Below are 57,671 nucleotides of genomic sequence, written 5' to 3' on the forward strand. Positions count from 1 at the left end.
GCAGCACCAGTGATCATGTTTTTAACATAGTCGGCGTGGCCTGGGCAGTCTACGTGCGCGTAGTGACGAGTTGGAGAATCGTATTCTACGTGAGAAGTATTAATTGTAATACCACGTGCTTTTTCTTCTGGTGCAGAGTCGATAGCAGCGTAATCTTTCGCTTCACCACCAAACTTACGTGCACATACTGTAGCAATCGCAGCTGTTAAAGTTGTTTTACCATGGTCAACGTGACCGATTGTGCCCACGTTAACGTGTGGCTTATTACGTTCGAACTTAGCCTTAGCCATGAGATCTTCCTTTTTAAAACAACTCATGGAGGATCACTCCATGAGCATTAGGTTTTTAACTATGAATTAGTTTGCGCTTATAGTAATCGAAAGATTACTCGTCGTCACCTTTTTTACCACCAGACTGGAATTTAGCAATGATGCCATCTGCCACGTTACGTGGAGTTTCAGCATATTTAGCAAATTCCATAGAGTAAGTCGCACGACCTTGAGACATAGAACGCATGTGTGTTGCGTAACCAAACATCTCTGCAAGTGGAACTTCAGCACGAATTGCTTTAGTACCGCCAGGTAAGTCGTCCATACCTTGAACCATACCACGACGACGGTTTAAGTCACCCATGATATCGCCCATGTAGTCTTCTGGAGTTTCTACTTCAACTTTCATGATTGGTTCAAGAAGGATAGGATCTGCTTTCATGAAACCATCACGGAATGCGTAAGAACCTGCCATTTTGAACGATAATTCGTCAGAGTCGACATCGTGGTAAGAACCGTCGAACAATGTAGCTTTAATGCCTACAACTGGGTAACCAGCCAAGACACCATTCTTCATACGTTCTTGAATACCTTTGTCAACCGCACCGAAGAATTCTTTAGGTACTACACCACCTACAACTTCTTCAGCGAATTCGTAATCTTTACCAGCTTCAGGATCAAGCGGCTCTAAACGTACGAATACGTGACCGAATTTACCTTTACCACCAGTTTGACGAACGAACTTACCTTCTTGTTCGATAGACTTTTTGATCGTTTCACGGTAAGCAACCATTGGTTTACCAATGTTCGCTTCAACGTTGAATTCACGCTTCATACGGTCAACGATGATGTCAAGGTGAAGCTCACCCATACCCGCAATAATCGTTTGGCCAGATTCTTCGTCTGTACGTACGCGGAATGAAGGGTCTTCTTTCGCCAAGCGACCTAAAGCTACTGACATTTTTTCTTGGTCAGCTTTAGTCTTAGGTTCAACAGCCAATGCAATTACTGGCTCTGGGAATTCCATACGCTCTAGTGTAATCACTGCGTTTTCGTCACACAATGTATCACCAGTCGTTGTATCTTTAAGACCTACACACGCTGCGATATCACCCGCACGAATTTCTTCGATGTCGTGACGGTCATTTGCGTGCATCTGTACGATACGACCAATACGCTCACGCTTCATTTTCACTGGGTTATAAACCGGGCTACCCGCTTTAAGAACACCTGAGTAAACACGTACGAACGTTAAGTTACCAACGAATTTGTCGTTCATGATTTTGAACGCTAACGCAGCAAACGGAGCTTCATCAGACGCTTCACGAGAATCTTCAGTTTCGTCTTTGTCGTCTAAGATACCTTTAATTGCTTCAACGTCAGTTGGTGCGGGTAAGAATTCAATTACTGCGTCCAACATACGTTGAACACCTTTGTTTTTGAATGCTGAACCACACATTGCAGGTTGAATTTCACCCGCTAATGTACGTTGACGTAAACCAGCAATGATTTCTTCTTTAGAAAGTTCACCATTTTCTAGGTACTTGTCCATGAGTTCTTCTGATGCTTCAGCAGCAGCTTCAACCATGTTAGTACGCCATTCTTCAGCAGTTGCTTGAAGATCAGCTGGAATCTCGCCGTATTCAAACTTCATACCTTGAGAAGCTTCATCCCAGATGATTGACTTCATTTCGATTAAGTCAATAACACCTGTAAATGTGTCTTCTGCGCCCACTGGAACAACGATAGGCACTGGGTTAGCACCCAAACGTGTCTTCATTTGTTCAACTACGCGGAAGAAGTTTGCACCAGTACGGTCCATTTTGTTAACGAACGCTAAACGAGGTACTTTATATTTGTTTGCTTGACGCCATACAGTTTCAGACTGAGGTTGTACACCACCTACAGCACAGTAAACCATACATGCACCGTCAAGAACACGCATAGAACGCTCAACTTCGATTGTGAAGTCAACGTGTCCTGGGGTGTCAATTACGTTAATACGGTGTTGGTCAAATTGGTTAGCCATACCTTTCCAGAAGCATGTTACAGCTGCTGAGGTAATAGTAATACCACGTTCTTGCTCTTGTTCCATCCAGTCAGTTGTTGCTGAACCTTCGTGAGTTTCACCAAGTTTGTGACTTTCACCTGTATAGAACAAAATACGTTCTGAAGTTGTTGTTTTACCCGCATCGATGTGCGCAGAGATACCAATGTTACGGTAACGAGAAATTGGGGTTTGACGTGCCATGATTTCTAGCATTCCTAAATTTTGTTGTTTAAAACAGGACGCTTTAAGCTGCTTAGCAACTTAAAGCGATTTGATGACAACTCAGTGACAACTGATTCATCACCCTCCTGATTAGGGCCTGTTTTATCCGCTTAGAAACGGTAGTGAGAGAAGGCTTTGTTGGCTTCAGCCATACGGTGCACATCTTCACGTTTTTTGATCGCTGCGCCTTTACCTTCAGATGCATCAAGCAACTCGCCAGCAAGACGTAACGCCATAGTTTTTTCAGAACGCTTAGCAGCAGCATCTACCAACCAACGCATCGCTAGAGCAGTACGACGGGATGGGCGTACTTCCATAGGAACTTGATAAGTAGCACCACCAACACGGCGTGCTTTTACTTCGACCATTGGACGAACTTTTTCAAGCGTAGCTTCAAAAAATTCAACTGGGTCTACTTTAGATTTTTCTTGAACGCGGTCTAAAGCACCGTAAACGATACTTTCAGCAATAGACTTTTTACCATCTTGCATTACGTGGTTCATGAATTTAGCGATTGTTTGGCTGCTGAATTTAGGATCCGGAAGGATTTCACGAGCAGCGACTACGCGACGTCTTGGCATTTTAAACTACCTATAAATATGACACTTCAGGGTGATCCAGCCGTAGCACAAAGTGTCGTGTGCATTTCGCTGGCCTTACTACACGTCGCTTGAATTTCACAAAATTAAATGCAGAAATCAGACAAGCGAGACGATAAAGGATTGCAGTTCTAAGAACTAAGACTAATCTTTAAAAGATTATTTCTTAGGACGTTTAGCACCGTATTTAGAACGTGACTGGTTACGATCTTTCACGCCAGCACAGTCTAAAGAACCACGAACGGTATGGTAACGTACACCTGGTAAGTCTTTAACACGACCACCACGGATAAGAACAACACTGTGCTCTTGTAGGTTGTGACCTTCACCACCGATGTAGCTAGAAACTTCAAAACCTGAAGTTAAGCGAACACGGCAAACTTTACGCATTGCTGAGTTAGGTTTTTTAGGTGTAGTTGTGTAAACACGTGTACAAACACCACGACGTTGTGGACAAGCCTTCAACGCAGGAACTTTTGATTTTTCAACCAAAGTCGTACGACCCTTACGGATCAACTGATTTGTTGTTGCCATGTGGCAATTCTCCCGTTAATAAAAAGCCCCAAAAACATACTACTTTTTGAGGGCATGCAATTGTAAGCGAAGATAGAAAAATGGTCAATATTTCATAGACAGTTAAAACAGCAACCATTTTCCTACTTATCACTTGTTTTTATTCAGCTTTTGGTTTTCGTGCAGTGGTACGTGTTCTTGGCTTTTTTGTAACCTTTGTTTCACTCGCTTTTACTGGCTCTGCTTGTTTTTCTGAAACGGTTTCAGCCACTTGAGTTGAATCCTCTACAGCATCCAAGTCATCTTCTAGTGCATATTCATCTGTTTCTTCAACTGGAATAGCTGTTTTTTGTGGTGCAACTTCGGCATGTGGTTCCAGCATTTGATCTGCCAATTCTTCTAATCCCTGCTGAATATTTTCATCTACCTGTGTTTCGGTTGCGTCCACTTTGTCAGATTTTTTCTGTACTTTGACTTTACGGATGCTTTGATGATCCGTTAGTACTTGTGTGGTCGCATCAGAAGGTTCTGCAGCTTGGTTATTTGTATCTAATGACTCATCTAGATCGTCTTGAGCCTTATCTTCACCTTTTAACTGTTCCAATAGTTTAGGCGCAGCCTGTGCAAGTAATTCTAACGACTTTTCATAAGCATGAATGGCAGATAAGTTGCTGTCTTTATGTTGAATCAAATAGCTGCGAGCATTGGAGAATACTTGTTGCGCTTTGTGATGTACATCTTCTACCAATTTCCAGCTATATATAGCACTGACCGATGCTGTTGCAACAGGCGTAAGTTTATTCAGCATAGAGAACTTAGGTACGCTGTTTAGCCACGGCCATTTGGCTTCACCCTGTTCATTTAAAAAGTATTTTTTTAGGGATTCATAGTCATTACTTGAACCCAACAGGTTTTGTAATTGGTGTACATCATGCGTTTGCAACATATTGGATAGGGTTTTAAGTCCCATCAGCACCGCTTGCTTTTCTGCAATCACACCTAAATCAATTTGTTTGAAAATAAACTGTACGATTTCTTGTTCAGTTTCTTTATTCAGTTCAAAACCGTAAGCACGACCCACCTGATAGATTGTACGCAACGACATAATGATTGATGCAGGTACATCAATCGTTGAACCAATTACCCCTGTTGCCCCTGTCAATGCACCTTGCAGGGAGGCAATCCATTTGTTTTGCTCCGCCAGTGCCTGACCAATACGTTTGGAACGATCGACATCTTGTGTCAGTTCTTCTAAATCACGCACACCCGCCTGATCGAGCACAGCATCGACTGAACTAATGTTAGAACTAAAATTGTTGAGCTGATCAAAAAAGTAATCTGAAATTTTGTCGGAAAAATCTGGAGAAACAAAACTGGCAACCTGATTAACACGAGTGTAGTGACGACCGAGTAACTGACGTGACACTTGTGGAATATGCTGTCTGAGCATGTGTTGAGGATTGTCATAATGGTGCGCCTGAAATGGGCTGTAACTACGTGCCTGACCTTCAATAATTTGTCCTGCATTGGAACGTGGCTCCTGCTTGGTTGCTGTACTTGGTGCAACCTGCTGCAAAACATGCATGCCTGTACTGCTGAGCTTTTTAGCCACTCCAATCGCATTCGAGAAGAATCCGCTTGTTTGTTTATTATTAGAATCTGACATTCTTACTCCTCATTTTTAATTTCTATGATTTATAGGTAAATACTAGGTGTAGTCTAAGTTTATCTCAATATGATTGTGTATCTTTTGGTTGGCTTCCTGCATCCATTCTGCTGTGTTTTGGTGGTTTGAACACTGCTGCAAAGTGGCATCATATTTGCCATAAGAATTCAAAATTCTTTCTGTTATTATGAACGCAATTGAAAGACATGAGTCATCCCGTATCAGGCACAGCTGTGCAATTGCGGTGTTCGGCTCAACATTATCACCATATAAGGGATCTGTAGATGAAACGTGTTGTAATCACCGGCATGGGCATTAACTCGTGCATTGGTAATACTTTAGAAGCTGTGACTCATTCTTTACAAAACGGTATTTCTGGAACACGTTCCAACCCAACGTATGCTGAACTGAATTTCAAGAGCCATGTAAGTGCAGCTGCTGAACAAAATTTTGACCACATTGACCGTAAATTAAAACGCTTTATGGGCGTGTGTGCGATGTACGCTTACAACGCTGCAGTCGATGCGATTGAACATGCTGGCTTAAAGCAAGAAGATTTAGCAGGTAACCCACGTTACGGTATCGCGGGTGGTTCTGGCGGTAACTCAACTGCATCTGTTGCAGAAATGATCGAGTTACTTGAAGAAAAAGGCGCACGTAAAATTGGTCCTTTCTTCGTACCACGTAACATGTCGAACACGATTACAGCTAACTTGGGCGTTGCGTTCAAATTACAAGGGATCGCTCACTCAATTACTAGCGCATGCGCAACTTCTGCAGATGCAATTGGTTATGCCTACAACCTAATTCAATTGGGTAAACAAGATTTAATGCTTGCAGGTGGCGGTGAAGAAGATCACTGGTCACAAAGCTTATTGTTTGATGCGATGGGCGCATTATGTTCTAAATACAATGACACACCTGAAACAGCATCTCGTCCGTATTCTGCAGACCGCGACGGTTTCGTGATTGCTGGTGGTGGTGGTTTCGTGGTGCTTGAATCACTTGAACACGCTCAAGCGCGTGGTGCAAATATCTTAGCTGAAGTTGTGGCTTATGCTGCCAACTCTGACGGCGCAGACATGGTTGCACCAAGCGGTGAAGGTGCAACACGTTGTATCCTCATGGCTTTAGACGAAGCAAAACAACACGGTGTAGAAAAAATTGACTATGTGAACACTCATGGTACTTCTACCCCTGCGGGCGATGTAACAGAATTAAAAGCCATGGAACGTGCATTTGGCGAAGGTCAAGTTCCTGCACTTAGCTCAACGAAGTCAATGACAGGTCACAGCTTGGGCGCCGCTGGTGTTCAAGAAGCAATTTACTCTGTCTTGATGATGCAAAACGACTTTATCGCACCAAACATCAACGTTACTGAACTAGATGAAGGCGCAAAACCATTTGATATCGTACTTGAAAAACGTGACACAAAATTGAATACTGTGATGAGTAACAGTTTCGGTTTTGGCGGTGTAAATGCCTGCCTTATTTTCAAGAAGTGGGATGAATAATCTCCATAGGATGATCGATGGATGCACCTTCTGATGCTTTTTTATGGGTAAAAGCATTACATATTATTGCTGTGGTTTGTTGGTTCGCTGCATTGTTCTACCTACCACGTTTATATGTTTACCATGCCATGAGTGAAGATACGCTGAGCCATCAGCGTTTCGAAATCATGGAGCGCAAGTTGTACCGAGGGATTATGTGGCCATCTATGATTGCCACCCTCATTACGGCACACTTTTTGGTAGATTGGGGTGATGCCACCCGCAATTACCACGATGCGTTATGGTTTTACCTGAAAGTTGCATTGGTGGGTTTATTGGTGATTTATCACTTGGTTTGTGGCTACTACCGTCAGAAATTGATTGGTAATGCACATTACAAATCACATAAGTTCTGGCGATTCTTCAATGAAATGCCAACAGTTTTGTTACTGGCAATTGTGATTTTAGTGGTGGTTAAGCCGCAATTCTAAGCGTTAAACCTCAACATCTAGATACGTCCAACTTAACTCAATTGCAATTGAGTTAGAAAAAAACCTCAGCTCTATATGAACTGAGGTTTTTTATTGACTTCAGCCTTATTTATTTTTGATAGATTGGATTGCGTGATAAGACTTAAACCCTAAGGCTTCTGCTTGTTTCTGCTGAGATTGAGGAATAGTCACGATGGCAATTCGTCCATCCGCCCCACCACAGACTTGTGCATACATTCTTCCATCTGAACCCACACGAGCCTGATATACCTGAATCTGTGCCTGCTGCAAACGCTGGCTAATCTCAGCAACAGTTAAACCAGTGTCAGGCTCACACTGACGATGTTGCAATGAGGTGTACATTTCAATCTGTGCTGCGGACTCTGGAAGTGTGGGTATGCTATTCACGCATGCCGTCATCAGTACTGAAACTGCCACAAAAGTAATCGATTGACTGACTCGCTTCATCACAACCTCCTTCTCAATCTGGATATGAAGATTGAAGCATGATCCTGCCTAAAGCTCTGCGGTAAAAATGCAAACAAATATAGCCCAAAAATTAAGGCAACTCTGCAACTACCGACAAAATTTGTGCAAAATGCTGAATTCGATATTTTGGAGCAGCTAAATCTAACTCCTGTGCTGAGCCATAGCCATATTCAACTGCGACACAATCTATGCCATTAGCACGTGCGCCTAAAATATCGTGCTCACGATCTCCAATCATTAAACACTGCTCAGGCTGCAATTGTTCTTGCTGCAAAATATAGTGAATAAGGTCTACTTTATTGGTACGGTCGCCATTCAACTCGCTACCATATGGATATTCAAAATATTGCAATAAATCAAAATGGTCTAAAATTTGGCGTGCATAAACTTCAGGTTTGGCTGTCGCTAAAAATAATCGATAGCCCAGTTGTTTTAAACTGGCTAGAGTCGTTGCAACATCCTCAAAGACATGATTTTCAAACAGCCCTGTGGTGGCAAAGCGCTCACGATAGCCCAATAAAGCTTGCTCAGCTAAGACATCATGCACATCCACCTCAAGTAATTTCGCCAAAGAGGCTTTGAGTGGCGGCCCAATAATCCAGTCAATATTTTCACTTTCTGCAATAGGGTGCCCAACTTTTGCCAAACCATAGCGTGCAGAAGCGGTAATGCCCTCTTTGGGGTCAGTTAAAGTGCCATCTAAATCAATTAAAAGGGTGTTAATCACAATCCATGCCTATCAGTACAAATGACTATCGAGAGTTATTACAAAGTTACCTATACTAACGTAAATATAAGCAATGAAGGATATGGCTGTGCGACCAACGGTACTTTGTTTTTCTGGTTTAGACCCATCGGGTGGTGCTGGTTTACAGGCTGATATTGAAGCGATTGGCAATAGTGGCGCACATGCAGCGATTGCCTGCACAGCATTGACCATCCAAAACTCTCAACAAGTGTTTGGCTTTGAAGCAACATCTAAAACACTGTTACTGGCTCAAGCCAATGCTGTAGTGAATGACCTGCCAATTAAGGTTGTTAAGTCAGGTATGTTAGGCACAACCAACAATATTGCAGCACTGGCAGATTTTTTGCGTGAACACCCTGACTATTTATATGTGCTTGACCCTGTATTAGTGGCCAATAGCGGTGGTTCTTTAGGTGATCAAGCCACGTTGGTTCAGGCGTTTAAAGCACTAATTCCACTTGCTACCTTAATTACTCCCAACACAGTGGAGTTGCGCGCTTTAACGGGTGAAGATGATCTGGAACGTGCAACCGCCAAGTTGTTTGAAATGGGGGCACAGGCTGTTTTAGTCAAAGGTGGACATGAAGATACGCCCAACTATATTCGTAATGCACTGTATAGCAACAATGAACTGGTTTCAGAAACCCGTTGCCCTCGCCTTGAGGGTGAATATCATGGTTCGGGTTGCTCTTTGGCAAGCTTTATTGCAGGACGCTTAGCAATGGGAGATCAACTCAAACAAGCAGTACAACATGCAGAAACGTGGTTGTTTGGTGTACTTAAACATGCCGAAACACCTGTTCCAAATGGTCAGAAAATTCCGAAACGGTTTTAATTTTAAGGCAGAGATATTTAAGCCCTGAGCATATATCAGGGCTTTTTATTTCAATTCTTAACGTTCATGTCGTTGTTTTAAATTTTCAACATGCTCACGATTTGTTTTCCAAGACTTCTCCAAAATTTCTTTTTCTATCCGTAGTTGAATACGTTTAAGCTTCATCGGTGGAATCACCTCATGCTGAAAGCCTTTAACAAACTCAATCCAAGCACTGCCTTTAAAAACATTCTTAGGTAAACTGGTTTTAAATTCACAATCTGGCATAAATACAATCACAGAATGCAGCAATTGAGGCTCGACAATATCGCTCAATACCGATTCCAATACTTTTATATGTTTATAATTTTGATAGACAGGGTTCTGAAACTTATAGCTTTTCTTATAAATCTTTTGTGTCCATACTTTTTGACGCTCTCCACCAAAAATCCAGCCTTTATAGTTTTTCGTTTCAATCACAAAAACGCCAAAAGGACTTAATAAAATATGATCAATTTGCGTTGTCCCTGCCGACTCATCAGGCAAAGTCACGTCATTCAATAAAATATAACGCTCATCTAAATACAGTTTTACATGCGTACTTACCGCAAACTCTCCCACCTTTCCCTTTAAAAAAGGTTTGAAAATTTTAATTAACCCCACACCTGCAACAAGCAGAATAAGCCACCAAAACTGCAGCACTAATGTTTTTAACATTTCCCCTACTCTATTTTTATATCGCTAAGTTCTGCACAAACTACTCAGCTTTTAAAAGTGATGATTCCAACTCTAATAAGATCGCCTTATTATCCAAACCACCAGCGAATCCCACCAACTTACCATTCGCACCCACCACCCGATGACACGGCGCAATAATCGAAATTGGGTTTTTGCCATTTGCTGCACCAACTGCACGTACAGCTTTAACATTACCTACCTGTTCTGCAATTTGCTTATAGCTACGGGTTTCACCAAATGGAATCTCTAGCAAAGCTTGCCAGACGCTTTGCTGAAATGCCGTACCTTCAAAATCAAGAGGGAGATCAAATTGCTGGCGCTGTCCTGCAAAATACTCTTGGAGTTGCTGCTTGGTCTTACACAAAATAGGATGATCATCTTGCTGTAGCAAAGTGGCCAAGCGTACACGTTTAGGATTTTCATTTTCCCACATGACCGCAACCAGTGCCTGATCATGTGCTACCAGTTTCAGCACACCCACAGGAGTATCCATTTCAGTAAAGAACAATTGCACGATCTACTCCTATTTGCATACCGTGGTTAAATCACAAACCAACAAGACCTTGCCTAACCCTAGCTTGAAGATACTTTCATTAGTACCAAACCTGAGATAATCAACACAGCAGCCAACATACGCATGGCACTGGCAGGCTCACCTAAAATAAAAATACCCACCAAAAAAGAACCCACTGCGCCGATACCTGTCCAAATGGTATAAGCCGTACCTAAAGGTAAAGTCCGCATGGCATAAGCCAACAGCACAAAACTTAAAATCATAAAGATCAGAGTGATGATACTAGGTATCAGCTTGCTAAAGCCATCGGATAGCTTCATCGAATATGCCCAGACGACTTCAAAAATACCCGCCAATATCAACATTATCCAGGCCATGACGCCCTCCTTCAAAATAATGAAATCAGGCCGTCCTGAAGATTTTTTCTTATTCAGTTTTTAGTTCTATCTTTGACTAAAACTCAATAAGGGAGGTCGTTCCCCCTGTGATGCTTTAAATCACGACCACTATTCAAGCGCTATTTTAAACTTAAAATTTTGCGTGCACCATTCAACACAAACATCGCCACAATTAAGCCAATGATCAGGTCTGGATAATTCGAGCCTGTCAGTAGCACCAAACCACCTGCAATAATCACCCCTAAATTGACAATCACATCATTGGCCGAAAAAATATAACTGGCCTGCATGTGCGTACCACCATCTTTATGCCCTGAAATCAGCCATAAACAGGTGACATTTGCCACCAATGCAGCAGCGCCAATGAGCATCATCAACATAGATTCTGGTTCGCTACCCAAGAAGAAACGACGCAGTACATCCACAATCACCACTGCAGCCAAAGCCAATTGCACCCAACCTGAAAGATGTGCAGCTTTAAGTTGCTTTTTAGCCGATTGCCCCACCACAAATAGTGCCAAGCCATAGACTGCAGCATCGGCAAACATATCTAAAGAATCGGCAATTAACCCTGTGGAAGACGCAATCAAACCTGCGATCAATTCCACCAAGAACATTACTGCATTGATACCAAGCAAGGCATATAAGACTTTTCTTTGTGCCCGACTGTCGGTTATAGGCAACTCCGTTTGTGTATTTGCCTCAGTCTGTTCAAGCACCGCACCTAAGCCCAATGTTTCCAACTTTTCGGTAATTTCTGCTACAGATCGAGTGTGGTGATACACCTTCAAATGACGTGCCGCCAAATCAAATGACAAAGCTGCAATATCATTGTGATCTGCCAAAGCAATGCGCACCATTTGTTCTTCTGCACCACAATCCATTTTAGGAATGTTGTAGGCACTGACCCATGGACTTAAAGGAATTTGATCTGCCGCAACCACATTTGCATTGGACTGAGCATTGCTGGTGTTGGCGCAACTCTTGTTACTGCAACACGAATCAGCAGTATTTTCAGCAGATGTAGCGCAATCACTCCCACAAGACTGATTTGACCCTGCAGATTGACTGGAGCAAGCAGATTTAACGGGTTGGTTATCCTGACCATCACAGCCAGACGTATTACTACATTGGTTTTTCAGGTTTTGATCTTGAGTCGACTGAGCGTCCTGAGTTGAAGATGACATACACCACACCCAAACATACAATAGGCTCAGTATAAACCAAGCCTATGCTTTTTGGAGTCACCTATTCATTCAAGAAAACAATACTCAACCCAATATCGTTGGTAAGTTTGTGAGTTGGTGAATAATTAAAACCTGAAACGCAAACCTGCAGCATATAACCAACCCTGTTCAGATGGCGTGGAAGTTTGCCAAGCCGTATGCTGATTGCCTTTATGATAGGCATACCCCACATCTACATAGGGCATAATGTTTTTATTCACCTCATAACGTAGCTCAAGTCCTGCTGCCACATGACTTAAACCCGTTTTTTGTGCATATCGAGTATCATCACTGATCTGCAGTTTCACATCTAAATATGGCTGTGCAATCCACTTTTGGGTAAGCAGCAAATCGCGAGTTGTTTCCAACTCCACTGCCGCATAGTGATCATGGCCAACATAGACATGAGCATCGGTTTCAAAGAAATAAGGCGCTAGACCATGCAAGCCCAGCACGACATCTAAGCTTTCTTCAGTATCAGTTTGCTGTACCAATTCAGCAGTCTGATTGCGATAACGCACACCTGCCTGCACATCCCAAAAGTCTGAAAGCATGCGGCTATATAACAGCTTGGCATCATATTCAGTCGGTTGTGATTCATGCTTAGTACGATGAATTTTCAAAAATAATTTATTTTCATCGGTTCCGATACGGGTTTGTAATTCAGACTGCAATGCACCCTCACCGGATTCATTGAGCTGCCATTGTGTATCAACCGTAGTTACGGCATAGATTTGCGCACCATGCTCTTGACGATGATCATGTGGTTGCGACTCTGGCAAGGAGATGACTGACTGATGCGACTGATGCGACTGATGCGACTGATGCGACTGATGCGACTGATGCGACTGATGCGACTGATGCGACTGATGCGATGCTGAATCAGATACAACTACAGTTGCAAGCATAGATGCACCTGAATGGGCAGCATGTGATGCGGTTTCAGCCATCACCCCACCACTCAAACTACACACTGAAACACCAAGTACAGATTTGGCAAAAAGATTAATGATGCGCATGTTGCTCTCCTTTTTGCTCAGTACTGTCCTTTCCTTCATTAGACGCAATTGGCGTGCTTGAACGCTGATCATCGCTGACGTGAGCCACAATTAACTTATTCATCATTCCTGCACTCATGTGATAAAGCAGATGACAATGTATAGCCCATTCCCCAAGTTCATCTGCGGTTAAAAGTGCCGTGACAGTTTTGCCAGGCGGCACAATTATCGTGTGCTTATTGGGTAAATCTTTCGCAGTTTGACCATTTTCCAGTTGCATAAACATGCCATGTAAATGCATTGGATGCGCCATCATGCTGTCATTAATAAACTTAATCCGAATCCGTTCGCCATATTGCACCTGTAACGGCTCCGCCTCACTAAACTTCTTACCATTGATGGTCCAAATATAACGCTCCATCGTACCGCCTAAACGAATCACCAATTCACTCGTCGGCTCGCGAGTATCTTTCTGCGGTTGCAGCGCTTGTAAATCTGCATATTGCAAGGCTTTATGGCCTACAGGTGTAGAGGCATTGGCCCAACCATATACCACAGTCGAATCATTTTTCTTTGAAGCTGTGTTGTGCTGAGAATGATCTATGTCTGATGTCACGGCATGGTTCTTTTTAGAGTGATCCATTTCTGACATCGCTGCATGATTCATTTTGGAGTGATCCATTTCTGACATCGCAGTGTGGTTCATTTTAGAGTGATCCATTTCCGACATTGCAGCATGGTTCATTTTGGAATGATCAACGTCTAAATGTTCTGAGCCATGCCCCATATCTTCCATCGTGAGTAAAGCACGTGGGCGTGATTGCGCTACATGCGGCATCTGCATAGTGGGTAGTAGTTCATTTTGTAAGCGACCCAAAGCAAAACCCGAACGATCAATCGATTCGGCTTCAATTGCATAATGTGCGGCTTTAGGCTCAACAACGACATCATAGGTTTCGGCGGTTCCAATACGAAACTCATCGACACTGACAGGTTTCACAGGCTGACCATCGGCACTGACTACCGTCATTTTTAGGTTTGGAATCCGAACATCATAAAAAGACATCGCCGACGCATTAATAAAACGCAGGCGGACTTTTTCATTTGGCTTAAACTTGCCCGTCCAGTTTTGTTCAGGCGTTTTACCATTCATCAAAAAGGTATAGCCCGTGACATCGGAAAGATCGGTTTTCAGCATCCGCATCTGGTTCCACATTTTACGGTCTGACCAAGTGGCTTTTAACCCATCACGCTGAGTTTGACGCAAAACATCAGCCAAAGTTTCACGCCGATTTTGATAGAACTCTGCAGAAATTTTTAAATCTTTCTGAATTTGATTACTAGATTTTTCATGGAAATCTGACAACATCACCACATAATCACGATCTGTTTGTTCATGTGCTGGTAAAGGCTGTTTGGCTTGAGGATGAATGAGCAATGCACCATATAAACCGTCTTGCTCCTGACCTTTGGAATGTGCGTGATACCAATAAGTACCACTTTGACGTACTTTAAATTGATAAACAAAATGCCCCTGCGGCTTAATTCCCCTAAAACCATTAAAAGCGGGTACGCCATCCATTAAGCCTGGCAGCAATAAACCATGCCAATGAATCGATGAGTCCTGATTTTTTAATTGATTATGAACATGAATTACTGCGTCATCGCCCTCTTCAAATTCAAGTAGAGGCGCAGGAAACTGACCATTGACGGTAATGCGCTTTACAGATTTACCTGTGATATTCACGGTTTGTTCTGCAATGGTAAGGTGGTATTCCTTAACTGCTGCAAAAACAGCATTGGAGCATAATGCGCAGGCACTTAAAAACAGTGCACGCTGATAAAATTTAGACATGACTTAATCCTTAAAAATAAAACGACAAACGTGTTTTGGGTTCAGGATTAAGCTTTGGGTGGGCGTAAAATTTGTTGCCAATGCCCCAGTAAATGCTGCGCCTGATAAGCAGGCAACAAGATATTGGCAGTTGTAAGTTCTGCAGGTTGCATCAGTTCAGGCAGTTGCACATTCAGCACAGTGCTTAGGCTTTGGCAATGCAATTGTGCACAATCCTGACAATTCATACTGGCAGCAGAAAAATCAGTAGCGCTGAGGCAATCTGGGTTGTTGGTATTCTTAGATGATAGATGTGCAGCAGATGTATCTAGCTGCGCCACAGCATGTGAACGACTATGCCGATCCTGTAAAAATGCATGTTGCATATCAACAGAATTTTTAGATGCAACAGAATGACAATCCGATAAAGAAGATAAAGGTGGATTGGCAGATGCGGCTGATACAGCAGATTGTGTTTCAGTAATTTGTGTATGGCTAGACATCATCCAGACATGGGTAGGTTTGACAGCAGCACTGACAATACTGCTCCACCCCATGACCCATGCCATGAGGACTACAAACCAAACTTGTTTGTACGCTGGAGCAAGCACTAAATTTATCCTTTTAAGTCGCAATACACAGTCTTGTATTCGCCTTGTTTAGGCATCACAGATGAACATTTTTGCCAAGTGCAACTTCTCTGCGAGTTGTTAAACACTATAATCTAAGCCCCAGTTATGCACAATCTTTTCCAATGGAGAAAATTGATTAAAACAGTCCGATTTAAAAACCTACTAAAACAATCAAGTTATATATTAAGCAACTTATTTTTATGATTCACTGAGTAAATACTCAATAAATTCAGTGTATTTAAAACAAACAAAAAGGATTTAATTGAATCCTTTTTATACTTATTTTGTATAAGTCATAAACAGTTGATGTACAAATGTTTATAAATTAATAGGCTTATCCATAGTGTTATCAACATAGATATCCATACGGTTATCTACAAAGTTATCCACAACTTAAAGCCTTGTGATTGTAGAAACTTATACTTCAACTGCGCCCACTTTTGCCAATTCAGCGCGCATTTCGTCAATCACAGTTTTATAGTCTGGCTTACCAAAAATTGCTGAGCCTGCAACAAACATATCTGCACCCGCTTCCGCAATCTCACGAATGTTGGCAGGGCCTACGCCACCATCAACTTCTAAGCGAATATCACGACCTGAAGCATCAATAATTTGACGTGCCTGACGCAGTTTTTCCAAAGTCATTGGAATGAATTTTTGCCCACCAAAACCTGGGTTCACACTCATTAATAATATTTGATCGACTTTATCTAACACATAGTCCAAATAATGTAATGGTGTCGCAGGGTTAAAGACTAAACCTGCTTTTGCTCCGCCCGATTTAATCAATTGCAATGAACGGTCAATATGCTCTGAAGCTTCAGGGTGGAACGTGATAATGTCCGCACCTGCTTCCAAGAAATCACCAATCATACGGTCTACAGGTTTCACCATTAAATGCACATCAATTGGTGCTGTAATGCCATAATTTTTCAGTGCCTTACACACACCTGCACCAAAAGTTAAGTTAGGTACATAGTGATTGTCCATGACATCAAAATGCACCACATCTGCACCCGCCTGCAGCACATTTTCAACCTCTTCACCCAAACGGGCGAAGTCTGCAGACAAAATAGAAGGAGCAATTAAATAAGGCTTAGACATGGGAGAACCTAGCTGAATATTGGGATTGTGGCGCATTATAGCAAAGACTGACTGGCTTGGTTAAACCCGTTGCGATTCAATGATTCTATATCCGCAACGCTCTGTTGCACCCTCCCGCTCGATTTTTTGAATGACTTTGTTATGGTAAATATCCTTCCACTTATTTTAGCAAGATGGCGGTTGCTACAGATCATGCATAGTTCAGCTCATATTCAAACAACACAGGCAAGTCGTATTGCCAAACGTCTACTTAACCACTGGAAACATAAATTTGAAGTTGCAGAAAGCAGCGATCAATTGCAAATTATGATGCCTACAGCAACCATTTCTCTGATTCCACAAGTGCAAGCATTGCTGGTACACATTCAACTACAAGATACCGAAGCCGATTTAACACGACTTGAACAGGTGGTGCTAGATCACTTAATTCGTATGGGACAAGAACCACTTACTGCTATTTGGCAACGTCATTAATTCATATATTTATGGCGTTGCATGCTGCATTTGTTCAAATTCTTTGACTGCCTGAATCCGTTTTTGCGTTGCAGGATGGCTTTGTAAAAAATCCAGTGGTGATTTCTTGGCTTGGCTGTCTTCGCCAGCATCTTGAGCCAAACGCTCCAAAAAATTTGCTAGATGAACAGTAGGAATACCCTGCTGCTGCATGGTTTTGAGTGCGTAGTGATCTGCATCAGACTCAAAGTTACGTGAATAATTCGCTCCCACCAATGCCACAGGTAAGGCCGAAATTAAATCTGTACCATCACCTGTAATGGCCAGCAAAATAATACTAAACCCTAAACTGGACAAGGCCTGCTGCAAGCTGTGTCGCTCGACCAAATGCCCTTGTTCATGTGCCAAAACTGCAACCACTTCCTGATCATTTTGTGCCAAAGCCACCAACTCATCGGTCAAAATAATAGTGTTGTTGGGAATGGCCAAGGCATTGGCACCCAAGCTTTCGCCTTGACGGAACAGTACTTTGGCAGGTGCATCGCCTGCAATGAGTTTTTGATAACTCCCAATAATTTGTTGCTGACGTGCTTGTGACAACTGACTCGGTTGTGTCATCTCTAAAATATAATGCTCGGCTTCATTGCCAATTTTCTGCAAGCTACTTGCAGGCAATTGATAGGCAACATATTTTGCAGCGCTAGGAATACCCCATTGAATCGTTGCAAAAACCATGAGCAATACAAATACCAGACTAAAGACAATCAGGCTTGGGGTACGTTCAAGTTTCCAAATGGAATGATGCACATCTTTATGCCGCAATTGAAACCATTCTGGCAAGGCTTGAGAAAACTCGATGCGGGCATCATCATTTAACTCAATCACAGGCTGGATTTTGCCTAATGCACCAACCAAGGTCATTGCAGCATAGTCATAGCGTCGTTGTTTTTGCAGTGCATCGCCATAACGTATAAGCACTGACTGGTCATCTATCGGAGAAATTTGCGCTGCCCATGGCTTAGATATCACACCATCATAAAACACGACATCCAACACCTGCGCAGCCATATTCTTCCCCATACTTAGAGCGATACATCAATATCAAAAATATCGCTGATTTCTTCTGCAAGCGCACTATGTTCAGCCTGCAGTTTGTTGATCATCGCATCTGGATCATTTTTTAAATGCAAACTTAAAGATTCCACCTGATAGCGATATAAACGAATCGCAGCCCAAGGCGTCATTAAGCCCAAACTCAGCACTTTAACAATCCAATTCGTGACCATAATCCATGCATAATGCCACTGCCCGCAATCGGTTTTAAATACGCTGCGGCTAATACTGGTATTGTTCCACGTGGTAATAAAAATTCGTGCCGACATCAGCGGCCAGACAAAAAATAAACCAAGTAAATAAATCGCTAAAAACAACCAAATCAATTGTGCAGGGTTGCTGCTCAATTGTCCTGCAAAGGCCAAAACTAGGCCAGCCCCCACTAAAATTCCAATAAACAGAAAAACGGGAATGTACATAGCGCGCATATAGGCAGGCCAGTCTGCATTCAATTTAAATTTGAGCTGACCTGCGTATAAGTGGTCTAGGCAATAGCGTTTATACATCCACACCACAACAGGAAAAAACAGTCCCAGAGTCAACAGGTTGATGACAATACATTTAAGAAATACCCAATAGGCTTCTTTATTGCTGCCCGAAAAATAAAAACGGGCATTGCCAAATTTACTATTTCGGGCATTAAAACGAATAGTGGCACGAATCAACCACGGCACTGCCAGATATAAAATGACCACCCCAATCAAGGTCGCTTTAACTGAATAATTGGAAATTACCGATATGGCCACATAAATACCAATTGCAATTAAGCGCCCCAATAAAATTTTATGTGGAATACCAGTGAAGTCAAAACGACGCTGCACAAACTCAGTATTGCCATAAAAATAGCGCAAACGACGGACTTTAGCCCAAGGTGCATAAAGTCCAAAGGTCACAATCATTAGCAAAATATTGACAATCCAGATGCCAAAATATTCTGAGGCTGTACCGTGAAATTGAAAATGATGGGTACGTCCCAACCATGGGTTTTCTTCAGGTGAGACACGCGGTTCAGGTGTAAAAAATGTAGAGGTTGTAGGCGGATGCTGCGCTGCATCCCAGTCTGAATTATGCATGTTTTGCCTTATTGTGTTTTATTTTGATGCCAGTGGCTTTACCCGTAAACCAATTCTATAAAATACAGTGATCTTTCCAAATGGTAAAAAAGCAAGTGCTGAACATTTTAATCAAAAGTCAGCAACTTGCCTAGAAAAGTTTAAAAAAATCAGCGTCTAAAATTAATTGCTATGCAGCGTCATCATCTTGCAATTGTACTGCATGGAATTGTAAATGCTCATCCATAAAACTTTGAATAAAATAATAACCATGATCATAGCCTGCATGTTCACGTAAACTTAGCGACTGCCCCACAGCAGCACAGGCTTGCTGAAATAATGCAGGATTGAGCTGACTATAAAATTGATCCTGAAGCCCTTGATCAATCAGAATATCTTTGAATAACGCACCTTTGGTTTGTACCAATGCAGTGGCATCATGCTGTAACCACACTTGCTGATCTGTACCTAAATAATTGGAAAATGCCTTTTCACCCCACGGACATTGACTTGGTGCGCAAATTGGCGCAAAGGCAGATACGGACTTAAATTTTTCAGGATATTTAAATGCAAGGGTCAGAGCACCATGACCGCCCATACTGTGGCCCATAATACCCACTTGCTGCGGATTCACTGGAAACTGCGCAAGCACTTGTTGATACAGCTCATCGGCCACAAAACTTTCCATTTGATAATGTGTTGCCCAAGGTGCCTGTGTTGCATTGATATAAAAACCTGCCCCCTGCCCAATATCCCAATGATCGCCTTGTGCGACAGCATCCCCACGTGGGGAAGTATCTGGACTAATCAGAATTAAACCCAGTTGTGCCGCCATGCGCTGTGCATGCGCTTTAATTGCAAAAGTTTCTTCCGTGCAGGTCAAGCCCGCCAAATAAAATACCGTAGGACAGGCCTGACCAGCCAAGGCTTGTGCAGGCAGAAAAATGCCAAAGCGAGTTTCACCCTGCAAGGCAGTAGAATGAAAACGATAAATCCGTTGTTCGCCCTCAAAACAGCGATTGTTCTGAATTACTTCCATCACTCTCTCCTACTGTACAGATACTTTTTATTTAATTTATTCGGCAGTGCGCACATTCATTTGCGTATCACTGTTTGCAGCCATACTGCTTTGTGGAAATAAACGCTGCTCTAATTGTGGCAACATTAATTCCATATTTTTACCCATAGACCACTGCGGTTCTGATGGGGCAAAACCTTGGGCCTGTTCCCATTTTGCCACAGTTACTTTGGCCTCACTAAAGGCATTGGCAAAGGAATTCTGCTCACGCATTGCTTGATCAAAAAACGCACGACCAAAATAAGTGTAGTCTGCTTCATTTGAGCAACCAAACGATTCACGATCTGCTGCCGAAGCGGTGATGACCAAGGTATTATCATCTTGCAAGGCCGACACAAAGCTACCCGAATAACAGGCAGAAATCACAATCACTCGCCAGCGAATACCTGATTTATCTAAAGTGTCTCGTAGCCATTTCGGATCGACCTGATTTAAATCGAGCGGTGCATTTTCAATTTCAAAGTGATCTTTTAAACCGTGTGAAGTCATATATAAAAACAGTACGTCACTTTCACGGTTCATACGCTGTCCAATACGGCGTAACGCCATTTCAATACTGGTTTGTGAGGCAATTGGGATTACATTACGGGTCATAGGGTTATTGATTAACACCATAGAACGCCCAAAAGTTCCAAAACGGGTATCAAACTGTTCACGAATACGTTCAATTTCAGACATAAAGACATCTTGATAACTCGCCCCTGCCACACCTAAAAAATACCAGTGCGATTGAGCAAATTCACCATATTGAATACTTTCTAAAGCCTTATTCAATACACGGCCTTGCGCATAAAAAGCTTCTTCGCTCAAACTAGGTGGAACTTCTTCTACTTTCCAAATGGGCTGACTTTTCACTGACATTTGCCAGACCACTAAAGTAAACAACGTTGCCAAAACAATCAGCGCACGCTCCCACCACGGCCAGTGCAATTCACGTGAAAACACCCATACGACGGCCAAGCTTTGCCATACAAACAGCACCATGAAAATAGTGGGCAAATAGTCATACAATACATACGGCAAGACATCCATCATACCCATGTATTGAATCAGACTTTGTAATAAAGCAACGTGGGTGTCTAGCACTAACCACAGCAACGCAGGGACCAAAAGTAGACGAGGATTATTGACCCGTTGGGACAAAATAATTCCAACAATTAAGGCGATAAACGGCCACAGGGCATAGCTGACCAAACCCTGCGGGTTAAATTCACCAACTTCACCTGCCACTAACCAGCTAAATAAGGTATTGGCAAGACCACCTAGAATCCCCCAAAAAATCAGTTGGGGAATAGATGGACGAATAATTTGTAAGGAGCGTCGCGAACCCAAAAATAACCAAACGCCCGCAGCTTGGTTGCTTTTAAAATCGTGCCAAAAGTTAATGGAGGGTTTGAAGTCAATCATAGGATTCTGTTAATCGCAGCTCGCGTTTTCACACTCCAAGTTTATGCTTGTCGTCGTAATTATCAATTGTCATTTTTAACTATATAACAAATCTTTGCACATTATAGAAGCATTGAGCCGCTTGCCCCTGCTTTAGTGGTAGAAATCTACCCATTGTTCAAATTTGGCTGAAAATAAGCATCGAAGCGACAGGCATCCCCTTGCCATTGATGGGTCGTTGATCGGCCCGCTAAAAACACCGCCAAACGTGGGCGTTTTACCACCACTCGTTTTGCAACTTGCTGTGCCAAACCCAGTAAATGATCGCCTAAATCCATTTCACCATGTTCAGGTAACAACAAATGCAATAACTGCATTTGTTTTTTCACCTGCGCCTGCTTTTTCTGGGCTTGCTGATGCTGATCACGCTGTGGAAACATTGGGTCTAAATACACCACATCAACTATTTTGCCTTGTGCAGCACAGTCCCGCAAATAATCGGCTGAGTCTGCAAAAACCAGATCAATTCGCGCCACCACGGGAGCCAAAAATGGATCCCCCTGTGCTTGGCGTTTAGCATCTTCTAATAAAGTAAATAAAATAGGATGGCGTTCCAGCAAAGTGACCTGCGCACCCAAATGTGCCATGAGCAAACTGTCGTGTCCAAGTCCTGCCGTTGCATCAATCAGACTCGGTTTTTCTGACAAATTACAGGCACGTGCAATCATTTCAGATTTTAAAGATGCACGCTTTAAACGCCCTGATTCTGCTTTCCAGTCGGGCTGCATTTTCATGCCATTGGCGCACAACCATAAGCCGTCTGCGTCTACACATAAAGCAAGCTCAGGATGCAAACGTAAAAAACGGGCATTCAGTTTGTCTACCACTTCTAGACAAACCTGTACCCCTCTAGACAAAAGCACAGCAGAATAATGCTGTGCTTGAGCTTGCCATTCGGCTTCGGTATATAAGCGAAGCCCGCTTACCATAGTTTCCAGCCTGTAAATGCGAACAATAAAATTACCAGACCTGAAGCAATACGGTACCAAGCAAAAATCATAAAATCTCGCTTAGCCACATACGCCACCAAGGCACGGATTAGCAATAGTGCCGATACAAAAGATACGATGATCCCGAAACTGAGCACCGTCCAATCTTCTGTGGTTTGGAATACATCATAGCTTTGGTACAAGTCGAGTAAGCCTGCGCCAATAATGACAGGAATACCCAAAAAGAAAGAAAATTCAGTGGCGGCTTTACGCGAAACACCCAAGAACATTGCACCAATAATGGTTGCTCCTGAACGTGATGTACCTGGAATAAGCGATAACACCTGAATCAGACCAATCCAGATAGCATCTCTATAAGTTAGGTCTTCAACTTCATGCGCACGTACTTGTGGTGGATGTTTCTCAATCCACATAATGATAAAACCACCAATAATCAGACCAATGGCTACGGCAACATCATTAAACAATAATTCTTTTACAGTTTGCCCAAAAGTCAGTCCAATCAGAATAATTGGAATAGACGCCATAATCAGACCAAAGCCCAGACGACGACCTTTTTCTTCGCCTGTAAACATTCCTGTCGCTGCGCCCCAAAGACGTGTCCAGTACTCATAAATGACTGCAGCAATTGCCCCCATTTGAATGGCAATCACAAACACATCACTTTTTTCCTTGGTCCAGAAGTCCATCAGTTCAGCCGCAAGAATCAAATGCCCCGTGCTGGAAATGGGTAAAAATTCGGTAATCCCCTCTACAATACCCATAATTGCCGCTTTGAGCAGCAGTAAAAGATCCATAAATAACCCTAATTATGCTTTGCCTTGTTCTGGAATTTTTTTCCAAGCATTGTCACGTAAATATACAGGCAGTGCTTGTTCTGCGCTCACCCATTGCTGTTGCTGCGCATAGACGCGTGCAATAGTAGCAATATCTTGCGCGGTTGCACTTAAGCCTTTGTATTGTATTTGTTCTTGATCAATTAAACCCGCACCCGAACCCACTAAAGTAAAGCGTACCGCTTTAGCAGCATCGCTATAATTCAGCAATTGTTCCTGATCAACCGCCTGCATAATGCCCTGTTCATTCAACTGAAAACTAGCAATATAGACTTCATTCATTCGTGCATCGAGCACCGCAGTTACTGCATTTAAACCTTCAAGACGATAAGCCGCCTGTGCCAGTGCCTGCAAGGTCGATACAGGAATCACAGGTACATCATGCGACCATGCCAATGCCTGAGTCACTGCCGCATTAATACGCACACCGCTAAATGAACCCGGACCTCGGCTAAATGCAATTGCGGTCAGGTCTGCCGTACTGATTTGTGTTTGGGCAAAACCCTGCTCAATCATGGGTAAAATCGTTTGCGTTTGTGCTTTTGCTCGCGCATCCAACTGAAAAAAAAGTTCCTGCGTTTCATCTACTATAGAAACGGAACACTGCTCATTGGCAGTTTCCAATGCCAGCAATTTCATGCACAACCTTCTAAGGAATAAATTTCAAAAAGTGGCGTTATGATACTCCACTCCAGAAATTCGCGCGAGGATTTAACGCAATCTGCGCATTGAATCCTCTCTAAAAATACATCTAACCCAATATGTAAAGTGCTCAAAGCACAACGCCCAAGCAGAAGCTTGGGCGTTGTTGTGAATCTAGCAGATGGCTTATTTTTTGGTTGGGTCGTTATTGCCAAATAACGGCCCCATACCGCCACCACTGAATTGTTTTTGCAAACCACCCAATGAGCGCATCATTTTTGCCATGCCTGATGGATTGGCAAACTTTTTCATCATTTTTGCCATTTGTGCATGTTGCTTGATGAGTTTATTCACTTCTGCCACCTCCATACCACAACCCGCAGCAATACGTTTTTTACGGCTTGGGTTCATGAGGTCTGGGTTACGGCGTTCTTTAATGGTCATCGACTGGATAATCGCTTCCATTTTCTTAACTTGCTTTTCAGGATTCGCCTGAGCAATGGCATCTTGAATACCTGAGTTACTCATGCCAGGCAACTTGTCCAAGAAGCCCATCATGCCACCCATTTTATTCATTTGCTCAAACTGCATTAACATGTCTTCAAAGTTGAAGCTGCCGCCTTTTTGCAGTTTTTTCGCCATTTTTTCGGCTTTTTCTTTGTCGATTTTACGTTCAACTTCTTCGACTAAAGACAGCACGTCACCCATGCCCAAAATACGTTGTGCAACACGTTCTGGGTGGAATGGCTCTAGGGCATCAAGTTTTTCACCCATCCCCAAGAATTTAATTGGCTTACCTGTAATAGCACGTACTGAAAGTGCCGCACCACCACGCGCATCACCATCCGTTTTGGTCAAGATCACGCCCGTTAATGGCAAGGCATCATTAAAGGCTTTGGCTGTATTTGCCGCATCCTGACCTGTCATGGCATCGACCACGAACAAGGTTTCAGTCGGTTTAATAGCTGAGTGTAATGCTTTAATTTCGTCCATCATGTCATCATCGACATGCAAACGACCTGCGGTATCGACAATTAAAACATCAGCAAACTGAATTTTTGCCTGTTCGATAGCACGGTTGGCAATATCTACAGGGTTTTCATTGGCATTCGAGTCAAAGAAAATTGCACCAACTTCACCAGCAACTGTTTGTAGCTGTTTAATCGCTGCAGGACGGTAAACGTCGGCAGACACCATGGCGACTTTTTTCTTTTGACGTTCTTGTAAAAAACGTGCCAATTTTGCAGCTGTGGTGGTTTTACCCGCACCCTGCAAACCTGCCAACAACACTACAACTGGTGGCTTGGCAGCTAGGTCAAGGCTTTCATTGGCCTCGCCCATCATTTTTGTGAGTTCGTCATAGACAATTTTGACGAACGCCTGACCAGGGGATAACTGAGTCATCACTTCCTGACCCAATGCCTCTTCCTTAACTTTCGCGATGAATTCACGAGTTACAGGTAACGCCACATCGGCTTCAAGAAGTGCCATACGTACTTCACGTAACGTATCTTTAATATTGTCTTCGGTTAGCTGCCCTGAGCCAGTAACATTTCTTAAACTCTGCGTGAGTCGTTCTGTTAAGGTATCAAACATTGCAAATTCCGCTTAAAATAGCCATTAGCAAAAAAATGTTTCTTTAAAATAGAAAATTTATGCACAAGATGCTATAGGATACTGTAGTTCTCATCGAATTTATATAAATGAATATTCATCATCCTGAAAAAGGTTTGACATGATCAGTCTCCCCTTGGTTTATACGATTTTAGCATTAATCGCTTATACCAGCTCTTTTTGGTATTTATTTTCTCATTTAATGTCTAAACGTGCGCCAAATCACTGGTTTATTCGTTCTCTGCTCAGTTTGGGCTTAGTGCTGCATGCTGCGGTGTTATATAACGATATGCTGACGCCAATGGGTGTCAATTACAACGTGTTTAATCTGATGTCATTTACTTCAGGTCTGATGTTATTGCTGAGCTTATTGTTCAGTAGTTACCGTCCTGTGATTGCACTGAATTTGATTGGTATTCCTGTGGCTGCTGCGGGTTTAATTGCAGGCTTTTCATTCAGTCAGCATAATTTATTTATTAGCAAAAATTCGATTGGCTTAGACATTCATATTATTTTGTCGCTAGCGGCCTATGCTGTATTGCTCATGGCGACCATTCATGCGGTGTTAATGTGGTTTCAGAACCGCGAACTGAAAAATAAACAAAAGCGTCGAGTTTGGGTCAATTTACTGCCCTCTTTGCAAGATATGGAATCTTTGCTGTTTGATATGCTAATCGCAGGTTTTGCCCTACTGACTGTCGCATTAGGCTTTGGCTTCTTTACAGTAGAACATTTCTTTGCACAGCATTTAGCGCATAAAACGGCGTTTAGTATTATTTCGTGGTTTGTCTATGGTGCATTACTACTTGGACGCTACAAGTTTGGTTGGCGTGGTCAAAAAGCGATTCGCTTTACCATTATTGGTTTCTTTTTATTGGCGCTCGGTTTTATTGGTTCTAAGTTTGTGTTGGAAATGATTTTGGGGAAGTGAGTTGATTACACTTTTACAATGATCAGAGCGAACGAGTTAATCTATTTATGCCGAGAGCAGATAGAGAACAGAAATATTAAAGTCCTTGTGAAGACCACATCAATTCCAAGCCATTGCCTAGACATCCTCCATAAAAAAACGTATAACTCCACTTTTGTTTGAGCTGGTAGCATCCTGTGAAACTAATTCTTGCACCCATGGAAGGCTTAACCGACCCCATCATGCGTGATGTACTCACGTCTGTAGGCAGTTTTGACTGGTGTGTGACAGAGTTTATTCGGGTCACAGATAGTATTTTACCAGACCATATCTATCATACTTATTGCCCAGAACTACTCACCAACGGTAAAACTGCCGCAGGCACGCCTGTACATGTGCAATTTTTGGGAAATAACCCTGATATGTTGGCGGCCAATGCAGCTAAAGTTGCGGCGATGGGTGCACCTGCGATTGATATGAACTTTGGCTGTCCTGCTAAAACGGTCAATCGTCATCGGGGTGGTTCAGTCTTACTCGATGAACCCGAAGTGGTTTATGAGCTGGTCAAAGCCGTGCGTGATGCTGTGCCTGCCCACATACCTGTTTCCGCCAAAATGCGTTTAGGTTATATGGATCGGAACTTCATGCTGGAAAATGCACATGCCATTGAAGATGCAGGCGCAGCATGGGTCACGGTGCATGCGCGTACCAAAGCCGATGGCTATACACCGCCTGCCTTTTGGGATCAACTGCGCCCTATTCGTGAAGCATTGAAGATAAATGTCATTGCCAATGGCGAAATTTGGAATAATGCCGATGCCAAACAATGCCAGTTAGAATCGGGCTGTGAAGATTTAATGATTGGTCGTGGTGCGGTCACCACCCCAGATTTGACCCAATGTATTCGTCAAAACTCAGACCTACCTTTGCTGAGTTGGCAAGATTTGCTACAACTACAAATTCGCTTTATTCATGGCCCTGCCAAAACTGAAATTGGAATGCTAGGCCGTTATAAACAATGGCTTGGCATGATGTCAAAACATTATCCAGAAGCTAAAGCATTATGGGATGACATTAAGCGACTGAAAAAGTTAGATGAAATTATGGAAAAGTTAGTCGCTCGAGCGCAAGTGAATTAAGCACTTGCACCGATTGAATGAGTCATTAATATTTTTACTTTAGTTTTTAATCGGCAGATGCATATTCAATTTGGCTAACAAAATTGGGCATGTCCCACGCACTGCCCGCAAAGCCTTTACATTGCCCTGCATCGAACTGATAGCTTTTCACAAACTGCTGACCATTCCACGCCCATTCAATTTGACTAAAACAATCTCCAATACCACGACCTTTTTGATATGCAAAAACCTGCCCATTGCTAAATTCTGAAGCTGAATCCGTCACAAACTGATGGATATGTTGCAGCTTTTTGTCCATAACCCAATAAGCCACACCCATATTATATGCACCACGCCAACAATCTGCTTCCACCAAAGTACGCTGCTGATTAAGCGAGTAGAGTCGAATATGCTGATCTTCCTCAGGTTCAAACAACATATAACAATTATCACGGTCTGCTGACTGACGTAATATCGGATACAGTTTGTCTGCACTTGCCGCAGTAAGCACTTGTGCTTTGGCTGTTCTATATTTTGGCTGCATCCGAATACTAATTTTCGGAATAGGCTGCGCAACTAACACTTTTGAAGATGACTGCTTACCCTTTGCAAGTACGGCAGATGTTGTCCCCACCCGCTTTTGGAAGCTATCCATTTTTAACAATATCGCACTTAAGCCTGCATCAGACAATTGCCAGCGTTGCTTAGCTTGCCTTAATTCAATAACGGTATACTGACGTGCCTGCACCAACAGCTTTTGCACACTGGCAGCAGACAAGTTAGCAATATTTTCATTAAAGCGTAACTGTTGCAAAGCCCGTCCATTTAAAAATAGTGTCGCTTGAGGAACATCATTTTGAATTTGTATTTGACCTTGTATGACCTGATTTTGACCTGCTTTACGCGTTAGCAATACGCTAATCGGTTGCTCAAAATTGTCATCAGTTTGGTAACCCGCAGCACGGCAGGTGCCTGTATTATCACAAGCCAACTCCCAGTCTTGATGCTGAAAATATAAGCCTTCAATCGGTGCAGTTTTAGATGTCGCTGTTGTACTTGCTACTGGTGCTGCAATCAACAAAGGGCTAAACAATGCTCCACTGAGTAACAACCCCGCACTCAAACCACCTGATAATTTTTTCATCTTATTCTTCCTGCTTGCTCTTGTTTCACCAAATGACCTTCAACACATCGAGAGGAAAGTTCAAAAAGTCCATACCTCGTACTCACCTACTCGCGTACATCTAAACGAATCGCAACAACTTTCCAGCGCCAGTTGCGTGGTTGCAGCTCAAATTCGGTAAGTCCTGCATATTGGGTGGGTACTTTAACCACGAATCGGTTCCAACGATGAAAACCACTGCGAATATCTAGACTCGGTTTAAAAGCCTCGGCAAGTTCAACTTGTTGTGCATGCGCACGTGGAAAAATACTAAATCCTGTTTTCCGATGCTCCACAGTCCATTGCTCTGCGGAGGTTTGCGGCAATCGTAAGGATAAATCTGGTAAACGAATGGATTCCTGCCATGCTTTGCCCTGCATCAATAAAGCAATACTTTCTGGCGTCAGTAAAACATCTAGCATTTTATCGCTCAGCTGATCAGTCAATAGCTGCCCCAAAACATTTGGTGCTGAAGAGGATGCCTCAAAACCCATTAACTGCTGTAAACGCTGCTGCACTTGTGGTTTTAAACTGGCTTTGACTTGCGGATAATCTATATAGCTTGAAAGTTGGTCTGCTTGATGTTGCTCCACAGCCTGATTGATTTGATACAGGCTCCAATATGGCCCTGCGCACCATACCGCCACCACCGCTATAAGTACCAAGAATATCCGCATCGCCAATTTTTTCATTAATCTTCTTCTCTATCCAAAAATGCTCAAAGTACTTCACTCAATACTGTCAATTGGGGAACTATCCATGACATCCACACCAAAATAAAAAAGCATGCCGCAGCATGCTTTTTATATAAGGCTTAAAATTAAGGATAACCTTAAGGTTAAGCACTTACTGTTAAATCTTTAATGGTACTGCTGCTACCATTTGTTTTAACCGATTCAATGCCTTTTTCACGTGATTGCTCAGTTGTATAGAGCTGGCTTGTACCAATCACCTGATGATTGGCGGCTTTTAAATTAAAATACGGCTTATCGTTTTTAGAAGTCAGACGGTCATAACGGCCATCTTCCTGACTGTTTTTTTGTACCGAAGCGATACCATTTAAAGCCGAAGCTTTAGCTTTATAGTACTCACTGGTTAAAATTATTTCGCCATTCCCCGCTTTAAGTACAAAACGATATTGTGCATTGCTTGCTTGTGAAACTTCGAACCATCCTGACATAGTTTCCCCCAACTGTTTTTGTGAGTGGTGTTGTTAAGTAATGACTACGTTAAACCTGATTAAAACTTGTTCTTTTCATCTAAAATATAAAGGACTTAGGCCAAATAAAAAAGTAGTATTTTTGTACAAACATTAAAAGAGATGCTGTGTCATTTTTATTGTCACATATCACAAAACTTAATGATCTTTTTCTTTATGCACTGCATAAAAAAAGCGCAGGCGACTTCTACAAAGTTGCCTGCGCTTGGTATTTCTAATACGGATTATGCTTTTTTCACATACTCAGATTTTAATTTCATCGCGCCCATACCATCAATTTTACAATCAATGTCGTGACCATCGGCAGCGTCTGGAATTAAACGAATATTTTTCACTTTTGTTCCTACTTTTACAGCAGCAGAAGAACCTTTAATTTTAAGGTCTTTAATCACGGTTACCGTGTCGCCATCTGATAACACATTACCATTTGCATCTTTAATTACTGCAGCCGCTTCTTCAGTTACATCACCTTCTTTCCACTCATGTGAGCATTCTGGGCAAATGAGCAAGTCACCATCTTCATAAGTATATTCTGACTGGCATTTTGGGCAATTTGGCAAAGACATAAAAAACCTCAAAAATTTCATTATAACATTTTTCACTGATTATTCATAAACTTAAAAACCTTATAAAGCATAAGGATAATGGTTGAATAATCCGATGGATTTTTACTCTAACGATGTTAAAGATTGCTCCAAAACACGCTTTAACACCACCACATGATTATGCTGTTCATCTTTTGCAGCGGTAATTAAGGTCACTTTTTGCTGCTGTGCCAGTTGAAGCAGTTCCTGTAAGGTCGCTTCCTGCTGAGTCAGTTCGAGCCGATAACGCTGTTGAAATTCATCCCAGTTTTGTTCAGGGTTTTGGTGATACCACTTGCGTAATTCAGTTGAGGGCGTAATTTCTTTAGGCCACCAATCAATTTGAGCACGCGCTTTAGTCACACCACGTGGCCACAAACGATCGACTAAAACCCGTGTACCATCTGTAGGTACAGCATCCAGATAGGCTCGCTTAATTGCAATATCCATATTGCCTCTTTCTGCTCTACAATACGCTGCAAGGCTTGATACTAAAAACCAATCCTTATGCGTCATGCAGAATTAAAAAAGCATGTGATCAACACATGCTTTTGGAAAATCAAATTTATTCTTCGTCTTCGTACTCATCTTCATCATCGTAGACGTAGGCCATACAGCCCCAACCGTCATATTCACCGCCATGCTCTTCGGCAATTTTAGTGAACCATTGTTCTAAATCTACAATGTCTGAATACTCTGGTTCCATATACACATAAATGGTGATAATCCATTCAACCGCATCAGATTCTTCATCTTGAAATAATGAAATTTTTTGCTCTTCTGCCAACAAATACAACGCACATTTTTCGGCTTGTTCTTGTGTGGTAAAAGCAATGGAGTACTCAATTTCATGTGGCTCTGTCAGGTCATCCCCATCTTCATGCATTTGCCAAAGTACATTGCCGTTATCATCATCTGGGAATTGTTCATAGTCACGTGTCATGCGAATATCCTTGTTATCTTTTTAGCCAATATATATCTGGCAAGTGACAAAATAGTGAATTCAACATAGCACAATTTTGCCGTACTTGATCAAGTTTTCTGTATTTTGCCGCTGACTTTAGTCGGACAGCCCTACAGAGTCTGCACCTTATAGATACAACTTATCCTTAAGCATTCACTGCCAGTTTTACTGGCTGTGTGGTGTCAGTGCCCTGTTGCTTAAGGCCAATCACTAAAGATGCAAATTTTAACTCTTCAAGACGAAGTGCCAAGTAAGATTCTAAAATTTTGCTATGTCCAAAAGATGCCGCGTAGTGATTAAGCAAGGTGAAATCATCCTGCAACGCTTGTAGAGATTCCCCTAAATTGTGTTGGTTCAACTGGGCTAAATATAAGTCTGCTCTGCTGTTAAATGCGTGACTAAGTAATGTTACCGCAGAAAGACGACGCTGCTCATCTACAAATGCACAATAAGCCATTTCATTATTTTGAATCGCTTGCATAATTTTTTGACGTACCTGTACTAAATGCTGTGCTGCATCAGACTGGCTATAGTCTTCAATTAAATGATCGAGTAACTGCTGTGCTGGCAATTGAAACGCGGGGGTATTCTCTTCAATTTTATGATAAAGCGCGGCAGTCACCTGCTCTAGCTTTTGATGTTCTTCTGCTAAATGATAAAAAGCACCTAATTGTTCTTGAGCTGCTTTTAGGGTTTTAGCTTTGGCTTTTTGTTCGTGTTCGACTAAAAAATTACTGACTTTTTCAATTTTTTGTTTGCATTGATCACGCATGTTTTCTGCTTCAGACTTGACCATTTCTACAAACATTTCAACTTGTTGGCGACGCTCCTGCACATATTGTTCAACATCTAAAATATCTTGATAATGCTGCAAACTTTCCACACGGTTTTTCAAACTCCCTACTTCTACCCGAAGCAGCGTGAGCTGATGTTCTAACTCGTTACTTTCCAGCTCATCAGTTGCCAAATTGGTACGGGTACGGTCTAAATTAGTTTGTAATGATTGAATACCTGCTGATAATTCACGGCTGCGTAATGTTTGCCAAAAAACAATCACCACAAGAACTACAATTATTGCGCCCAATATATACAACATAACTTTGCCTCCCACCCCATCGGCCTGCCCCGTTCAAGTGATGCGTTTTTCACGCAAAAATCACTTCAACCTCAAGTTGCAGCCCCAAACACTCAACACAAAAATTTTAAAATAACCAATCAGCCTCCTTTTTGTGCAAGGAAAATGAAAATCTACGGTTATAGCGTTAAATTAACTAGTTCTTGGGATGAAGGCTATCCCAAATTTTGAGTATTTTCACAATAATTTGAAAAAAATGTGACTGTTAGAAAGAAAGTGATTAAAAAGGAAGCTGTGCCCGAATTTCTACAGCTTCATGACTCAACGGCTGAGTAAACGCCAAATAGCTGGCATGCAACGCCATTCGTTTTAAAGGACTTTGTTGCGGCTGAGGATGATATAACTTATCGCCTGTGATTGGGTGACCAATATATTGCATGTGTACCCGCAACTGATGCGAACGCCCTGTAATTGGCGTCAGCAATACACGGGTAATATCTTCATCGGCCCGATATTCCAAAGCCTGATACAGCGTTTGTGCAGGCTTGCCTAAATCGAAATGCACAATTTGCCGTGGGCGGTTTTCCCAGTCGGTAATTAACGGCACATCGACACTGCCTTGCCCCTCAAGCTGCCCCTGAATTAAAGCTATATAGTTTTTTTTGACCGTTCGGGCCTGAAACATTTTACTTAATGCAACTTCTGCATCACGGTGCTTGGCGAACATTAAAATACCGGATGTCGCCATATCTAAACGATGGGCAATTTTTGCACTGGGATGTTGAGCTAAAACCCTTAAATAGGCACTGTCCTGATGTTCAGGCAAACGTCCCGGCACAGACAACAAACCTGCGGGCTTATCAATCACCAGCAAATCATCATCTTCATAGACAATTTCTAAAGGTTCTTGTGGTGGTGCATAAATAAAGTTGTCGTTTAAAGCCATGAACATACAGCATAAAAAGCGGTGCGGGCAAAATATCAAGCACAGCCCAAGCTGTCAATTCAGTCGGGCAATGTGCTTGCTTAGCTAAAACGATTAATGATGTCTGTTTCCTGATTGAGTGAGTTTGTACATTAATCTGCCAAATAATATTCTACGGTAGACACCACACGTACTTTTTTCAAATAAGGGGTGTTGCTGTCACGCTCTTCAATGCTAAATACGCCCTGATTGGCCGATTTGATTTTCCCCAAACGGCTGTCAGAATCTGCGGCAAATTTCTCTGCAACACTGCGGGCATTTTGGGTAGCTTGCTCGATCATGGCAGGTTTAATGTCATTCAACTGCGTATATAAATATTCAGTACGTTGCCCATAATCCTCACCACCAAAGGCAATACCATTCTTGCCTAAATCGACCAGACGGCTTTGTGCACTGCGGACTTTATCTATACTTTTGGTATAGACCGTAATGGTTTGATGCGCGGTATAACGCAAGGCAACATTACCATCTCCACCATATTGCTGGGCGTATTTATCGGTAATCACGGGTGCGGCAATGGTAATTTCTTCCGCAGCAAAACCTTCATTTTTTAAAAAGTTTTGAATTTGTGCAGTCTGGCCTTGCATGGTGTCATACAAAGCAGCCAAATCTTGACTGGCTGCGCTAAAACGAATGGGCCACACGGCCACATTGGCTTTGACTTCACGCTCAGACAAGCCTTTGACCGAAACCACACGCTCATATTGCTTAATTTTCAGTGCACTGTTGCCCAAAATCCAACCTGCCAGCACCATTCCCAAACAAATCAGCCCACCTAAAATCAGTGCGGGTTTTAATTGATTCATGTTTGTAAACTCCTTGAATTGTGGTCTTTCAGCCTTGCTGTGACTACATCTTATATTTTAAAGGTGCTTTAAAATGCGGTATTTCTGTTGTGGTATTTAAGGTCGCATCATATACAGCGCAATGAGCGGAGCAATATTGAACAGCAATACCCCTATTTTATAAACTGCCATACCACCATAATGAATCGCATCAAAACTTGAATCGGTGAGTTTGAACCATTTGCCATGTAACTGTCGAAGCCAGTTATGTGCAAATATCAACACCACAAACCACAGCATTAAAATAGCGTAATTAATCAGTGCGCAAGTCAGTAAAAATCGACACCAAAAATCGTAATCAACACTCATATCACACCTGTTTAGATGCAGATTACAAGCTCAATTTAGCAGATTTAGATAAGTGACTTGATGGGAGTTTTGTAGCGAATGTTTACAAGAGATTTAAATTTAAACTGATATTTTATTTAGATTTTTATAATTTTATGGCTGTTATTTTAAGTTGTTATTTGTTTTGAAAATTCTTGAGGGTGTTAGGGAAAACAACTGTGGTTTACTTCAACTATCATGCTGGATAAGCCATGATCTTATAGCCTATAAACTTTTAATCTATAGCGTCCTAAGCCGAATCGAGACCTTTTGGGTAAGTACTACACGCGCGTTGTACGCAACTGGCAGCAATCTACTCTTTTCGATCCCCATCACACCCTTGAGATATATAGTAGTGATTTGAGCATGGGATTGTTTCCCCAAAATGATTTAATTTTTATATTTTTTTTGAATTTTTTATTACATTTTTAACAATATTTTAAAATATTTCCCAAATAGGCAATTTTTATGCGCTTAAACCATCAAATAAAGCAGAAATATTGAATTTATTACCACATATTTTATGAAATGGTTTCAAACTGCTCCTGAAAGACTTATATCGAAGATTCTGCGACTTTCTTTTTGCCACGAATCCATCGAATAGCCCAAATTAAAGCAATGACCACCACAAACACCACTAACACAGGCACAATTAAAGACAATACCGAAAGTACTGCTGCACCAATCCACTCTCCTGTAGAAACGATAGGATTCGCAACTCCACCTGTAGTTGCAGTCGATACCCCACGTACCGCAACCGTGCTCATTTGCACTACACCCGCTGTACCTCCACCCACAATAATTGCCGAAGCCCAACTGGCAAATTGCGACATTTCGCCACTGCTTACTGCCATAGTGGTGAGTGTTCCTGCAATCATGGCAGCAGGTGTGGCAACGGTGTCGAGCATATTATCGACCCACGGCACATAATATGCGGCTATTTCACTGACTGTTGCTACAGCCAAAGCTAGACAAACAGCAGGCATTGCCAGCCATTCAAAACCTTTTACAGGTTCAAACCACCCCATCAGTGCTGCAACACTCATAACCAATAATGGTACGAAAACCCGAAAGCCACTGGCAGCACTCAGACCAATGCCAACACATAAACCGAGTATTGTTTCCATGCTGTACCTCATTGTTTGTGGTTTCTATGGCTAAAATAGCAAAAAGCCCCATCGGGTGATAGGGCTTTAGATTAAAAACAGGATCAGCTGTTTTTGTCGTGTAGCTTAGGCAACCTTGTTGTTATATTGGGTGCCATGGCATTTGGTACACGGTGGTAGACGGTCTGTACCAATTTCTAAGTAAACGCGATGCCCGCATTGGACACAAAAATAGAAGCCTGTTCCTGGTTTATCACCTGCAGTTACCATCTTTGTTCTCCGTGTGGTTTAGAAATGGTCAATCCAGTATATCTATTCTGTGATGATTGTCTATTGTCCATTTTGACAGGTGATGATGGCAATTGGGCTAAGCATGATTTAGGCAGAAAATTAAGTCAGGTTTACAAGGAGTTTGCCTATGTAACCTAAGACAATCCCCATCTCAATAAAAAAAAGACCCTATCATTTGGATAAGGTCTTTTTGTAAAAATAATTAACTAGATCATTTTAGATCAAAGCATCAAGCCACATTCCCTTCCAAGAAGTCCTGTGCAAAACGTTGCAATACACCGCCCGCTTCATATACAGACACTTCTTCTTCGGTATCTAAACGGCAAGTCACAGGCACTTCAATCATTTGATTTTTGCCGTCTGCAGTTGAACGCTCAATCACCAAAGTTAAGTCTGAACGTGGCGCAATATTACCCATCACGCTATAGAGTTCTGTACCATCCAAACCTAAAGTTTTACGGTTTACACCCGCTTTAAACTCAAGTGGCAATACGCCCATGCCCACCAAGTTGGTACGGTGAATACGCTCAAAACCTTCAGCGACAATCGCTTCCACACCAGCAAGACGCACACCTTTTGCAGCCCAGTCACGGCTAGAACCCTGACCATAGTCAGCACCCGCAATAATAATTAACGGCTGTTTACGGTTCATATAGGTTTCAATCGCTTCCCACATACGCATTACTTCGCCTTCTGGCTCAACACGCGCTTTAGAACCTTGCTTAATTGTGCCGTCTGAACGTACCACCATTTCATTAAACAATTTTGGATTCGCCAAAGTTGCACGTTGTGCCGTCAGGTGATCACCACGGTGCGTTGCATAAGAGTTGAAATCTTCTTCTGGCAAGCCCATTTTTGCCAAGTACTCACCTGCTGCCGAATCTAAAATAATCGCATTCGATGGAGATAAATGGTCTGTGGTGATGTTATCGCCCAAAATTGCCAAAGGACGCATATTGGCTAAAGTACGTGGTGCCGCTAATGCACCTTCCCAATACGGCGGACGACGGATATAAGTACTTTGTGGACGCCAGTCATATAGCGGACTTTCAGATTTTTCTGACTCACCCAAATCAAACATTGGGATATACACTTGGCGGAATTGTTCAGGTTTAACTGACTCTTTCACCAAAGCATCAATTTCAGCATCAGATGGCCAAATATCTTTTAAGTAAATTGGGTTGCCATTTTGATCGGTGCCTAATGCATCTTTTTCGATGTCAAAACGGATAGTGCCCGCAATCGCATAAGCCACAACCAATGGTGGAGATGCTAAGAAAGCTTGTTTCGCATACGGATGGATACGACCATCGAAGTTACGGTTACCTGAAAGCACCGCAGTCGCATACAAGTCACGGTCAATAATTTCTTGCTGAATAGCTGGGTCTAATGCACCAGACATACCATTACAGGTAGTACATGCATAGGCCACAATACCAAAGCCAAGTTTTTCTAAATCTTTCAGTACGCCTGCTTCTTCTAAATATAAAGCAGCGGCTTTAGAACCGGGTGCAAATGATGATTTCACCCAAGGCTTACGCACGAGTCCTAATTCATTGGCTTTACGTGCCAATAAACCTGCTGCTACGGTATTACGTGGGTTTGAGGTATTGGTACAAGAGGTAATGGCCGCAATAATGATCGCACCATCTGGCATTAAGCCATCGCTACGTTGCTCAACTACACCTGCAATGCCTTTTTCTTTCAAGTCTGCAGTAGATACACGCGCATGCGGGTTAGATGGGCCTGCAATGTTACGCGTAACCGTCGAAAGATCAAAACGTAACACACGTGGATATTCCGCCTGAGTCATATCAGATGCCCAAAGACCAATTTCTTTGGCATAGTTTTCAACCAGTTTTACCTGCTCTGCTTCACGACCAGTCAGGGTTAAATAGTCAATGGTGTTTTGGTCGATGTAGAACATGGCTGCAGTAGCACCATATTCAGGGGTCATGTTGGAAATCGTGGCACGATCACCCACCGACATGCTGTCTGCACCTTCACCAAAGAATTCTAAATAAGCACCAACCACACGTTCTTTACGCAAGAACTCGGTTAAAGCCAACACGATGTCAGTTGCTGTAATACCCGCCTGACGCTGACCGACTAACTCCACACCAATAATATCTGGCAGACGCATCCAAGAAGCACGGCCCAACATTACGTTTTCAGCTTCTAAACCACCCACACCTACAGAAATGACACCCAAAGCATCAGTATGTGGCGTATGTGAGTCTGTACCTACGCAGGTATCTGGAAATGCCAGACCTTCGCGGTTTTGAATTACTGGAGACATTTTTTCCAGATTAATCTGGTGCATGATGCCGTTACCCGCAGGAATTACATCTACATTTTCAAACGCAGTTTTAGTCCATTCAATAAAGTGGAAACGGTCTTCATTACGGCGATCTTCCACTTCACGGTTTTTACGGAATGCATCTGGGTCAAAACCACCATATTCCACTGCCAAAGAGTGATCGACAATTAACTGGGTTGGCACTACAGGATTCACTTTAGATGGATCACCACCTTGATCGGCAATCGCATCACGCAAACCTGCCAAATCTACCAATGCGGTTTGACCTAGAATGTCGTGACATACCACACGTGCTGGATACCACGGAAAATCATGCTCTTGTTTACGTTCAATCAATTGTTTTAAAGATTGTTCTAAAATTGCAGGATCACAACGGCGCACCAACTGCTCTGCAAGTACTTTTGAGGTATAAGGAAGTTTGGCATAGGCGCCTGGCTGGATATCTTCAACGGCTTGACGCACGTCATAAAAATCGAGCTGAGTGCCTTGCAGCGGTTTGCGGTAGTTGTTATTCATCTGGTATTCGCCCTTACTCTATTGTTCTCAACATCTTATGGGATGATTGTTTCCACCCGTCGAAAGCATTGTACGCTGCCAAAAACCCATTTCCCAAATCTTTTATATTTCATATACTTAAATATAAAAATAGTGGTTTTTGCAATAATTGGTTACATTTCAAGTAAAATTCTTGCCTGAAAAATGCATTTTTTCTAAAAATAGCGCAAAATTGACCTCATTCTTTAGTCTTAGATTTCATTCTGAAAAGGGTTTTCATGCGCGATTTAGCTTTCTGTGCTTTGAGTTTAAACGGTGTAGATGCACAAAAATTTCTCCAAGGTCAGGTGACCGTCAATGTCGAAGCTTTGGCTGAAAATACAACGTGTTATACGGCTATTTGTAGTTTAAAAGGACGTGTGCTGTTTGGTTTATGGCTCAAAAAAATCTCCTCTGAAAGTTTTGAAATAATCAGCACTGCCGACCAAGCCGAAGATTTAGCCAAACACATTAAAAAATTTGGTGCATTTTCAAAAATGCAGCTTGAGACCATCGGTACGGTCTATCCACAACTTCAAGGTCAGCAGACTGAATTTACTGCTGAAACGACCGATATTCAGGTATGGCAGCTACAAGCCATTGAAGCAGGTCAAGCTTGGATTCAAGCCGCAACCGCAGAGGTGTTTCAGCCACAGGAATTACGTTTGCATCAACGGGATGGCGTGCATTATGACAAAGGCTGCTATTTGGGTCAGGAAGTTGTGGCTCGTTTATGGTTTAAAGCTAAACCAAAACATTGGTTACATTTAATTCAGGGTACTGGTGATGCACCTGCGCCTGCAGACAAACTGAATAATGATGTGGAAGTAGTGAACAGCCTTGCAACTGCAGATGGTTTTAAAGCTTTGGTCGTGGCTAAGCCAAGTGCTTTGGAAGAATTATCTGTACAAGTATTAGATTTACCTGAACATTTAAATGGCGATGTCGCCCGCCCACAATAAACTTAAAAATATTGCTTACACCACGAGGGAATCACAAGATTCCCTCGGTCTTTTCTGTAATCTGAATAATTCACAGTTTTTATATTTACTTTCACATTTTTCAAATTATGATGAATACATCCGCTAAAACTTACACATAAACGGAGTTGTGTGTAAAAAATAATAAGGTCAAATGAAAATGATGAAGAAACTACTCATTGTGGGTGCGATTGCCCTATCTAGCAGCATCAGCATGGCAAATAGCAACATTCCAACCGATCCTGCTTTTGCAAAGATTGAACAATTAATGCAAGCCAATAAAGTCAAAGATGCCTATCAGGAGTTAGAAAAACTGTCCAAAGCTGGCAATGCTCAAGCCATGTATAACTTGGGTTATTTAACCCAAACAGGGCAAGGCACCGCTAAAAATGAAAAGAAAGCCCTACAGTTGTACGAGCAATCTGCTCAAAAAGGCTACCCTGTTGCGCATTATGTGTTAGGTAAAAACTATCTGACGGGTGCTTTGGGTTTAAAACAAGATACTGCCAAAGCTAAACAGCATTTACAAAGTGCCTCTAAACTAGGTTTTCACGATGCAACTGTAGATTTAGCCGTTGTATATTTCTCAGAAAATACGGCAGCGTCCGATCAACAAGGACTAAAGTTATTACAGCCTTTAATAGCGAAGGATCACTATCAAGCCATTCATGCCAAAGCTTTATACGACATTAGCACGGGCTTTAAAAACAAAAATGAAACACCAATTAAACAAGGTCTACAAAGTATCCAAAACTTGGCACAAAAGGGCTATATTCCTGCGCTCATGGCGGTGGGCAATATGTTTGTGAATGGCAATATCGTGCCACAAAATTTACCTGAGGCGAAAAAGATTTTTGCATCATTGGCACAGGAAAATGTACCTCAAGCCAAAGAGTCACTGGCTGCGGTAGAAAAAATGATGGCCGATCAAGCCAAAGGTTCAAACAAAGCTGCAGCCAAGAAAAGTTAAAACTCGGACTTAGTGAGCATAGCGCACACATTCAGCCAGTTCATCTGTCAGTGCGCTATCTTACCAACTCAAGACGCTCGCAAGATGCCAAATCTAAGTCGTCATAATGCATCACACAATTCCGCCCCTGATATTTGGCGGTATACAGTGCCAAGTCAGCTTGTTTGATCAATGGCTCCAAATTACACTGTGCGACTCCAAGTTCTGCCACGCCAACAGACACCGAAAAGTGTAATTCCTGATCTTGCAATGAGATGCCTTGTTGCGACAGCTTTTGGCGTAAACGCTCTGCTATTTTCAAGGCATCCTGTTTGGTCGTATGCGGTAAAAAAACAATAAATTCCTCTCCACCAAAACGAGCCAAAATATCCCCCTGTCGCATTTCACGTTGTGACACTTCTGCAATGCTACGTAGTACCCGATCACCTACATCGTGCCCATAGGTGTCATTGATGACTTTAAATCTGTCGACATCAAAAATCAGTAAAGCCGCCGTACCCTCATAGCAACTTGCCTGAATGAGATGCCCGACTGCATACATAAAATGGCGTCTGTTGTGCAATTGAGTCAGTTCATCTGTTTGTGCCATTTCATTTAAAATATGGTAATTCCAGTCTTCCAATAATGCTCTAAGAAAATTCTTACGCGCATTTAGGGTATTAATCCAAGCAATATATAAAAATCCTGCAAACTACTCAGACGATAGACACCATATAAAATCACCAAGCTGATCAGCGCAGAGGTGATTAAAGAACGGCGAAAATGCACTTGAATAGACAAATTCCCCAAGACAATCAAAATCACGCTGGCATATAGATATGTAGAAATCCACGCACTGGTTGAGTGTAATAAAAGTTAAAACCAAATGATTGCAGATACACTGGTCGAAAGCGGTAAAATCAGATCTAACCACTGAATTTGGCGAACATATTTAAATAAGAAAAAATTAAGACCACAGCCAACAAGAATAGCAATCACACGTGTCATACCAGACAGCGTACTTACATCGGGGATGACAAAATGGTCTGCCCAGAAATAAATTAAAAATGCCAGCTGAGCGACATAATTTACTTGTTTTAAATAAGATTTTTGATGTCGATACTGAAACTGATAATAGTTGTGTTTGAAAACTGCTGGAATTTTTGCGATTGGGTCTTTTAAGGCATTTTCGATAAGTTGCCGACTCTGAATATCACAATGTGAGACATTCAAAATCGAGCGTTGTGCAGAATGACTCGCTGACTGTAACAACACTTTTGAAGGTGAAATCTCTTGTGTTGTATCTGAATGTGGGGCATCTTGCATAGCCCATCCTGCAAACAATGCTATATGTCTAATATTGCTAAATAATATACAACTGCCATCTATTTTGTACACTGTTTATTCAAGTGCATTTTCAAAGTTATAACACTAAGGTCTCGTTCAGTTTTATAACCAATGGTCAGATTGGGTTAATAAAATTGCCACCATCACAAAACCTAAAATTGTGCTTAATACTAAGGGTGCCAAAGCTTTTTCATGTAAACCATAGTGCTGCCCAAAAATACCAAAGGCGATTGGCATGGGCAAAGCCGCCAATAAAGTTCCAACAAACAACATTTCACGGCTGACATCCAACATCCATAAAATGCCAAAAATCATGAGCGGCATCAGCAGCACCTTGAGCAATGCCAACACTATACTTTGCAGATTCAGCGACTGAATTTTCATTCCAACCAGACTGCCGCCAATCACAAACAGTGCCAAAGGTGAAGCGGTTTTACCCAACATTTCTAGAATTTGTGAGATAGATTGCGGCAGTTTTAAGTTTAAGAACACACACAACATGCCCAATAAAATGGATAAAATTACAGGATTTTTCAGTAAACGCTGTAAGGTTTCCAAATAAAGTTGCCAGCCTGATTTTGTTGTAGATTGCAGCCCACGTTCTGCCAAAATTAGCATAATGGCCACAATAATCAGGTTTTCTACAATTAAAGTTAAAGACAAATAAATTGCGGACTGACTGCCAATCAACAAGGTTAAAATGGCTGTGCCAATAAACCCAGTATTGGACATAGAAGCACCCATCGCCAAAACACTGCTATGGGTTAAACTTTCAGAAAAATAATGCCGATACAGTAAAAATGCACCTGCAAACAATACAATAGAACCGCCACCATACCCCAGAAAATAAGCAGGATGCCAAATTTCCGCCAAGCTCTTACTGGCCAAAGCCTGCAATAAAAATGCAGGCAAGGCCACTTTCATAACAAACTGCCCTAGAAACTGAATTGCGTTTGCTTCTATAAACTGGCTTTTTACGGCAAAATATCCCAAAAGCACAACGGCGCAAATGGGAAATAAAATACTCAGTAACACCCTGACATCCTTTTTCAGTGTTGCCCATATTTCTGCATGGTTTTACTGATTTACCTTACACTGAATCCGCCAATAAAGCACGGCAAAATAGTTTAAGTTTCACTTATTTTAAGTGATCCAATCTCAGGTTTCTGCATCACCCTCTATTGGCTTAAACGGCTGAAATAAACGACGGAATCCGTGTGGCTGACAGCGTAAATATTGTGGTGCAATCTCAACTTGCTCACCCAATTCAGCAGCTGCATGCCATGGCCAGCGCGGGTCATACAAAATTGCACGTGCAATAGCAATGGCATCGGCCTGTTCATATTGCAAAATGCCTTCTGCCTGCATGGCTTCCGTAATCACCCCCACTGCAATCACAGGTATTTTTACCGCCTGTTTAATCGCATGTGCAAAGGGTGTTTGATAGCCTGCGTGTAAATCAATCTGCTGTTCAGGGTGTAAACCACCACTCGATACATGAATATACGCAGCACCTAAATGCTCAAGCGCTTTGGCTAAGCCAATGGATGACTCCAGATTCCAACCACCAGCATCATCCATCCAGTCAGTTGCAGAAATTCGCACTCCAATTGGATAATCTTGTGGGACTGCATTTTTAATGGCTTGGAATACTTCTAAGGTCAGGCGAATCCGATGCTCGAGACTACCGCCATACTCATCTTGACGTTGATTAGACAACGGTGACATAAATTGATGCAACAAGTAACCATGTGCAGCATGAATTTCAATTAAGTCAAAGCCTGCATCCACCGCACGTACAGCAGCACTGGCAAAGTCTGCAATAATCTGCTGAATTTCATCTTGGCTTAACGCATGCGGTGCATGTTCATGTGCCTGAAATGGCAACTCACTGGCCGATACCGTCTGCCAGCCATGTTCCTCATTCGGCGCAAACTGCCCTTTGCCCTGCCAAGGTTTATCAGTCGATGCTTTACGCCCTGCATGCGCCAGTTGTATCGCAAATGGCATTGGAGACAGGCTTTTAAGTTTATGTAATAGCGCTTTGAGCTGCGCACGCTGCATATCGTTCCATAAACCTAAGTCAGCATAACTAATGCGCCCTTCAGCCTGCACTGCGGTAGCTTCGACGATACACATACCTGCGCCAGACAACGCATAATTCGCCCATTGTTGTTCGTGCCAATAACTCAACTCGCCCTGTTCATTGGCAGAATATTGACACATTGGAGCAATCAGAATTTTATTGGCAAGTTGCAGTGAGCCAAATTGAATCGGCTGAAAAAGTAATGTCACGCTGCATGCCCTCATACTGTGCGATTCACCAAAAGTGAATCATGAAATAAAGAAGTAAAAACTCGGAATCTGCCATCTTTTCAAGATGGTTTTTTCCCTATAGTAGATGTTCAAAAATGATTTATTTATAACGTGTTGTATGGTTTTTGCAAAGCATGCTTTAGCTTTTCACAGAATAATTTTGCGGTGGCAAGCTATGGCTTGTATTCTATAGGTTATCCCCAATATTAAGCGCATTACTTTATGCCCTTGCCTGCTTAATTTCCACAAGTGGATTGAATTTGTACCATGCCTGAATTGCCCGAAGTTGAAACCACCAAAACCAGTTTATTGCCGCTGCTGGATCAAAAAGTCCTGAATGTAGAAGTACGTCAAGCCAGCTTACGTTGGCCCATTCCAGAAAACCTGCATAAACTCACAGGACAAAAACTTCTGCAATTGACCCGCAGATCCAAATACATTCTGGCGCAATTTGAGCAAGACAGCATGTTATGGCATTTAGGCATGTCAGGTAGTTTTCGTCTTTGCGATGCCCATGAAGATTTACGCAAACATGACCATCTGATTATTCAGTTTGAAGATATGCAATTGCGTTACCACGACCCACGTCGTTTTGGCTGTATTTTATGGCTAGATGAAAGCTCACAACATAAATTGATTGATCCTCTTGGCCCTGAGCCACTGAGTGATGCGTTTAATACTGACTATCTTTTTCACAAGTTAAAAAATAAGAACGTTGGCATTAAAGTTGCAATTATGGATAACCATGTCGTGGTAGGTGTGGGTAATATTTATGCCACGGAAAGCCTATTTAACTTAGGTATTCATCCTGCACAACCTGCGTCATCTCTGAGTTTGGCGCAAATTGAAAAACTGGTGATTGAAATTAAACGTATTTTAAAACAGGCGATTGATTTAGGCGGTTCGACCTTACGTGATTACAGCAATGCCATGGGTGAAAATGGCTACTTTCAACAGACTTTACTGGCCTATGGCCGCGCAGGTGAAATGTGTGTGAATTGCGAAACCACATTAGAAAACCTGAAACTAGGACAACGCGCATCTGTGTTTTGTCCTGAATGCCAGCCATTGAAAAAAGTATCGACCACGACTAAACATGCCGCAACTAAACGAGGTAAAAAAGCATGAAAACTGCAATTGTGCGTCATATCTTAGTCAAAGATAAAGAAACCTGTGAACAACTGAAAAAGCGGATTCAATCGGGTGCTGATTTTGCCAAAATTGCCAAACAGTTTTCGACCTGCCCTTCGGGCAAAAAAGGCGGTGAATTGGGTGAGGTTAAAAAAGGGCAGCTTGTACCCGTAATTGATAAATTGGTCTTTACTGCAGCAGAACGGGTATTACATGGCCCTGTGAAGAGTCAGTTTGGTTTTCATTTACTCGAAATTAAATTTCGGATGTGATTTATAATTTCCAAAGCTCCCTCTTCTTACAAGAGTGGTTTATCCCCCTCACCCTTACGCGGTATTGCCGCTCATCTCCCAAAGGAAGAGAGTAAAAAAACGGCGCATCTTGCACCGTTTTTTTGCTTCATCTAAGGATTAAAATTATTGACGTTTTTTCAATTCATCACGAATTTCACGTAATAATTCAATATCTTCTGGTGTTGCTTCTGGAGCTGGCTCTTCTTCTTGGTTACGGCGCATTTTGTTCATTAACTTCACTAACCAGAACACTACCCATGCCAATAGAATGAAGTTAATCAAAATGGTCATGAAGTTACCGTAATGAAAAATATTTAAACCAGCTTCCTGTGCCGCAGTTAAGGTTTGAATATTATTTGGATTATCACCCAAAATCAGGAACTTGTTGGTAAAGTCGACATCACCACCGAGCACCCATGAAATAAGCGGCATGATCACATCTTTGACCAATGAATCAATAATCTTACCAAAAGCACCACCAATGATGACACCAACCGCCAAATCCATCATATTGCCTTTAATGGCAAATTCTTTAAATTCTTGAATAATGCTCATACGACTCTCCAGTATTTTTTAAGCGTTATTTTGTGACGCAGTATACATTATATTATGTTACAAATTGCACGTGTCGTTATAGCATTGTGTAATTTTAAAGTTTGGTCAATATTGAATTTGTGTTTAAACCTTTGGGCATAAAAAAACCGCTAAACGAATTTAGCGGTTTTTAGATCAGGATATTTTATTATTTATCACGGTTACGTTTACGTTCGTTTTCTGTCAACCAACGCTTACGAATACGAATTGATTTTGGTGTTACTTCAACTAGCTCGTCATCTTCAATAAATTCAAGTGCTTGTTCAAGCGTGAATTCAATTGCAGGCACTAGTGTTAATGCATCATCTGTACCAGAAGCACGTACGTTAGTTAACTGTTTCGCTTTAGTTGGGTTAACCACCATGTCGTCTGAACGAGAGTTAATCCCTACGATCATACCTTCGTAAACTTCTAACTGAGGTTTAGCGAATAAACGACCACGGTCTTGTAAGCTGAACAATGCATAGCCCAAGCAAGTACCTTGAACCATAGAAATCAACACACCGTTTTGACGTTTCGCAACTTGACCTGCTTTCATTGGACCATAGTGCGAGAAGCTTGAAGTCATGATACCGGTACCTGAAGTCATGGTCATGAATTCAGAACGGAAACCAATTAAGCCACGTGAAGGTACAGTTGCTTCAATACGGATACGGCCTTTACCGTCTACTTCCATATTGGTCATCTCACCTTTACGGTTACCCATTTGTTCCATCACAGCGCCTTGGTGCTGTTCTTCTACGTCAAAAGTCACGTTTTCGTATGGTTCTTGCATTTCGCCATCGATCTCTTTCAAGATCACTTGTGGACGAGATACACCCATCTCGAAGCCTTCACGACGCATGTTTTCAATCAATACTGAAAGGTGAAGTTCACCACGGCCTGATACTTTGAAACGGTCAGGACTGTCAGTATCTTCTACACGAAGTGCAACGTTGTGAATTAATTCGCGGTCTAAACGTTCACGAATGTTACGTGAAGTCACGAATTTACCTTCTTTACCTGCAAACGGTGAGTTATTCACTTGGAATGTCATCGATACTGTTGGTTCGTCTACAGAAAGCGGTGGTAAAGCTTCTACATTTTTCGGATCACAAATCGTGTCAGAAATATGCAGTTCGTCCATACCTGTTACACATACGATGTCGCCTGCAGAAGCAGATTCAACATCAACACGCTCTAAACCATGGTAACCCATGATTTTTAAGATACGACCGTTACGTGTTTTACCTTCTTGGTCAATCACGGTTACAGGTGTATTTAATTTCACTGAACCACGTTGAATACGACCAACACCAATAACACCTACGAAGCTGTTATAGTCAAGTGAAGAGACTTGCATTTGGAATGGACCATCAACATCAACTGCTGGTGGCTCAACAATATCAACAATTGTTTCAAATAACGGTGTCATATCTTCCGCTAATTCGTCTGGTGCAGGACCAGCAACACCACGTAAGCCTGATGCATATACGATTGGGAAGTCTAATTGGTCATCAGTTGCACCCAAGTTATCAAACAAGTCAAATACTTGATCAATTACCCAGTCTGGACGTGCGTTTGGCTTATCTACCTTGTTGATGATTACGATTGGCTTCAAACCACGTGCAAAGGCTTTTTGCGTTACAAAGCGAGTTTGTGGCATTGGGCCTTCTTGAGAGTCTACAAGAAGTAATACGCAGTCAACCATCGACATTACACGTTCAACTTCACCACCGAAGTCGGCGTGTCCTGGGGTGTCGACAATATTGATACGGTATTCAGTATCAGTACGTTTATCTAACCATTTGATTGCTGTGTTTTTTGCAAGAATGGTAATACCACGTTCACTTTCAATAGCGCCTGAATCCATGACACGCTCAATCTCGCCCGCTCGTTCACCGAGTGCACCCGATTGTTGTAAAAGTTTATCCACAAGAGTTGTTTTACCGTGGTCAACGTGCGCAATAATTGCGATGTTGCGGAGAGTTTTAATATCTGACATGTAAATTCAATACGCTATAAATTTGAGGGCAAATTATACAGAAAAATACTAAAGTTTTATAGTGACACTTTATTGACACACACAATTTTTTTTGATGAGTAACACGCTTTTGATTTTGTAAAGCTGTGTAACTCGATTAGAATAGCGCCACTTTTGCAATATCTTTACGACTTATGTCTGATTTTAACCAATCTCCCTCCCCAAAAGACCAACTTGATCTGGTCTATGGTCTGAATGACCGTCCAAAACCACTTATCGCTTTTTTAGCCGCATTCCAGCATTTATTGGCGATTATTGTACCGATTGTTACACCTGGCTTGCTGATTTGCTTGGCTTTGGGTGTTTCAAAAGAAGATACCAACATGATTTTGTCGATGTCTTTGGTCATTTCAGGCATCGCGACCTTTTTACAATGTAAAAAAGTTGGCCCTTTTGGTGCTGGCTTACTCATTGTGCAAGGTACCAGTTTTAACTTTATTGGCCCCATTATTGGGATCGGCTCTGCCATGGTCGCAGCAGGTACACCTGTTGAGTCAGTCATGGCGGCAATTTTTGGTGTCGTGATCGCAGGCTCATTTATTGAAATGGGCGTGTCCCAAATTTTGCCGTGGGTCAAAAAACTGATCACACCACTGGTTACTGGCATTGTGGTGCTGTTAATTGGTCTAACCCTTATTAAAGAAGGCCTCATCAGTATGGGCGGTGGCTATCAAGCCATGAGCAATAATACTTTTGCCAATACTGACAACCTGATTATGTCGTGTACGGTCTTAGCCATCATTATTATTTTGAACCGTATCAATATCACCTGGATTAAAAGCTCTGCTATTTTAATTGCCTTGGTGATTGGTTATGCACTGGCAGGCATGATGGGTCATTTAGACTTTTCAGGCTTGAAAGATGCGCCACTGATACAAGTTCCTACACCTATGCATTTTGGACTAGATTTCTCTTGGAGTCTGTTCATTCCTTTGGCCTTTATTTATTTGGTGACTTCACTGGAAGCAATTGGTGACATCACCGCAACATCCAAACTTTCCAATCAACCTGTAGATGGCCCGCAATGGATGCAGCGTATCAAAGGTGGTGTATTGGTGAATGGTGCCAACTCATTCTTGGCAGGTATTTTCAATACTTTCCCAAGTTCGGTGTTTGCCCAAAACAATGGTGTAATTCAACTGACAGGCGTTGCCAGCCGTTATGTAGGAATTTGGATTGCAGCACTGCTGATTATTTTAGGTCTACTTCCTGCAGTTGCAGGCGTGATTCAGGCAGTACCTCAAGCAGTTCTAGGTGGTGCTGTAATGGTGATGTTTGGTGCTGTCGCAGCTTCAGGTATCAACATTCTTTCAGGGGTACAGCTAGATCGTCGTGCCTTACTGATTATTGCAATTTCTCTTGGCTTAGGCTTAGGTGTTGCACAAGTGCCACAAATTTTGGAACACTTACCTGAATTATTCCGTAATATTTTCAGCTCAGGCGTTGCCACAGGCGGTATTGCAGCACTCATTTTAAATATTGTGCTTCCTGAAACCAAAAAGTAATTGCATGTCCAAAAAACACTGTCTGAGCTGAACTTAGACAGTGTTTTTCTATTGGAGAGAGAACCATGAACCCCCAAAGCGAAGTTTTACTCAGACAATATGACTATTTGTCTGGTCGTGTTCTACTGATCAATGCCCCTACCGATCAACTCCTCGCAGAATTGGGTGACTCAATCCAAGCCTCTGTCTGGACATGGAATTTCAACGACTATCAATACTTTCAAAATCAGCAGGCTCAAGTGCATTTTGGTGCAGAGTTTCCTGCTGCCGAGTTTGATCAAGCAGTTATTTTCGTACCCAAATCCAAAGAATTACTGAATTATTTAATTCATAATGTTGCGGCCCAACTCAAAGTGGGCAGTAGCATATTTTTGGTGGGCGAAAAGAAAGGGGGGGTTGAGCGCGCAGCCAAACAGTTACAGCCTTATGGCAAAATGCTCAAACTTGATAGCGCACGCCATTGCCAACTTTGGCAGCTGATTTTAGAACAAAATGTTCAGGCTAAAGCACTGTCTGACTGGGCACAACGCTATAACATCAGCACACCAAAAGGTGACTTACAAATTTGTGCGCTACCAGGCGTATTTAGCCAAAAGCATTTAGATGTCGGTACTGCAGTTCTCTTGCCTTATTTAAGTCAGGTGACGTCTGGAAAAATTGCAGATTTTGGCTGTGGTGCTGGGGTCATCAGTGCTTATTTAGCGACGTTAAATCCTGAAAACCGAATTTTTGCGCTCGATGTCGATGCCTTTGCTTTAGCATCTACACAAATGACGTTTGAACAAAATCAGCTCAATCCTCAACAACTTGAAATTAAAGCGGTGACAGGCATTCAGGATGCCCCGCTGTTTTTACATGCCATTGTCAGCAATCCCCCATTTCATCAAGGTATTCAGACCGATTACGATGCCAGTGAAACCCTATGTAAAACTTCACGTCGTCATTTGAAATCGGGTGGTGAACTTTGGATTGTAGCCAACCGCTTTTTGAATTACCCGCTATTAATTGAACAAAGTTTTGGTCAATGCACAATCAAGGCAGATCAACAAGGCTTTAAAGTACTGTTTGCCAGTACACAAAAAAATACGAAGGATGCATGATGAGCGAAACTCAAAACAATCGACAGTTACAGCGTAAACTCGGTGCACGTCATTTAAACATGATTGCCATTGGTGGCTCGATTGGTACAGGTTTGTTCCTTGCCTCGGGTGCAACCATCGCTAATGCAGGCCCAGGCGGTGCATTACTGGCCTATGCACTCATTGGTGTGATGATTTATTTCTTGATGACCAGTCTAGGCGAACTTGCAACGCATAATCCAACTTCAGGCGCGTTCTTTACCTATGGCAGTAAATATGTCGAAGGTGGTTTCGGTTTTGCGCTAGGCTGGAACTATTGGTACAACTGGGCCATTACGGTTGCATTTGAATTAGTAGCGGTACAATTCATTATGAAATTCTGGTTTCCAGATATTCCTGGTTTCTATTGGAGTGCGTTATTTCTAGCGGTTGTATTTGGAATTAATGCATTAACCGTAAAAGGATTTGGTGAATCAGAATTTTTCTTCTCGCTGGTCAAAGTCCTTGCGATTGTCGCCTTCATCATCATTGGTATATTCATGATTGTAAAAATCATGCTGACTCCAGATGTCGCTACTTTCGCCAATTGGAGCAAAGGTGAAGCTCCATTTGTCGGTGGATTATCTGCCCTGATTGGTGTAGCGATGATTGCAGGATTCTCTTTCCAAGGCACCGAAATGGTCGGAGTTGCAGCGGGCGAATCTAAAAATCCCAAAAAGACCATTCCAATTGCAATTAAACAAATTTTCTGGCGCATCTTATTATTTTATATCGTCTGTATTTTCATCATCGGCACACTCATTGCCTACGATGACCCTCGTTTACTCCAAGCAGCAGCGACTGATAATATCGCCCTTTCTCCTTTTACTTTACTGTATGAACAGGCAGGTTTTGCTTTTGCAGCAAGTGTTATGAATGCAGTGATTTTAACGGCTATTTTATCTGCTGGTAACTCAGGCATGTATTCCTCTACCCGTATGCTATTTGATATGGCACGTAAAGGCAGTGCACCAAAAGCTTTTGCCCGCTTGGATGCTCGTGGTGTCCCTATGAATGCACTGTATGCCACAACAGCAATCGCTGCACTATGCTTTTTAACAACATTTATTGGTGAGAAACAAGTATTTAACTGGCTCCTGAATATGTCAGGCATGTGTGGGTTTATCGTTTGGCTCGGGATTGCTGTATCACATTACCGCTTCCGTAAAGGCTATCTAGCACAAGGCCACAAACTTGAAGATTTAGATTACCGCGCTAAATTCTTTCCTTTTGCACCATGGTTTGCCTTTATTTTGTGTACAATTGTCGTATTAGGGCAAAACTACCAAGCAGTGCTTGAAGGTAAATGGCTCTCTGTTTTATCGACTTATATTGGTATTCTTTTGTTCTTGGTCATTTGGTTAAGCTATAAATGGAAACACAAAACCAAACTGATTGCATATCAGGATATGGATGTGAAACCACTACACCCTGATCATGACTAAAATAAATCTTCTTCTGTTATGCTTCATTTGAGAATCCATGATTCTAAAAACAGCCAACATTTGGCTGTTTTTTTATGCTGCAAATTTAAGACAAATTTTATTTTAAAGCACTTTCGTTATTGTTAATACGATGAAATATCATGCCACAAATTGCTCAATGTTTATTTTTATAATTGCTAAACAACGCCTTGATTGGCTGATAGACATCCAGTCCATGTATCTTGTTTCAGAAGTTTGATCTGGGGCAACGCTTAAGAGTTTCCAAATGAGTTGCCGATAAACTCGCTATAAAAATTCGACTTAGTTTACGATTCAACAAGCCGACATATTAAGCACAATCAGACTCCATCTTATTTGCTCTTTATTCAAAAAATCATAGTTTTACAATATTTTTAATCGTATTAAGTGTAAATAATTTTACACAATATCTAATCCATACATTCCATAAAAAATAAGCATAAAAAAACGACTCCTAAGAGTCGTTTTTTTCAACTTAACTCAAATTATTGAGCTTGTTGTTCAACAGTCACTGTACGGCTGCCAGTGATCGTCGCGAATACACGACGGTTCATAGCACGACCTTCTTTAGTGTTGTTGTCAGCAATCGGTTGATCCCAAGCGAAACCTTGAGTAGACAAGCGAGCTGGATCTACATTGTATTCGTTTACAAGTGAAGATTTAACAGAGTTCGCACGCGCTAAAGATAAACGTTCGTTCAGTGCACGTGGACCAGTGTTGTCAGTGTGACCTTCGATGCGAGCAGTAGCGTTTGGATATTCAACTAACTTCTCAGCAACTTTAGCGATTTCTGGCTTGTACTGATCTTTGATGTTTGATTTGCTAGTATCAAAGAACACACGAAGTTCCATGTTCAGGTCTTCAGTCAACTCTTGTGGAGCTGGTTGAACTGGAGCAACTGTTTCAACTGGAGCAACTTCTACTACAGGAGCAGCTGGCTTCAAGTGACCACCAAGAACAACGTTAAGACCAGCTAAAGCTGTGTAGTTCCAGAATTGCTCATCAAAGTGGTAAGTACCACGTGCTTCAGTACGAAGAGATAAAGCATCGTTCAAACGGAAGAACGCACCAACACCAGCATTACCTAAAGTACCTTCTTCACCATCACGGATATAACCTACACCATTAGCGCCTTCTACGTCATATTTATAGTGACCAGCACCTAACAATACGTATGGCTTGATTTTGCTGTCGTAGTTTTTAGTGATTAGATCAGAAGTCGCATAGAAGTTACCTGCGATATTTTGACCCTTGTATTCACCACCGTTGCTGGCATCACCTTTGATTTGGCTATATTCAGCTTCAAAACCTAACCAAGGAGTAAGCTCAACACCAAGTGCTGCACCAACGAACAGGTCATCATCAAGCTCTACGCTACTTGTTAAACTACCATCATTACCACCATTGTTATGCTGTGTATCAAACATAGTATAACCAAGCATTAATGGGGTAACAGTTACGCCCGCGTTTGCAGCAGCTAAAGGAGCAGCTACGAGCATTGCTAATGCAATACGACTCATTTTCATGGATTTATCCTCCAGAGATAACAATTGTTGTTCAAGCTCAAGCCTAAATTTTCGACTACCCTGAGATAGGCTTTCTTATACCCCAGTATTATTTTTAAGCTAGTCACTTTGAATCATACAAACACTTTATTACTTTTCCAAGTGCTTGATAATTTTAATCAAGTAAATTATTGACAAAATTACTTACAATTTCCGTTGTAATTCGGTAACTTTCTACTCAATTATTTGTGGCGAATAGCCTATCTTTCTTGCTGTTTATTTTAACACTTTCTAGAGAAGTTGTTTAGTAATTATTATACACAGCAGATAAAGCACTATAAAACAACAAATTACTCAGATTAATCATAAAAAACATAACAATAACAGGTAAAGACTTATGTCGAATGTAAGAAAAAACGGCTTCACGCTGTTTGAATTGATCGTCACGTTAGCGATTAGTGCGATTTTAGTCATGATTGCCCTGCCACATTTTCATCAGCTGATGGCAGAACAAGAACTCAAACGAATTCAGTATTCATTACAGTCCAGCGTGAAAATAGCACGCTCTCATGCCTTCACCCATCACAGCAATGTAGTGATTTGTCCTACACAAAACTTTGTTCAATGTAGCAAGCAAAACTGGAATACTGGTTTTTTGATCTTTATGGATCGTAATCGAAACCGCCAAATTGACGACAGTGAATACATTCTTTATACAGAAAAAACTGCACTTAAATACGGAACCTTGGATTGGCGTGGAACTTTAAACATTCCTAGTGTGACTTTAAATGCTCAACAAGGTTTGCCGATCGGCTCAAATGGTAGCTTCTTTTACTGCTCCACTCACCTTACAAGCAAACGCTTAGTACTCAGTAAAATGGGGCAAACCCGAGCAGAAGACATCAATATATGTTAACTCAGCAGTCTAAACGATCTTTACATTGTCACTTTATTCTTATCTTTTTTTGCCTATACTGCAGAAGTGATCTATTCCTGCTTGGAATTCAATTTAGACAAAAGCACATATAAATTGGGAGAATAAAATGACGGATATCGTTATTATAAATGGTGCACGCACTGCAATGGGTGGCTTTCAAGGCAGTTTAGCCAATGTGACTGCACCAGAATTAGGTGCGGCAAGTATTCAAGCGGCCATTCAACGTGCGGGGGTACAAGCAACAGAAATCGATGAAGTCATTATGGGCTGCGTCCTGCCTGCGGGTTTAAAGCAAGGCCCTGCCCGTCAGGCGATGCGTCAAGCAGGCTTACCAGATTCTACAGGTGCGGTCACCATTAACAAACTCTGTGGTTCTGGAATGAAAGCTGTCATGCAAGCTGCCGATGCAATCAAAGCAGGTTCTGCCTCAATCATTGTCGCAGGTGGCATGGAGTCAATGAGTAATGCACCTTATGTACTGACCAAAGCACGTGCTGGCTACCGTATGGGACATGGTGATGTGAAAGACCACATGTTCTTAGATGGCCTTGAAGATGCTGAAACAGGTCGTTTGATGGGCTCATTCGCACAAGATATGGCAAATAGCAAAGGTTACACGCGCCAACAAATGGATGACTTTGCGATTCGCTCACTCAAACGTGCACAAACTGCGGTCAATGAAGGCTATTTTGCTGATGAAATCGTCCCTGTGACAGTTACAACACGTAAAGGCGATGTCATTGTAGATAAAGATGAACAACCTTTTAATGCCAATATTGAAAAAATTCCAACACTTCGTCCTGCCTTCGCTAAAGATGGCAGTATTACTGCTGCAAATGCCAGTTCAATTTCGGATGGTGCATCGGCACTCGTACTCACTTCTGCTGAACATGCAGCCGCCAAAGGGTTAAAGCCTATGGCAAAAATTGTGGCCTATGCAACCAACTCACAACATCCTTCAGAATTCACCATTGCCCCAATTGGTGCAATTCAGAAAGTATTGGACCGAGCAAGCTGGAATGCGCAAGATGTAGATTTATGGGAAATTAATGAAGCTTTTGCTATGGTCACCATGTGCCCAATGGATGAATTCAAACTAGATCCTGAAAAAGTAAATATCAACGGTGGTGCCTGCGCACTTGGTCACCCTGTAGGTTCGACTGGCTCACGCATCATTCTGACTTTAATTCATGCACTGAAACGTACAGGTGGTAAGCGTGGTGTAGCGGCTTTATGTATTGGCGGCGGCGAAGCAACTGCTGTAGCAATTGAGTTACTATAAATCAGTAACCGATACCCTTTTTGCACTCTTTTAAAATCAAGAAAAATAAATAAAAGTCTCGAGTTTCGAGGCTTTTATTTTCAGATGCTGATCTAAGCATTAAAAAAGGTGAATACATCATTCACCTTTTTGATATCTAATGATCTAGAGATGTTTACAAACCTGTCAGTAGCACAATCGCCACCTGATTCATAATAATTTCAGCAATATATAAAGCTAAAAATGCAATGATTGGTGATAAATCAATCATGCCCATGTTCGGCAATAAACGACGGAATGGTGCTAACAACGGCTCTGCCAACTCTTGAATCACTTCAATATAAGGCCCACGAGACTGGGTAAACATGACCACCCAACTTAAAATAATAGTCGCAAAAATCAGATAGCGACAGAAACGGATTAAATCCTGAATCATGGTCACAAAAGTCAGAATCAACAAGTGAATCGGACTGTTCGGCATAGCCCCATTCAGATACATCACCCCAAAAATTTTAAGTAAATACAGCACCACTAACAAAGCTAAGGCAGCTGAATTAACCCGACCTTTGGCTACAGTTGGAAATATACGACCAAATACATCTACAATTTTAGTGGCTTTGATGGTTGAAAGCACCACAGGGTTATATGGGCTAACCGCAGCCAACTGCATTAAGAAACGGAAGAAGACGAGCAAAATTGCTACGTTAATGATAATGCCAAAAATTAGCGCAGAATTTGCACCCATACTTGAACTTTCCTAAATTTAAATTCGTTGTTTTTCAATTATTAAATGCTGTCGCTTAACTCTTGTGCCAATTCTTGACTGC

The 57,671-nt window shown here is 42.0% G+C and carries 60 protein-coding genes (1 of these 60 running past the window's edge); 15 read left to right on the forward strand and 45 right to left on the reverse strand.

The window, feature by feature from the left end; genetic code table 11:
- From HHA43_RS05340 to HHA43_RS05360, 5 genes are all read right to left on the reverse strand, one after another.
- Positions 1-290: GTP-binding protein (locus HHA43_RS05340; RefSeq protein WP_228284153.1), on the reverse strand; the 290-nt coding region annotated here is incomplete at its 3' end.
- 94 nt (positions 291-384) lie between these two features.
- Positions 385-2,520 carry an elongation factor G gene (fusA, locus tag HHA43_RS05345; RefSeq protein WP_168460864.1) on the reverse strand — a complete coding sequence of 712 codons (2,136 nt, stop codon included), beginning with the start codon at positions 2,518-2,520 and terminating at the stop codon, positions 385-387.
- A 131-nt stretch (positions 2,521-2,651) separates the two neighbouring features.
- On the reverse strand, positions 2,652-3,122 hold the full coding sequence (gene rpsG, locus HHA43_RS05350; protein ID WP_004975277.1) for a 30S ribosomal protein S7: 471 nt from the start codon (positions 3,120-3,122) through the stop codon (positions 2,652-2,654).
- Positions 3,123-3,299: 177 nt separating this feature from the next.
- Positions 3,300-3,674 (reverse strand): 30S ribosomal protein S12, encoded by a 375-nt coding sequence (gene rpsL / locus HHA43_RS05355; RefSeq protein WP_000246374.1) that lies wholly within the window; start codon positions 3,672-3,674, stop codon positions 3,300-3,302.
- A gap of 139 nt (positions 3,675-3,813) precedes the next feature.
- Positions 3,814-5,319: an EcsC family protein gene (locus HHA43_RS05360; protein WP_168541978.1), complete on the reverse strand. Its 1,506-nt coding sequence runs from the start codon at positions 5,317-5,319 to the stop codon at positions 3,814-3,816.
- A 284-nt stretch (positions 5,320-5,603) separates the two neighbouring features.
- Between HHA43_RS05360 and HHA43_RS05365 the strand changes: the two genes are divergently transcribed.
- Entirely contained in the window at positions 5,604-6,833 is a 1,230-nt protein-coding gene (locus HHA43_RS05365; RefSeq protein WP_168460860.1) for a beta-ketoacyl synthase N-terminal-like domain-containing protein, read from the forward strand.
- A gap of 17 nt (positions 6,834-6,850) precedes the next feature.
- Positions 6,851-7,303: a protoporphyrinogen oxidase HemJ gene (gene hemJ, locus HHA43_RS05370; protein ID WP_004975266.1), complete on the forward strand. Its 453-nt coding sequence runs from the start codon at positions 6,851-6,853 to the stop codon at positions 7,301-7,303.
- A 105-nt stretch (positions 7,304-7,408) separates the two neighbouring features.
- Here the strand turns inward: hemJ and HHA43_RS05375 are convergent, their stop codons facing one another.
- A complete protein-coding gene (locus HHA43_RS05375; protein ID WP_168460858.1) occupies positions 7,409-7,771 on the reverse strand; it encodes a hypothetical protein in 363 nt (120 codons plus the stop codon).
- A gap of 91 nt (positions 7,772-7,862) precedes the next feature.
- Positions 7,863-8,519: an HAD-IA family hydrolase gene (locus HHA43_RS05380; RefSeq protein WP_168418148.1), complete on the reverse strand. Its 657-nt coding sequence runs from the start codon at positions 8,517-8,519 to the stop codon at positions 7,863-7,865.
- Between the two features lie 88 nt (positions 8,520-8,607).
- On the opposite strand from HHA43_RS05380, the gene HHA43_RS05385 reads away from it, so the two are divergent.
- The gene (locus HHA43_RS05385) at positions 8,608-9,375 is read left to right on the forward strand and encodes a hydroxymethylpyrimidine/phosphomethylpyrimidine kinase (protein ID WP_168418155.1); all 768 of its coding nucleotides are present in this window, start codon (positions 8,608-8,610) and stop codon (positions 9,373-9,375) included.
- 57 nt (positions 9,376-9,432) lie between these two features.
- Here HHA43_RS05385 and HHA43_RS05390 read toward each other — a convergent pair whose 3' ends face one another.
- From HHA43_RS05390 to rpe, 8 genes are all read right to left on the reverse strand, one after another.
- A complete protein-coding gene (locus HHA43_RS05390) occupies positions 9,433-10,071 on the reverse strand; it encodes a nuclease-related domain-containing protein (RefSeq protein ID WP_168460855.1) in 639 nt (212 codons plus the stop codon).
- 40 nt (positions 10,072-10,111) lie between these two features.
- Positions 10,112-10,585 carry a methylated-DNA--[protein]-cysteine S-methyltransferase gene (locus tag HHA43_RS05395; RefSeq protein ID WP_171525248.1) on the reverse strand — a complete coding sequence of 158 codons (474 nt, stop codon included), beginning with the start codon at positions 10,583-10,585 and terminating at the stop codon, positions 10,112-10,114.
- Positions 10,586-10,665: 80 nt separating this feature from the next.
- Entirely contained in the window at positions 10,666-10,983 is a 318-nt protein-coding gene (sugE, locus tag HHA43_RS05400; protein ID WP_168541980.1) for a quaternary ammonium compound efflux SMR transporter SugE, read from the reverse strand.
- A 140-nt stretch (positions 10,984-11,123) separates the two neighbouring features.
- Positions 11,124-12,191 (reverse strand): cation transporter, encoded by a 1,068-nt coding sequence (locus HHA43_RS05405; RefSeq protein WP_168541982.1) that lies wholly within the window; start codon positions 12,189-12,191, stop codon positions 11,124-11,126.
- A 125-nt stretch (positions 12,192-12,316) separates the two neighbouring features.
- On the reverse strand, positions 12,317-13,249 hold the full coding sequence (locus HHA43_RS05410; RefSeq protein WP_168460848.1) for a copper resistance protein B: 933 nt from the start codon (positions 13,247-13,249) through the stop codon (positions 12,317-12,319).
- Positions 13,236-15,083, reverse strand: coding sequence for a copper resistance system multicopper oxidase (locus tag HHA43_RS05415; protein ID WP_168541984.1), 1,848 nt, complete (start codon positions 15,081-15,083; stop codon positions 13,236-13,238). The genes HHA43_RS05410 and HHA43_RS05415 overlap by 14 nt, the downstream gene beginning before the upstream one ends.
- Positions 15,084-15,130: 47 nt before the next feature.
- The gene (locus HHA43_RS05420) at positions 15,131-15,673 is read right to left on the reverse strand and encodes a hypothetical protein (protein WP_168418142.1); all 543 of its coding nucleotides are present in this window, start codon (positions 15,671-15,673) and stop codon (positions 15,131-15,133) included.
- Between the two features lie 438 nt (positions 15,674-16,111).
- A complete protein-coding gene (gene rpe, locus HHA43_RS05425) occupies positions 16,112-16,798 on the reverse strand; it encodes a ribulose-phosphate 3-epimerase (RefSeq protein ID WP_004975246.1) in 687 nt (228 codons plus the stop codon).
- Positions 16,799-16,990: 192 nt separating this feature from the next.
- Here rpe and HHA43_RS05430 point away from each other — a divergent pair, with 192 nt between their 5' ends.
- On the forward strand, positions 16,991-17,272 hold the full coding sequence (locus HHA43_RS05430; protein ID WP_168460842.1) for a DUF2218 domain-containing protein: 282 nt from the start codon (positions 16,991-16,993) through the stop codon (positions 17,270-17,272).
- Positions 17,273-17,281: 9 nt separating this feature from the next.
- Here the strand turns inward: HHA43_RS05430 and HHA43_RS05435 are convergent, their stop codons facing one another.
- From HHA43_RS05435 to ffh, 8 genes are all read right to left on the reverse strand, one after another.
- Positions 17,282-18,319, reverse strand: a complete 1,038-nt coding sequence (locus HHA43_RS05435) for a M48 family metallopeptidase (RefSeq protein WP_168541986.1) — start codon at positions 18,317-18,319, stop codon at positions 17,282-17,284.
- 14 nt (positions 18,320-18,333) lie between these two features.
- Positions 18,334-19,437: a YjgN family protein gene (locus HHA43_RS05440; RefSeq protein ID WP_168541988.1), complete on the reverse strand. Its 1,104-nt coding sequence runs from the start codon at positions 19,435-19,437 to the stop codon at positions 18,334-18,336.
- 169 nt (positions 19,438-19,606) lie between these two features.
- On the reverse strand, positions 19,607-20,455 hold the full coding sequence (gene fghA / locus HHA43_RS05445; protein ID WP_168541990.1) for an S-formylglutathione hydrolase: 849 nt from the start codon (positions 20,453-20,455) through the stop codon (positions 19,607-19,609).
- Between the two features lie 36 nt (positions 20,456-20,491).
- A complete protein-coding gene (locus HHA43_RS05450) occupies positions 20,492-21,901 on the reverse strand; it encodes a C13 family peptidase (RefSeq protein WP_168526258.1) in 1,410 nt (469 codons plus the stop codon).
- Between the two features lie 146 nt (positions 21,902-22,047).
- Entirely contained in the window at positions 22,048-22,869 is an 822-nt protein-coding gene (locus tag HHA43_RS05455) for a class I SAM-dependent methyltransferase (protein WP_168541992.1), read from the reverse strand.
- A complete protein-coding gene (locus tag HHA43_RS05460) occupies positions 22,863-23,687 on the reverse strand; it encodes an undecaprenyl-diphosphate phosphatase (protein ID WP_168418136.1) in 825 nt (274 codons plus the stop codon). Before HHA43_RS05460 ends, HHA43_RS05455 begins: the two co-directional genes overlap by 7 nt.
- Positions 23,688-23,699: 12 nt before the next feature.
- On the reverse strand, positions 23,700-24,365 hold the full coding sequence (gene tsaB, locus HHA43_RS05465) for a tRNA (adenosine(37)-N6)-threonylcarbamoyltransferase complex dimerization subunit type 1 TsaB (protein ID WP_168460832.1): 666 nt from the start codon (positions 24,363-24,365) through the stop codon (positions 23,700-23,702).
- Positions 24,366-24,554: 189 nt separating this feature from the next.
- Positions 24,555-25,964, reverse strand: coding sequence for a signal recognition particle protein (ffh, locus tag HHA43_RS05470; protein WP_168418134.1), 1,410 nt, complete (start codon positions 25,962-25,964; stop codon positions 24,555-24,557).
- A 139-nt stretch (positions 25,965-26,103) separates the two neighbouring features.
- On the opposite strand from ffh, the gene HHA43_RS05475 reads away from it, so the two are divergent.
- On the forward strand, positions 26,104-26,913 hold the full coding sequence (locus HHA43_RS05475) for a cytochrome C assembly family protein (RefSeq protein ID WP_019837757.1): 810 nt from the start codon (positions 26,104-26,106) through the stop codon (positions 26,911-26,913).
- 176 nt (positions 26,914-27,089) lie between these two features.
- Positions 27,090-28,031 (forward strand): tRNA dihydrouridine synthase, encoded by a 942-nt coding sequence (locus HHA43_RS05480; protein ID WP_286429199.1) that lies wholly within the window; start codon positions 27,090-27,092, stop codon positions 28,029-28,031.
- A 46-nt stretch (positions 28,032-28,077) separates the two neighbouring features.
- Here HHA43_RS05480 and HHA43_RS05485 read toward each other — a convergent pair whose 3' ends face one another.
- The 13 genes from HHA43_RS05485 to acnD form a co-directional block, all read right to left on the reverse strand.
- Positions 28,078-29,154, reverse strand: coding sequence for a DUF1176 domain-containing protein (locus tag HHA43_RS05485; protein WP_168541994.1), 1,077 nt, complete (start codon positions 29,152-29,154; stop codon positions 28,078-28,080).
- 86 nt (positions 29,155-29,240) lie between these two features.
- Positions 29,241-29,864: a DUF2939 domain-containing protein gene (locus HHA43_RS05490; RefSeq protein ID WP_168418132.1), complete on the reverse strand. Its 624-nt coding sequence runs from the start codon at positions 29,862-29,864 to the stop codon at positions 29,241-29,243.
- A 146-nt stretch (positions 29,865-30,010) separates the two neighbouring features.
- Positions 30,011-30,352, reverse strand: a complete 342-nt coding sequence (locus HHA43_RS05495) for a YegP family protein (protein ID WP_168418131.1) — start codon at positions 30,350-30,352, stop codon at positions 30,011-30,013.
- Between the two features lie 263 nt (positions 30,353-30,615).
- Complete coding sequence (locus HHA43_RS05500; RefSeq protein WP_168418130.1) at positions 30,616-30,957, reverse strand: zinc ribbon domain-containing protein YjdM; 342 nt, start codon at positions 30,955-30,957, stop codon at positions 30,616-30,618.
- A 102-nt stretch (positions 30,958-31,059) separates the two neighbouring features.
- The gene (locus tag HHA43_RS05505; protein WP_168418129.1) at positions 31,060-31,425 is read right to left on the reverse strand and encodes a DUF488 domain-containing protein; all 366 of its coding nucleotides are present in this window, start codon (positions 31,423-31,425) and stop codon (positions 31,060-31,062) included.
- Positions 31,426-31,540: 115 nt separating this feature from the next.
- Positions 31,541-31,918: a ribonuclease E inhibitor RraB gene (locus HHA43_RS05510; protein WP_168418128.1), complete on the reverse strand. Its 378-nt coding sequence runs from the start codon at positions 31,916-31,918 to the stop codon at positions 31,541-31,543.
- A 166-nt stretch (positions 31,919-32,084) separates the two neighbouring features.
- Entirely contained in the window at positions 32,085-33,035 is a 951-nt protein-coding gene (locus HHA43_RS05515) for a DUF5660 family protein (protein ID WP_168418127.1), read from the reverse strand.
- 259 nt (positions 33,036-33,294) lie between these two features.
- A complete protein-coding gene (locus HHA43_RS05520; protein WP_168418126.1) occupies positions 33,295-33,960 on the reverse strand; it encodes an RluA family pseudouridine synthase in 666 nt (221 codons plus the stop codon).
- Between the two features lie 131 nt (positions 33,961-34,091).
- On the reverse strand, positions 34,092-34,805 hold the full coding sequence (locus HHA43_RS05525) for an SIMPL domain-containing protein (RefSeq protein WP_168418125.1): 714 nt from the start codon (positions 34,803-34,805) through the stop codon (positions 34,092-34,094).
- Between the two features lie 96 nt (positions 34,806-34,901).
- Positions 34,902-35,153 (reverse strand): DUF6868 family protein, encoded by a 252-nt coding sequence (locus HHA43_RS05530; protein ID WP_168418124.1) that lies wholly within the window; start codon positions 35,151-35,153, stop codon positions 34,902-34,904.
- A gap of 572 nt (positions 35,154-35,725) precedes the next feature.
- Positions 35,726-36,298: a DUF4126 domain-containing protein gene (locus HHA43_RS05535; protein ID WP_168541996.1), complete on the reverse strand. Its 573-nt coding sequence runs from the start codon at positions 36,296-36,298 to the stop codon at positions 35,726-35,728.
- 105 nt (positions 36,299-36,403) lie between these two features.
- The gene (locus HHA43_RS05540; RefSeq protein ID WP_004972403.1) at positions 36,404-36,547 is read right to left on the reverse strand and encodes a zinc ribbon-containing protein; all 144 of its coding nucleotides are present in this window, start codon (positions 36,545-36,547) and stop codon (positions 36,404-36,406) included.
- Between the two features lie 250 nt (positions 36,548-36,797).
- Positions 36,798-39,404 (reverse strand): Fe/S-dependent 2-methylisocitrate dehydratase AcnD, encoded by a 2,607-nt coding sequence (acnD, locus tag HHA43_RS05545; protein WP_168418122.1) that lies wholly within the window; start codon positions 39,402-39,404, stop codon positions 36,798-36,800.
- Between the two features lie 257 nt (positions 39,405-39,661).
- On the opposite strand from acnD, the gene HHA43_RS05550 reads away from it, so the two are divergent.
- A complete protein-coding gene (locus tag HHA43_RS05550; RefSeq protein ID WP_168526273.1) occupies positions 39,662-40,384 on the forward strand; it encodes a YgfZ/GcvT domain-containing protein in 723 nt (240 codons plus the stop codon).
- 181 nt (positions 40,385-40,565) lie between these two features.
- Complete coding sequence (locus tag HHA43_RS05555; RefSeq protein WP_168460867.1) at positions 40,566-41,372, forward strand: tetratricopeptide repeat protein; 807 nt, start codon at positions 40,566-40,568, stop codon at positions 41,370-41,372.
- 55 nt (positions 41,373-41,427) lie between these two features.
- On the opposite strand, the gene HHA43_RS13195 is transcribed toward HHA43_RS05555, so the two are convergent.
- The 4 genes from HHA43_RS13195 to HHA43_RS05570 form a co-directional block, all read right to left on the reverse strand.
- On the reverse strand, positions 41,428-41,994 hold the full coding sequence (locus HHA43_RS13195; protein WP_228284154.1) for a GGDEF domain-containing protein: 567 nt from the start codon (positions 41,992-41,994) through the stop codon (positions 41,428-41,430).
- A 233-nt stretch (positions 41,995-42,227) separates the two neighbouring features.
- Complete coding sequence (locus tag HHA43_RS13200) at positions 42,228-42,677, reverse strand: hypothetical protein (protein ID WP_228284155.1); 450 nt, start codon at positions 42,675-42,677, stop codon at positions 42,228-42,230.
- Positions 42,678-42,800: 123 nt separating this feature from the next.
- Complete coding sequence (locus HHA43_RS05565) at positions 42,801-43,733, reverse strand: AEC family transporter (RefSeq protein ID WP_168541998.1); 933 nt, start codon at positions 43,731-43,733, stop codon at positions 42,801-42,803.
- A gap of 123 nt (positions 43,734-43,856) precedes the next feature.
- Positions 43,857-44,993 carry an NADH:flavin oxidoreductase/NADH oxidase gene (locus HHA43_RS05570; protein WP_168542000.1) on the reverse strand — a complete coding sequence of 379 codons (1,137 nt, stop codon included), beginning with the start codon at positions 44,991-44,993 and terminating at the stop codon, positions 43,857-43,859.
- 288 nt (positions 44,994-45,281) lie between these two features.
- On the opposite strand from HHA43_RS05570, the gene mutM reads away from it, so the two are divergent.
- Positions 45,282-46,142 carry a bifunctional DNA-formamidopyrimidine glycosylase/DNA-(apurinic or apyrimidinic site) lyase gene (gene mutM / locus HHA43_RS05575; RefSeq protein WP_168542002.1) on the forward strand — a complete coding sequence of 287 codons (861 nt, stop codon included), beginning with the start codon at positions 45,282-45,284 and terminating at the stop codon, positions 46,140-46,142.
- Entirely contained in the window at positions 46,139-46,417 is a 279-nt protein-coding gene (locus HHA43_RS05580) for a peptidylprolyl isomerase (RefSeq protein WP_168542004.1), read from the forward strand. The genes mutM and HHA43_RS05580 overlap by 4 nt, the downstream gene beginning before the upstream one ends.
- A gap of 144 nt (positions 46,418-46,561) precedes the next feature.
- On the opposite strand, the gene mscL is transcribed toward HHA43_RS05580, so the two are convergent.
- Both mscL and typA read right to left on the reverse strand, forming a co-directional pair.
- Positions 46,562-46,993 carry a large conductance mechanosensitive channel protein MscL gene (mscL, locus tag HHA43_RS05585; RefSeq protein ID WP_131260726.1) on the reverse strand — a complete coding sequence of 144 codons (432 nt, stop codon included), beginning with the start codon at positions 46,991-46,993 and terminating at the stop codon, positions 46,562-46,564.
- Positions 46,994-47,180: 187 nt separating this feature from the next.
- Entirely contained in the window at positions 47,181-49,016 is a 1,836-nt protein-coding gene (gene typA / locus HHA43_RS05590; protein WP_131260727.1) for a translational GTPase TypA, read from the reverse strand.
- Positions 49,017-49,189: 173 nt separating this feature from the next.
- Between typA and HHA43_RS05595 the strand changes: the two genes are divergently transcribed.
- The 3 genes from HHA43_RS05595 (at position 49,190) to HHA43_RS05605 (ending at position 53,123) form a co-directional block, all read left to right on the forward strand.
- Positions 49,190-50,560 (forward strand): uracil-xanthine permease family protein, encoded by a 1,371-nt coding sequence (locus HHA43_RS05595; protein WP_168542006.1) that lies wholly within the window; start codon positions 49,190-49,192, stop codon positions 50,558-50,560.
- 65 nt (positions 50,561-50,625) lie between these two features.
- Complete coding sequence (locus tag HHA43_RS05600) at positions 50,626-51,660, forward strand: methyltransferase (protein WP_168542008.1); 1,035 nt, start codon at positions 50,626-50,628, stop codon at positions 51,658-51,660.
- Positions 51,660-53,123, forward strand: coding sequence for an amino acid permease (locus HHA43_RS05605; RefSeq protein WP_168542010.1), 1,464 nt, complete (start codon positions 51,660-51,662; stop codon positions 53,121-53,123). The genes HHA43_RS05600 and HHA43_RS05605 overlap by 1 nt, the downstream gene beginning before the upstream one ends.
- Positions 53,124-53,626: 503 nt before the next feature.
- Here the strand turns inward: HHA43_RS05605 and omp38 are convergent.
- Positions 53,627-54,667 (reverse strand): outer membrane protein Omp38, encoded by a 1,041-nt coding sequence (gene omp38 / locus HHA43_RS05610; protein ID WP_168542012.1) that lies wholly within the window; start codon positions 54,665-54,667, stop codon positions 53,627-53,629.
- Between the two features lie 376 nt (positions 54,668-55,043).
- On the opposite strand from omp38, the gene HHA43_RS05615 reads away from it, so the two are divergent.
- On the forward strand, positions 55,044-55,562 hold the full coding sequence (locus HHA43_RS05615; protein ID WP_168542014.1) for a GspH/FimT family pseudopilin: 519 nt from the start codon (positions 55,044-55,046) through the stop codon (positions 55,560-55,562).
- 127 nt (positions 55,563-55,689) lie between these two features.
- Complete coding sequence (locus HHA43_RS05620; protein ID WP_168542016.1) at positions 55,690-56,865, forward strand: thiolase family protein; 1,176 nt, start codon at positions 55,690-55,692, stop codon at positions 56,863-56,865.
- 154 nt (positions 56,866-57,019) lie between these two features.
- Here the strand turns inward: HHA43_RS05620 and HHA43_RS05625 are convergent, their stop codons facing one another.
- Both HHA43_RS05625 and proC read right to left on the reverse strand, forming a co-directional pair.
- Positions 57,020-57,589: a YggT family protein gene (locus HHA43_RS05625; protein WP_104852451.1), complete on the reverse strand. Its 570-nt coding sequence runs from the start codon at positions 57,587-57,589 to the stop codon at positions 57,020-57,022.
- Positions 57,590-57,630: 41 nt separating this feature from the next.
- On the reverse strand, positions 57,631-57,671 hold the 3' end of the coding sequence (gene proC / locus HHA43_RS05630) for a pyrroline-5-carboxylate reductase (protein WP_168418108.1). It continues 787 nt past the right edge of the window; 41 of the gene's 828 nt are visible here — the last part of the coding sequence; its start codon lies off the right edge, out of view — the gene reads right to left on this strand; the stop codon is at positions 57,631-57,633.

Origin of the sequence: Acinetobacter sp. A2, from assembly GCF_012371325.1 — a bacterium.
Classification (GTDB): Bacteria; Pseudomonadota; Gammaproteobacteria; order Pseudomonadales; family Moraxellaceae; genus Acinetobacter.

Bases quoted from the DNA above. Each gene is read 5' to 3' on its own strand.
- HHA43_RS05580 (WP_168542004.1), top strand. From the start codon at position 46,139: ATGAAAACTGCAATTGTGCGTCATATCTTAGTCAAAGATAAAGAAACC.
- HHA43_RS05525 (WP_168418125.1), bottom strand. From the start codon at position 34,805: ATGAATCAATTAAAACCCGCACTGATTTTAGGTGGGCTGATTTGTTTG.
- HHA43_RS05530 (WP_168418124.1), bottom strand. From the start codon at position 35,153: ATGAGTGTTGATTACGATTTTTGGTGTCGATTTTTACTGACTTGCGCA.
- HHA43_RS05495 (WP_168418131.1), bottom strand. From the start codon at position 30,352: ATGTCAGGATGGTTCGAAGTTTCACAAGCAAGCAATGCACAATATCGT.
- HHA43_RS05435 (WP_168541986.1), bottom strand. From the start codon at position 18,319: ATGGCTGCGCAGGTGTTGGATGTCGTGTTTTATGATGGTGTGATATCT.
- fusA (WP_168460864.1), bottom strand. From the start codon at position 2,520: ATGGCACGTCAAACCCCAATTTCTCGTTACCGTAACATTGGTATCTCT.
- HHA43_RS05620 (WP_168542016.1), top strand. From the start codon at position 55,690: ATGACGGATATCGTTATTATAAATGGTGCACGCACTGCAATGGGTGGC.
- HHA43_RS05460 (WP_168418136.1), bottom strand. From the start codon at position 23,687: ATGGATCTTTTACTGCTGCTCAAAGCGGCAATTATGGGTATTGTAGAG.
- HHA43_RS05540 (WP_004972403.1), bottom strand. From the start codon at position 36,547: ATGGTAACTGCAGGTGATAAACCAGGAACAGGCTTCTATTTTTGTGTC.
- HHA43_RS05510 (WP_168418128.1), bottom strand. From the start codon at position 31,918: ATGACACGTGACTATGAACAATTCCCAGATGATGATAACGGCAATGTA.
- HHA43_RS05410 (WP_168460848.1), bottom strand. From the start codon at position 13,249: ATGCGCATCATTAATCTTTTTGCCAAATCTGTACTTGGTGTTTCAGTG.
- HHA43_RS05490 (WP_168418132.1), bottom strand. From the start codon at position 29,864: ATGAAAAAATTGGCGATGCGGATATTCTTGGTACTTATAGCGGTGGTG.
- HHA43_RS05555 (WP_168460867.1), top strand. From the start codon at position 40,566: ATGAAGAAACTACTCATTGTGGGTGCGATTGCCCTATCTAGCAGCATC.
- HHA43_RS05455 (WP_168541992.1), bottom strand. From the start codon at position 22,869: ATGGTAAGCGGGCTTCGCTTATATACCGAAGCCGAATGGCAAGCTCAA.
- HHA43_RS13200 (WP_228284155.1), bottom strand. From the start codon at position 42,677: ATGCAAGATGCCCCACATTCAGATACAACACAAGAGATTTCACCTTCA.
- HHA43_RS05415 (WP_168541984.1), bottom strand. From the start codon at position 15,083: ATGTCTAAATTTTATCAGCGTGCACTGTTTTTAAGTGCCTGCGCATTA.
- HHA43_RS05450 (WP_168526258.1), bottom strand. From the start codon at position 21,901: ATGATTGACTTCAAACCCTCCATTAACTTTTGGCACGATTTTAAAAGC.
- HHA43_RS05500 (WP_168418130.1), bottom strand. From the start codon at position 30,957: ATGTCTTTGCCAAATTGCCCAAAATGCCAGTCAGAATATACTTATGAA.
- typA (WP_131260727.1), bottom strand. From the start codon at position 49,016: ATGTCAGATATTAAAACTCTCCGCAACATCGCAATTATTGCGCACGTT.
- HHA43_RS05395 (WP_171525248.1), bottom strand. From the start codon at position 10,585: ATGGATACTCCTGTGGGTGTGCTGAAACTGGTAGCACATGATCAGGCA.
- fghA (WP_168541990.1), bottom strand. From the start codon at position 20,455: ATGGAAGTAATTCAGAACAATCGCTGTTTTGAGGGCGAACAACGGATT.
- HHA43_RS05430 (WP_168460842.1), top strand. From the start codon at position 16,991: ATGCATAGTTCAGCTCATATTCAAACAACACAGGCAAGTCGTATTGCC.
- HHA43_RS05535 (WP_168541996.1), bottom strand. From the start codon at position 36,298: ATGGAAACAATACTCGGTTTATGTGTTGGCATTGGTCTGAGTGCTGCC.
- ffh (WP_168418134.1), bottom strand. From the start codon at position 25,964: ATGTTTGATACCTTAACAGAACGACTCACGCAGAGTTTAAGAAATGTT.
- HHA43_RS05360 (WP_168541978.1), bottom strand. From the start codon at position 5,319: ATGTCAGATTCTAATAATAAACAAACAAGCGGATTCTTCTCGAATGCG.
- omp38 (WP_168542012.1), bottom strand. From the start codon at position 54,667: ATGAAAATGAGTCGTATTGCATTAGCAATGCTCGTAGCTGCTCCTTTA.
- HHA43_RS05625 (WP_104852451.1), bottom strand. From the start codon at position 57,589: ATGGGTGCAAATTCTGCGCTAATTTTTGGCATTATCATTAACGTAGCA.
- rpsG (WP_004975277.1), bottom strand. From the start codon at position 3,122: ATGCCAAGACGTCGCGTAGTCGCTGCTCGTGAAATCCTTCCGGATCCT.
- acnD (WP_168418122.1), bottom strand. From the start codon at position 39,404: ATGAATAACAACTACCGCAAACCGCTGCAAGGCACTCAGCTCGATTTT.
- HHA43_RS05475 (WP_019837757.1), top strand. From the start codon at position 26,104: ATGATCAGTCTCCCCTTGGTTTATACGATTTTAGCATTAATCGCTTAT.
- mutM (WP_168542002.1), top strand. From the start codon at position 45,282: ATGCCTGAATTGCCCGAAGTTGAAACCACCAAAACCAGTTTATTGCCG.
- HHA43_RS05390 (WP_168460855.1), bottom strand. From the start codon at position 10,071: ATGTTAAAAACATTAGTGCTGCAGTTTTGGTGGCTTATTCTGCTTGTT.
- mscL (WP_131260726.1), bottom strand. From the start codon at position 46,993: ATGAGCATTATTCAAGAATTTAAAGAATTTGCCATTAAAGGCAATATG.
- HHA43_RS05365 (WP_168460860.1), top strand. From the start codon at position 5,604: ATGAAACGTGTTGTAATCACCGGCATGGGCATTAACTCGTGCATTGGT.
- HHA43_RS05520 (WP_168418126.1), bottom strand. From the start codon at position 33,960: ATGGCTTTAAACGACAACTTTATTTATGCACCACCACAAGAACCTTTA.
- HHA43_RS05550 (WP_168526273.1), top strand. From the start codon at position 39,662: ATGCGCGATTTAGCTTTCTGTGCTTTGAGTTTAAACGGTGTAGATGCA.
- hemJ (WP_004975266.1), top strand. From the start codon at position 6,851: ATGGATGCACCTTCTGATGCTTTTTTATGGGTAAAAGCATTACATATT.
- rpe (WP_004975246.1), bottom strand. From the start codon at position 16,798: ATGTCTAAGCCTTATTTAATTGCTCCTTCTATTTTGTCTGCAGACTTC.
- HHA43_RS05605 (WP_168542010.1), top strand. From the start codon at position 51,660: ATGAGCGAAACTCAAAACAATCGACAGTTACAGCGTAAACTCGGTGCA.
- sugE (WP_168541980.1), bottom strand. From the start codon at position 10,983: ATGGCCTGGATAATGTTGATATTGGCGGGTATTTTTGAAGTCGTCTGG.
- HHA43_RS05595 (WP_168542006.1), top strand. From the start codon at position 49,190: ATGTCTGATTTTAACCAATCTCCCTCCCCAAAAGACCAACTTGATCTG.
- HHA43_RS05375 (WP_168460858.1), bottom strand. From the start codon at position 7,771: ATGAAGCGAGTCAGTCAATCGATTACTTTTGTGGCAGTTTCAGTACTG.
- HHA43_RS05600 (WP_168542008.1), top strand. From the start codon at position 50,626: ATGAACCCCCAAAGCGAAGTTTTACTCAGACAATATGACTATTTGTCT.
- tsaB (WP_168460832.1), bottom strand. From the start codon at position 24,365: ATGAAATTGCTGGCATTGGAAACTGCCAATGAGCAGTGTTCCGTTTCT.
- HHA43_RS05405 (WP_168541982.1), bottom strand. From the start codon at position 12,191: ATGTCATCTTCAACTCAGGACGCTCAGTCGACTCAAGATCAAAACCTG.
- HHA43_RS05515 (WP_168418127.1), bottom strand. From the start codon at position 33,035: ATGTTGTATATATTGGGCGCAATAATTGTAGTTCTTGTGGTGATTGTT.
- HHA43_RS05615 (WP_168542014.1), top strand. From the start codon at position 55,044: ATGTCGAATGTAAGAAAAAACGGCTTCACGCTGTTTGAATTGATCGTC.
- HHA43_RS05505 (WP_168418129.1), bottom strand. From the start codon at position 31,425: ATGGATATTGCAATTAAGCGAGCCTATCTGGATGCTGTACCTACAGAT.
- rpsL (WP_000246374.1), bottom strand. From the start codon at position 3,674: ATGGCAACAACAAATCAGTTGATCCGTAAGGGTCGTACGACTTTGGTT.
- HHA43_RS05485 (WP_168541994.1), bottom strand. From the start codon at position 29,154: ATGAAAAAATTATCAGGTGGTTTGAGTGCGGGGTTGTTACTCAGTGGA.
- HHA43_RS05440 (WP_168541988.1), bottom strand. From the start codon at position 19,437: ATGCATAATTCAGACTGGGATGCAGCGCAGCATCCGCCTACAACCTCT.